This window comes from Polymorphospora sp. NPDC051019, assembly GCF_040683055.1.
In the GTDB taxonomy this organism is placed as follows: Bacteria; Actinomycetota; Actinomycetes; order Mycobacteriales; family Micromonosporaceae; genus Polymorphospora; species Polymorphospora lycopeni.
The window spans coordinates 173,015-230,146 of the sequence record NZ_JBFBCH010000006.1 but is presented as its reverse complement, the minus strand read 5'-3'; the positions used below and the strand labels follow the sequence as shown (position 1 = coordinate 230,146).

At 73.3% G+C, this 57,132-nt stretch carries 51 protein-coding genes (2 of these 51 only partly in view); 29 read left to right on the top strand and 22 right to left on the bottom strand.

Features of this window, described 5'->3' with window-relative positions:
* The 3 genes from AB0M79_RS14155 to AB0M79_RS14145 form a co-directional block, all read left to right on the top strand.
* On the top strand, window positions 1–702 hold the 3' portion of the coding sequence (locus tag AB0M79_RS14155; protein WP_364212501.1) for a hypothetical protein. Its footprint begins 540 nt before the window's first position; the window shows 702 of its 1,242 coding nt (coding positions 541–1,242); its start codon lies beyond the left edge, outside the window; the stop codon is at window positions 700–702.
* 147 nt (window positions 703–849) lie between these two features.
* Window positions 850–2,031, top strand: coding sequence for an anhydro-N-acetylmuramic acid kinase (locus AB0M79_RS14150; protein WP_364212498.1), 1,182 nt, complete (start codon window positions 850–852; stop codon window positions 2,029–2,031).
* A gap of 63 nt (window positions 2,032–2,094) precedes the next feature.
* Entirely contained in the window at window positions 2,095–2,967 is an 873-nt protein-coding gene (locus AB0M79_RS14145; RefSeq protein ID WP_364212495.1) for an amidohydrolase family protein, read from the top strand.
* Window positions 2,968–2,977: 10 nt separating this feature from the next.
* Here the strand turns inward: AB0M79_RS14145 and AB0M79_RS14140 are convergent, their stop codons facing one another.
* Complete coding sequence (locus AB0M79_RS14140; protein WP_364212493.1) at window positions 2,978–5,572, bottom strand: tetratricopeptide repeat protein; 2,595 nt, start codon at window positions 5,570–5,572, stop codon at window positions 2,978–2,980.
* Between the two features lie 125 nt (window positions 5,573–5,697).
* Between AB0M79_RS14140 and AB0M79_RS14135 the strand changes: the two genes are divergently transcribed.
* The 6 genes from AB0M79_RS14135 (at window position 5,698) to AB0M79_RS14110 (ending at window position 12,969) form a co-directional block, all read left to right on the top strand.
* Window positions 5,698–6,909: an ATP-binding protein gene (locus AB0M79_RS14135; RefSeq protein WP_364212491.1), complete on the top strand. Its 1,212-nt coding sequence runs from the start codon at window positions 5,698–5,700 to the stop codon at window positions 6,907–6,909.
* Window positions 6,902–8,035 (top strand): hypothetical protein, encoded by a 1,134-nt coding sequence (locus tag AB0M79_RS14130; protein ID WP_364212488.1) that lies wholly within the window; start codon window positions 6,902–6,904, stop codon window positions 8,033–8,035. The genes AB0M79_RS14135 and AB0M79_RS14130 overlap by 8 nt, the downstream gene beginning before the upstream one ends.
* Window positions 7,993–8,685, top strand: coding sequence for a response regulator transcription factor (locus tag AB0M79_RS14125; protein WP_357515134.1), 693 nt, complete (start codon window positions 7,993–7,995; stop codon window positions 8,683–8,685). Before AB0M79_RS14130 ends, AB0M79_RS14125 begins: the two co-directional genes overlap by 43 nt.
* 90 nt (window positions 8,686–8,775) lie before the next feature.
* Window positions 8,776–10,071 carry an FG-GAP-like repeat-containing protein gene (locus AB0M79_RS14120; RefSeq protein WP_364212484.1) on the top strand — a complete coding sequence of 432 codons (1,296 nt, stop codon included), beginning with the start codon at window positions 8,776–8,778 and terminating at the stop codon, window positions 10,069–10,071.
* Window positions 10,072–10,146: 75 nt separating this feature from the next.
* The gene (locus AB0M79_RS14115; RefSeq protein ID WP_364212481.1) at window positions 10,147–11,463 is read left to right on the top strand and encodes a glucosaminidase domain-containing protein; all 1,317 of its coding nucleotides are present in this window, start codon (window positions 10,147–10,149) and stop codon (window positions 11,461–11,463) included.
* 318 nt (window positions 11,464–11,781) lie between these two features.
* Window positions 11,782–12,969 (top strand): Cmx/CmrA family chloramphenicol efflux MFS transporter, encoded by a 1,188-nt coding sequence (locus tag AB0M79_RS14110; protein WP_364212478.1) that lies wholly within the window; start codon window positions 11,782–11,784, stop codon window positions 12,967–12,969.
* On the opposite strand, the gene AB0M79_RS14105 is transcribed toward AB0M79_RS14110, so the two are convergent.
* The 4 genes from AB0M79_RS14105 to AB0M79_RS14090 form a co-directional block, all read right to left on the bottom strand.
* The gene (locus tag AB0M79_RS14105; RefSeq protein WP_364212475.1) at window positions 12,964–13,740 is read right to left on the bottom strand and encodes a DinB family protein; all 777 of its coding nucleotides are present in this window, start codon (window positions 13,738–13,740) and stop codon (window positions 12,964–12,966) included. The two genes, AB0M79_RS14110 and AB0M79_RS14105, sit on opposite strands and share 6 nt — an antisense overlap.
* Before the next feature lie 58 nt (window positions 13,741–13,798).
* On the bottom strand, window positions 13,799–14,314 hold the full coding sequence (locus tag AB0M79_RS14100; RefSeq protein ID WP_364212472.1) for a hypothetical protein: 516 nt from the start codon (window positions 14,312–14,314) through the stop codon (window positions 13,799–13,801).
* Window positions 14,315–14,461: 147 nt separating this feature from the next.
* Window positions 14,462–15,646, bottom strand: a complete 1,185-nt coding sequence (locus AB0M79_RS14095) for a macrolide family glycosyltransferase (RefSeq protein ID WP_364212469.1) — start codon at window positions 15,644–15,646, stop codon at window positions 14,462–14,464.
* 189 nt (window positions 15,647–15,835) lie between these two features.
* Window positions 15,836–16,624 (bottom strand): helix-turn-helix domain-containing protein, encoded by a 789-nt coding sequence (locus tag AB0M79_RS14090; protein WP_364212466.1) that lies wholly within the window; start codon window positions 16,622–16,624, stop codon window positions 15,836–15,838.
* A 57-nt stretch (window positions 16,625–16,681) separates the two neighbouring features.
* Here AB0M79_RS14090 and AB0M79_RS14085 point away from each other — a divergent pair, with 57 nt between their 5' ends.
* On the top strand, window positions 16,682–17,362 hold the full coding sequence (locus AB0M79_RS14085; protein ID WP_364212463.1) for a hypothetical protein: 681 nt from the start codon (window positions 16,682–16,684) through the stop codon (window positions 17,360–17,362).
* A 49-nt stretch (window positions 17,363–17,411) separates the two neighbouring features.
* On the opposite strand, the gene AB0M79_RS14080 is transcribed toward AB0M79_RS14085, so the two are convergent.
* Window positions 17,412–18,200 carry an alpha/beta hydrolase gene (locus AB0M79_RS14080; RefSeq protein ID WP_364212460.1) on the bottom strand — a complete coding sequence of 263 codons (789 nt, stop codon included), beginning with the start codon at window positions 18,198–18,200 and terminating at the stop codon, window positions 17,412–17,414.
* 62 nt (window positions 18,201–18,262) lie between these two features.
* On the opposite strand from AB0M79_RS14080, the gene AB0M79_RS14075 reads away from it, so the two are divergent.
* Complete coding sequence (locus tag AB0M79_RS14075; RefSeq protein ID WP_364212457.1) at window positions 18,263–18,799, top strand: TetR family transcriptional regulator C-terminal domain-containing protein; 537 nt, start codon at window positions 18,263–18,265, stop codon at window positions 18,797–18,799.
* Window positions 18,800–18,992: 193 nt separating this feature from the next.
* Complete coding sequence (locus AB0M79_RS14070) at window positions 18,993–24,452, top strand: carboxyl transferase domain-containing protein (protein WP_364212454.1); 5,460 nt, start codon at window positions 18,993–18,995, stop codon at window positions 24,450–24,452.
* On the opposite strand, the gene AB0M79_RS14065 is transcribed toward AB0M79_RS14070, so the two are convergent.
* Window positions 24,449–25,105: a transcriptional regulator gene (locus AB0M79_RS14065; RefSeq protein WP_364212451.1), complete on the bottom strand. Its 657-nt coding sequence runs from the start codon at window positions 25,103–25,105 to the stop codon at window positions 24,449–24,451. The genes AB0M79_RS14070 and AB0M79_RS14065 overlap by 4 nt on opposite strands.
* Window positions 25,102–25,494, bottom strand: coding sequence for a DNA-binding protein (locus AB0M79_RS14060; RefSeq protein WP_364212448.1), 393 nt, complete (start codon window positions 25,492–25,494; stop codon window positions 25,102–25,104). The genes AB0M79_RS14065 and AB0M79_RS14060 overlap by 4 nt, the downstream gene beginning before the upstream one ends.
* Before the next feature lie 57 nt (window positions 25,495–25,551).
* On the opposite strand from AB0M79_RS14060, the gene AB0M79_RS14055 reads away from it, so the two are divergent.
* Together AB0M79_RS14055 and AB0M79_RS14050 are read left to right on the top strand one after the other, a co-directional pair.
* Window positions 25,552–26,766 carry a PEP/pyruvate-binding domain-containing protein gene (locus AB0M79_RS14055; protein WP_364212445.1) on the top strand — a complete coding sequence of 405 codons (1,215 nt, stop codon included), beginning with the start codon at window positions 25,552–25,554 and terminating at the stop codon, window positions 26,764–26,766.
* A gap of 95 nt (window positions 26,767–26,861) precedes the next feature.
* On the top strand, window positions 26,862–27,500 hold the full coding sequence (locus AB0M79_RS14050; RefSeq protein WP_364212442.1) for a hypothetical protein: 639 nt from the start codon (window positions 26,862–26,864) through the stop codon (window positions 27,498–27,500).
* Between the two features lie 78 nt (window positions 27,501–27,578).
* Here AB0M79_RS14050 and AB0M79_RS14045 read toward each other — a convergent pair whose 3' ends face one another.
* The gene (locus AB0M79_RS14045; protein WP_364212439.1) at window positions 27,579–28,745 is read right to left on the bottom strand and encodes a peptidoglycan recognition family protein; all 1,167 of its coding nucleotides are present in this window, start codon (window positions 28,743–28,745) and stop codon (window positions 27,579–27,581) included.
* A 349-nt stretch (window positions 28,746–29,094) separates the two neighbouring features.
* Between AB0M79_RS14045 and AB0M79_RS14040 the strand changes: the two genes are divergently transcribed.
* From AB0M79_RS14040 to AB0M79_RS14005, 8 genes are all read left to right on the top strand, one after another.
* Complete coding sequence (locus tag AB0M79_RS14040; RefSeq protein ID WP_364212436.1) at window positions 29,095–29,736, top strand: hypothetical protein; 642 nt, start codon at window positions 29,095–29,097, stop codon at window positions 29,734–29,736.
* Between the two features lie 144 nt (window positions 29,737–29,880).
* Window positions 29,881–30,564, top strand: a complete 684-nt coding sequence (locus AB0M79_RS14035; protein WP_364212433.1) for an MOSC domain-containing protein — start codon at window positions 29,881–29,883, stop codon at window positions 30,562–30,564.
* 56 nt (window positions 30,565–30,620) lie between these two features.
* Window positions 30,621–31,244, top strand: coding sequence for an L-threonylcarbamoyladenylate synthase (locus AB0M79_RS14030; protein ID WP_364212430.1), 624 nt, complete (start codon window positions 30,621–30,623; stop codon window positions 31,242–31,244).
* Between the two features lie 148 nt (window positions 31,245–31,392).
* Entirely contained in the window at window positions 31,393–31,932 is a 540-nt protein-coding gene (locus tag AB0M79_RS14025) for an RNA polymerase sigma factor (protein WP_364212427.1), read from the top strand.
* Complete coding sequence (locus AB0M79_RS14020) at window positions 31,929–32,723, top strand: zf-HC2 domain-containing protein (protein WP_364212424.1); 795 nt, start codon at window positions 31,929–31,931, stop codon at window positions 32,721–32,723. Before AB0M79_RS14025 ends, AB0M79_RS14020 begins: the two co-directional genes overlap by 4 nt.
* A gap of 89 nt (window positions 32,724–32,812) precedes the next feature.
* Window positions 32,813–33,616, top strand: coding sequence for an ABC transporter ATP-binding protein (locus AB0M79_RS14015; protein WP_364212421.1), 804 nt, complete (start codon window positions 32,813–32,815; stop codon window positions 33,614–33,616).
* Entirely contained in the window at window positions 33,616–34,983 is a 1,368-nt protein-coding gene (locus AB0M79_RS14010) for a hypothetical protein (RefSeq protein WP_364212418.1), read from the top strand. Before AB0M79_RS14015 ends, AB0M79_RS14010 begins: the two co-directional genes overlap by 1 nt.
* Window positions 34,980–35,594: a hypothetical protein gene (locus AB0M79_RS14005; protein ID WP_364212415.1), complete on the top strand. Its 615-nt coding sequence runs from the start codon at window positions 34,980–34,982 to the stop codon at window positions 35,592–35,594. Before AB0M79_RS14010 ends, AB0M79_RS14005 begins: the two co-directional genes overlap by 4 nt.
* 21 nt (window positions 35,595–35,615) lie before the next feature.
* Here AB0M79_RS14005 and AB0M79_RS14000 read toward each other — a convergent pair whose 3' ends face one another.
* Both AB0M79_RS14000 and AB0M79_RS13995 read right to left on the bottom strand, forming a co-directional pair.
* A complete protein-coding gene (locus AB0M79_RS14000; protein ID WP_364212412.1) occupies window positions 35,616–35,990 on the bottom strand; it encodes an SdpI family protein in 375 nt (124 codons plus the stop codon).
* A gap of 11 nt (window positions 35,991–36,001) precedes the next feature.
* Window positions 36,002–36,595 (bottom strand): TetR/AcrR family transcriptional regulator, encoded by a 594-nt coding sequence (locus AB0M79_RS13995; RefSeq protein ID WP_364212409.1) that lies wholly within the window; start codon window positions 36,593–36,595, stop codon window positions 36,002–36,004.
* Between the two features lie 68 nt (window positions 36,596–36,663).
* Between AB0M79_RS13995 and AB0M79_RS13990 the strand changes: the two genes are divergently transcribed.
* The 4 genes from AB0M79_RS13990 to AB0M79_RS13975 all read left to right on the top strand — a co-directional run bounded on the left by AB0M79_RS13990 (window position 36,664) and on the right by AB0M79_RS13975 (window position 41,292).
* Window positions 36,664–37,674: an alpha/beta hydrolase gene (locus AB0M79_RS13990; protein ID WP_364212406.1), complete on the top strand. Its 1,011-nt coding sequence runs from the start codon at window positions 36,664–36,666 to the stop codon at window positions 37,672–37,674.
* Window positions 37,675–37,784: 110 nt separating this feature from the next.
* Window positions 37,785–38,984, top strand: coding sequence for an FAD-dependent oxidoreductase (locus tag AB0M79_RS13985; protein ID WP_364212403.1), 1,200 nt, complete (start codon window positions 37,785–37,787; stop codon window positions 38,982–38,984).
* The gene (gene sigJ / locus AB0M79_RS13980; protein ID WP_364212400.1) at window positions 38,981–39,895 is read left to right on the top strand and encodes an RNA polymerase sigma factor SigJ; all 915 of its coding nucleotides are present in this window, start codon (window positions 38,981–38,983) and stop codon (window positions 39,893–39,895) included. Before AB0M79_RS13985 ends, sigJ begins: the two co-directional genes overlap by 4 nt.
* A 74-nt stretch (window positions 39,896–39,969) precedes the next feature.
* A complete protein-coding gene (locus AB0M79_RS13975) occupies window positions 39,970–41,292 on the top strand; it encodes an alpha/beta fold hydrolase (protein WP_364212397.1) in 1,323 nt (440 codons plus the stop codon).
* Here AB0M79_RS13975 and AB0M79_RS13970 read toward each other — a convergent pair.
* Together AB0M79_RS13970 and AB0M79_RS13965 are read right to left on the bottom strand one after the other, a co-directional pair.
* The gene (locus AB0M79_RS13970) at window positions 41,276–42,376 is read right to left on the bottom strand and encodes a Gfo/Idh/MocA family oxidoreductase (protein WP_364212394.1); all 1,101 of its coding nucleotides are present in this window, start codon (window positions 42,374–42,376) and stop codon (window positions 41,276–41,278) included. The two genes, AB0M79_RS13975 and AB0M79_RS13970, sit on opposite strands and share 17 nt — an antisense overlap.
* On the bottom strand, window positions 42,361–43,065 hold the full coding sequence (locus AB0M79_RS13965; protein ID WP_364212391.1) for a ThuA domain-containing protein: 705 nt from the start codon (window positions 43,063–43,065) through the stop codon (window positions 42,361–42,363). Before AB0M79_RS13965 ends, AB0M79_RS13970 begins: the two co-directional genes overlap by 16 nt.
* 151 nt (window positions 43,066–43,216) lie before the next feature.
* Between AB0M79_RS13965 and AB0M79_RS13960 the strand changes: the two genes are divergently transcribed.
* Entirely contained in the window at window positions 43,217–43,477 is a 261-nt protein-coding gene (locus tag AB0M79_RS13960) for a hypothetical protein (RefSeq protein ID WP_364212389.1), read from the top strand.
* 53 nt (window positions 43,478–43,530) lie between these two features.
* Here the strand turns inward: AB0M79_RS13960 and AB0M79_RS13955 are convergent, their stop codons facing one another.
* The 3 genes from AB0M79_RS13955 to AB0M79_RS13945 all read right to left on the bottom strand — a co-directional run bounded on the left by AB0M79_RS13955 (window position 43,531) and on the right by AB0M79_RS13945 (window position 47,719).
* Window positions 43,531–45,690 (bottom strand): DUF6055 domain-containing protein, encoded by a 2,160-nt coding sequence (locus tag AB0M79_RS13955; protein ID WP_364212386.1) that lies wholly within the window; start codon window positions 45,688–45,690, stop codon window positions 43,531–43,533.
* Between the two features lie 251 nt (window positions 45,691–45,941).
* Complete coding sequence (locus tag AB0M79_RS13950; protein ID WP_364212383.1) at window positions 45,942–46,853, bottom strand: NAD(P)-binding domain-containing protein; 912 nt, start codon at window positions 46,851–46,853, stop codon at window positions 45,942–45,944.
* Window positions 46,850–47,719, bottom strand: coding sequence for an NAD(P)-binding domain-containing protein (locus AB0M79_RS13945; RefSeq protein WP_364212380.1), 870 nt, complete (start codon window positions 47,717–47,719; stop codon window positions 46,850–46,852). Before AB0M79_RS13945 ends, AB0M79_RS13950 begins: the two co-directional genes overlap by 4 nt.
* A 152-nt stretch (window positions 47,720–47,871) precedes the next feature.
* On the opposite strand from AB0M79_RS13945, the gene AB0M79_RS13940 reads away from it, so the two are divergent.
* Window positions 47,872–48,273 carry a helix-turn-helix domain-containing protein gene (locus AB0M79_RS13940; protein ID WP_364212377.1) on the top strand — a complete coding sequence of 134 codons (402 nt, stop codon included), beginning with the start codon at window positions 47,872–47,874 and terminating at the stop codon, window positions 48,271–48,273.
* A 214-nt stretch (window positions 48,274–48,487) separates the two neighbouring features.
* Here the strand turns inward: AB0M79_RS13940 and AB0M79_RS13935 are convergent, their stop codons facing one another.
* From AB0M79_RS13935 to AB0M79_RS13915, 5 genes are all read right to left on the bottom strand, one after another.
* Window positions 48,488–49,105 carry a hypothetical protein gene (locus AB0M79_RS13935; protein WP_357539904.1) on the bottom strand — a complete coding sequence of 206 codons (618 nt, stop codon included), beginning with the start codon at window positions 49,103–49,105 and terminating at the stop codon, window positions 48,488–48,490.
* Window positions 49,106–49,261: 156 nt separating this feature from the next.
* Window positions 49,262–49,420: a hypothetical protein gene (locus AB0M79_RS13930; protein ID WP_364212374.1), complete on the bottom strand. Its 159-nt coding sequence runs from the start codon at window positions 49,418–49,420 to the stop codon at window positions 49,262–49,264.
* 252 nt (window positions 49,421–49,672) lie between these two features.
* Window positions 49,673–52,159, bottom strand: coding sequence for a tetratricopeptide repeat protein (locus tag AB0M79_RS13925; RefSeq protein WP_364212371.1), 2,487 nt, complete (start codon window positions 52,157–52,159; stop codon window positions 49,673–49,675).
* A gap of 211 nt (window positions 52,160–52,370) precedes the next feature.
* On the bottom strand, window positions 52,371–53,825 hold the full coding sequence (locus AB0M79_RS13920) for an RICIN domain-containing protein (protein ID WP_364212368.1): 1,455 nt from the start codon (window positions 53,823–53,825) through the stop codon (window positions 52,371–52,373).
* Window positions 53,826–54,021: 196 nt separating this feature from the next.
* Window positions 54,022–54,354: a hypothetical protein gene (locus tag AB0M79_RS13915; protein WP_364212365.1), complete on the bottom strand. Its 333-nt coding sequence runs from the start codon at window positions 54,352–54,354 to the stop codon at window positions 54,022–54,024.
* Between the two features lie 210 nt (window positions 54,355–54,564).
* On the opposite strand from AB0M79_RS13915, the gene AB0M79_RS13910 reads away from it, so the two are divergent.
* Window positions 54,565–56,133: an alpha/beta hydrolase fold domain-containing protein gene (locus AB0M79_RS13910; protein ID WP_364212362.1), complete on the top strand. Its 1,569-nt coding sequence runs from the start codon at window positions 54,565–54,567 to the stop codon at window positions 56,131–56,133.
* Between the two features lie 57 nt (window positions 56,134–56,190).
* On the opposite strand, the gene AB0M79_RS13905 is transcribed toward AB0M79_RS13910, so the two are convergent.
* On the bottom strand, window positions 56,191–57,132 hold the 3' portion of the coding sequence (locus AB0M79_RS13905) for an asparaginase (RefSeq protein WP_364212359.1). The gene runs 63 nt beyond the window's last position; only the last 942 of its 1,005 coding nucleotides appear in the window; the start codon falls outside the window, past its right edge; it ends in the stop codon at window positions 56,191–56,193.

Sequence of the window (57,132 nt, the reverse complement as noted above, 5' to 3'; positions counted from 1 at the left end):
CCGGTCACCATCGTGGCCGGTGGAAAGCCGGTCGCCACCTTCAGCCGGCAGGCCGACACCCCGAACTACTACGGCGGCGGCCGGTTCTGGTCGCCGGGCGGCGGGTGCAGCACCGGCTTCGCGATCCACGTGGGCGGCTCCCAGCAGATGCTCACCGCCGGACACTGCGGCGAGAACGGCCAGACCGTGACCACCGGCGCCAATGTCCCGATGGGCACCATCCACAGCAAGATCGCCTGCCAGGACATCGAGATCATCAACACCGGCTCCTGGGGCCGGGTCTTCACCGGCCCGAACAACTCGTCCACCAGCGTCGCCATCGGCGGCACCGCCGGCAGCTTCGTCGGCAACTGGGTCGTCACCAGCGGATCCACCAGCGGCGAGCACAACAACGTCCAGATCACCGCGGTCAACCTCTACCTGTCCGTCGGCGGCATCCCGTGCGGCTCCGTCGGACCGCTGGTCCAGGCTCGCCAGACCGCCGGCCTGTGCGCGGTCGCTCCCGGTGACAGCGGCGGCCCGGTGATCGCCTACCGCGCCGACGGCAAGGCCGACGCCCTGGGCACCATCACCGCCGGCTCCAACCCCGTTCCGGCCGCCAACTGCCCCGGCACCCTCTTCTCGCCGGGCTACAACTATGTGTACTACATCCCGATCAACGTCTCGCTGGGAAGCTACGGCGCCTCGATCGTCACGAGCTGACCGTCGCACCGACGCACCGGGCCTGTCGGTCCCGCCGACCGACAGGCCCGGTGCCGCGCGTCCGGGCCCGGTGCCGCGCCGACCGGGAGCCGGCGGCGGCGCGGCGCCCGCCCGGCCCGCCGGCCGGGCGACGGCTACGGTGACCGGATGCTGATCGTCGGGATGATGTCGGGAACCTCGTACGACGCCGTCGACGTCGCCGCCGCACGGTTCCGGCGCGACGGCGACACCCTGTGGATGGACCCGCTCGGCACGGTCAGCCAGCCGTTCGACGACGCGCTGCGCGCGGAGATCGCCGCCGTCCTGCCACCCCGGCCGACCACCATCGAGGCGGTCTGCCGGCTCGACACCCGGCTCGGCCAGGTCTTCGCCCGGGCCGCCGCCACCGGCGTCGAACTGGCCGGCGGCGCCGCCGAACTGGTCGTCTCACCCGGACAGACCGTCTTCCACTGGATCGCCGACGGCCGGGCGATGGGGACCCTGCAACTCGGCGCACCCGCCTGGGTCGCGGCCCGGACCGGGCTCCCGGTCCTGTCCGACCTGCGCGGCGCCGACATCGCCGCCGGCGGGCAGGGCGCCCCGCTGGTCCCGGCCTTCGACGCGCTGCTGCTGGCACCCGACCCGGACCGGCCGGCCCCGGCCGGCCCCCGGGCGGCGCTCAACCTCGGCGGCATCGCCAACCTCACCGTCGTCGCACCGGACCGGCCGGTGACCGGGTACGACGTCGGGCCGGCCAACGCGCTCATCGACGCCGCCACCCTCCGCTACCACGCGGCGCCGTACGACCACGACGGCCGATTCGCGGCGGCCGGCACCGTCGACCCGGAACTGCTCGCGCTGCTGCTCGCCGAGCCCTACCTGAGCCGGCCGGCGCCCAAGTCGACCGGCAAGGAACTCTTCCACGCCGGCTACCTCGACGACCGCCTGGCGGCCCACGGCCACCCGGTCCGGCCCGACGACGTCATCGCCACCCTCACCGAGCTGACCGCGTGTACGGTCGCCGCCGAATGCGACCGGCACGGCGTCGTCGAGGTGGTGGCGGCCGGCGGCGGGGTCCGCAACCCGGTGCTCATGCGCCGGCTGCGCGACCTCGGGGCCGGCCACCGGGTGCTGCGCACCACCGACGACTGGGGGATACCGGCCCAGGCGAAGGAGGCGTACGCGTTCGCGTTGCTGGGCTGGCTGTCCGCGCACGGGCTGCCGGGCGCGCTGCCGTCGGTCACCGGGGCCGGCGCCGCCGCCGTACTCGGCTCGTGGACGCCGGGGCCGCCGCCGGGCCGGCCGGTCCGGCCCGGCCCACCGCCGCGGCGGCTACGGATCGGGACCTGACCCCGGCGGCGGGACGGGCGTCTGGCGCGGCCGGCCCCGGACGCCGAGGATGGTGGTGACCGCGTGCGGTCGGAGGACGACGAGACCGTGGAGGCCGCCGTGCAGGTCGTCGACTCACACGTGCACTTCTGGGACCCGGCGCGGATGGACTACCCGTGGCTGGCCGCCGTACCGGCGCTGCACCGCCCCTACCGGCCATCGGACCTCGACACGGGCGGGCACGAACTGGCCGCCGCGGTCTTCGTCGAGGCCGGGCGCGCCGACGGCGACGCCGCCCGCGAGGTCGACTGGGTCGAGGAACTGGCCGCCGACTGGCCCGTGCTGCGGGCCGTCGTCGCGCACGCGCCACTCGAACAGGGTGCCGCCGCGGCACCGCGCCTCGCCGAACTGGCCGGACGCCCCCTGGTCCGCGGCGTACGCCGCAACGTGCAGGACGAGCCCGCCGGCTTCGCCACCACCGACGCCTTCGTCACCGGTGTCCGCTCCCTCGCCCGGTACGGCCTCACCTTCGACCTGTGCGTACGGCACCACCAACTGGCCGAGGTCACCACCCTGGCCCGCCGGGCGCCCGACGTCACGATCGTGCTGGACCACCTGGGCAAGCCGCCGGTCGCCGCCGCCCGACCCGGCCCGTGGCGGGCCGACCTGGCCCGGCTGGCGGCGGCACCCAACGTGGTGTGCAAGCTGTCCGGCCTGGCCACCGAGGCCGCACCCGGACACACCACCGCCGACCTCGTGCCCTACCTGGCACACGCGCTGGCCGTGTTCGGCGCCGACCGCTGCATGTTCGGCGGCGACTGGCCGGTGTCGACCCTCGCCGTCACCTATCCGGACTGGCTCGGCGTCGTGACCGCCGCGCTGGCCGGCCGCCCGGAGTCCGAGCGGTCCGCGGTGTTCGGCGGCACCGCCCGCCGCGTCTACCGCTTCGGAAGCTGACCGGGAAGCGTCAGTGGCCCGGGCCGGCGGAATCCGGGTCGAGTTCCCGCAGCCGGGCCGCGACCTCCGCCGCCTCCGGGGTGCCCAGCGCGGCATAGCCGTCGAGCGCCACCCTCCAGTGGGTACGGGCGGCCGCGGGCTCGCCGAGCGCGGCCCGGGCCCGGGCGATTCCGTCGTGGGCGCGCGCCCGCTCGAACGGCTCGCCGAGACCGGTGGCCAGCGTGAGCGCCCGCTCGTGGTGTGCGGCCGCCTCGACGGGGTTCCCCAACGCGCACAGGCTGTTCCCGACGCCGTTGAGCATCTCGGTCTCACCGTGCTGGTCGTCGAGGTCACGGGCGATCGCCAGCGCGGCACGGTAGGTCGTGAGCGCCTCGGTGTCGTTGCCCAGCGCGTGATAGGTGGAACCGAGGTTGCCCAGTGTCCGGCCCGCGCTGATCCGGTCGCCGGTCTCGTCGGCGATGGCGAGCGCCTGCCGGTGGTGGTCGATCGCCTCCTCGAACCGTCCCATCCGTTCGAAGGTCGCCCCCAGGTTCCCCAGCGTGAGCCCCTCACCCGCGCGGTCGCCCAGTTCGCGGGTGATGTCGAGATCCTGCCGGTAGTAGCCGATCGCCTCCTCGTAGCGGCCCAGCCGCCAGCAGACGTTGCCGAGGCCGCTCAGGTTCGCGCTCTCGGCGGGCCGGTCGTCGAGCGTCCGGCAGACCGCCACCGCCTGTTCGTGGCACTCCAGGGCCTCCTCGTAGCGGCCCAGCCACAGCAGGATGTTGCCGAGGTGACCGAGGGTCCGGCCCTCGACCCGTTCGTCGCCGGTGGCCCGGGCCCCGCTCAGGGCCTGCCGGAGGTGGTCGACGGCGTCGTCGTAGCGGCCGAGCCGGAAGCTCGTGACACCGAGGTCGCTCAGCGCCCGGGCCCGCCGGACCGGGTCCTCGCTCCGGCTCGCGAGCAGGTGGACGATCCCGGCGTCCTGGTGGTGCGCGCCGAGGTCCAGGTAGCGGAAGAGCAGCCCGGACAGGTCACTGGGGAACTCGGGTACATCATGGCCGTTCGGCTGCTCCACCGCGTACCGCGCCGCCGCGAGCAGGTTGGTGCGGGTCCGGTCCAGCCAGTCGCCGGCGGTCGACCGGTCGGCGAACGCGGGTACCGGCACGCCCGGGTCCGGTACCGCCGGTCGCCGGTGCCCCTCGTGCGGCGCGTACCGGTCCATGGCCCGCGCCGCCGCGTAGCGGTAGTGGCCGAGCAGCCTGGTCAGCGCGGCCCGCCGGGCACTGGCCGGGTCCCCGTCGCGGGCGCGCTGCCCGGCGTAGATCCGGACCAGGTCGTGAAGCTCGTACCGGCCGGCCGCCGGTCGACGCAGCACGGTGGCCGTGACCAGCGCGTCGAGCCGGCGGGTCGCGGTGGTCACGTCGGTGTCGGCGAGCGCCGCCGCGGCGTACTGGTCGAGATCGCGGCCGGGATGCAGCGCGACGAGCCGGAGCAGCCGCTGCTGCTCGGCCGGCAGCCCCTGATAGGACAGCGCCAGCGCGACGTCCACGCCACGGTCCAGGCGGAGCGTCCGGCGTTGCTCGACCAGCCGCTCCAGGTGGTCTTCGAGGGTCCACTCCGGGTCGACGCGGATCCGGCCCGCCAGCAGGCCGAGCGCGAGCGGCAGGTGGCCGAGCTGCTCGGCGATGCGGGCGGCGGTGTGCGGCGCGGCGTCGATCCGGTCGGGGCCGGCCGCCCGGCGCAGGAACGCCAGCGCCTCGTCCGCGGTGAACACGTCCAGCCGTACCCGGTGGGTGACCCGCAGGCCGGTCAGTTCGGCCCGGCTGGTGACCAGGGTGAGGCCGGCCGGGCGGTCGGGCAGCAGCGGCCGGACCTGTTCGGCGCTGGCGGCGTTGTCGAGCACCACCAGCGCCGGCCGGTCCGCCAGCATCCGCCGGAACTCCGCCGTCCGGCCGGCCAGATCGAGGCCGTGGATCCGGTCGCCGGGCACCCCGAGCCGGCGCAGGAATGTGTCCAGCACCGCCGCCGGGTCGGCCGGCGGCAGTTCGGGATCGTAGCCGCGCAGGTCCACGACCAGCTGCGGGTCGCCGTACCGGCCGGACCGGAGCAGCCGGTGCGCGGCATGGACGGCGAGCGCGGTCTTGCCCACTCCGGCCATGCCCTCGATCACCACGATTCCGGGACCGGGGTCACGCAGCCTGTCGAGTTCGTCGTCGCGTCCGCTGAACTCGGCGAGGTCGGCCGGAAGCGTCTCCATCGCGGGTACCACGACCGCGTCGCCGTCCCCGCCGGTGATCGCCCGGTATGCCTGCCGCCACCCGCCGGCCGCCGCGGCGTCGCCGACCTGGTCACGCAGCACCGCCGCGATCTCCTCGACCAGCTCCACGTCGAGCCGGCTGCGGCCGGGCTGCAGTGATCGGTAGACGGTGTTGTAGGCCGGCAGCTCCGGCACGCCGCGCCGGCGGCGGGACCGGACCACCCGGCGGTGCAGCTCCCGGTAGGACAGGCCCGACCAGGCGTGCAGCCGGCGCAGCCGCCGGACCAGCTCGTCGAGGGTACGCGCACCGGCGGGGCCGGGCGGGGGATCGGGGACCGGCTGAGCCTGATCGGCTTTCTGGACCGCCACCCCGCCATTGTCGGCGATCCCGCTGGAGCCGCGACAGCGGCCTCGGGGAAGTCCGGCGGCACGTCGTTGGTCGAGTTTGATCGAAGTTCTCGACCGTCACCGGACGGGCTGCCATCGTGCCGGGCATGGTCCGACGGGTTCCGGTCGACGACCGTCCACCGGAACGCCGCGGGCGACCGGTCGAGGAGAAGGGGCCGGGTGCGGTGAGCGGTGCGCCCGTCGAGGGCGGCGAGTCGGTCGTGTTCCTGTCCCGGTTCGGGCGGCGCTTCGCCGCCGGCGTACGGCTGGCGGTTCTCGGCCCGGTCGCCGTGCTCGGGCTGGTCCGGGCGACCGGTGAGCACCTGGTGCCGACCGCCGTCGTGGTCGGCGGCGTGACGGTGTGGAGCGCGGTCTACGTCTGGTGGCTGCTGCGCCGCTCGGGACTGTGGGCGACGGCGGTCGACGTCGCGGTGATGGTGACGGCGTGCCTCAGCATCCTCTGGACCGACTCGGCGGCGGAGGGCAACGTCGGCTGGATCCGGCTGCTGGTGAGTTTCGCGTGTGTGGCGTACCAGTGGCACACCCCGCTGGTCCACGGCGTGGTGGCGACCGCGGGGGCGGCCGGAACACTGCTCGCCGTCGTGCTGCTGACCGGCCCGGCGGCGGACGTGGTGAACGCGGCGATCTGGGTGCTGGCCATCGCGACGCTGTCGCGGACGGCGTGGACGCTGGTCGTGCGCGGGGCCGGGAGCGCGGACCGGCTGGCGCTGGAGGCGGAGGCGGGCCGCAAGGCGCAGCGGGTCGCCGCCGCCGTCCGGGCCGACGAACGCGACCTCGTGAACGCGCTGCACGACACGGCGGCGTCCACCCTGATGATGGTGGGTGGTGGCCAGGTCCGGGCGCACGACGACTGGCTGCGACCGCGGGCACGGCGGGACCTGGAGATGCTGCGCGCGTACGGCCGGCAGACACCGTCGCGGTCCGACCTGGTCGAGCTGCTGCGGGTGGAGGTGGCGGCGGTCAACCGGCTGCCGGTCCGCTTCTCCGCCCCGCCGGTCCTGCCGGTGCCGGGCCGGGTCGGGCGGGCGGTGGCCGACGCGGCCCGGGAGGCGATGAACAACGTCGTGCGGCACGCCGCCGCCGGCGAGATGCGGGTACTGGTGAGCGGGGGCGGCAGCCGGCTGCGGGTGGACGTGGTCGACGACGGCCGGGGGTTCGAGCCGGGCCGGGTGGCGCCGACCAGGCGCGGGCTGCGTGACTGCGTACGGGGCCGGGTCGCCGCGGTCGGCGGCACCGTACGGATCACCTCCCGGATCGGTGCGGGCACCACGGTGTCGCTGGAGTGGCGTGGTGAGTGACCAGCACCGGGCCGTCATCGAACGCACGACGCGGGCCCAGCTGATGGCCCGGCTGCGGATCGGGATCCTGGCCGCCGGTACCGGTGGCCTGCTGTTGCTGAGCCTGCCGAACATGCTGCGGGACTGGGAGCGCTACGAGTCGGCGTGGGCGCAGGCGTGCGCGTTCGCGATGCTCGCCGCCGTGCTGTGCGTCGAGGCGGTGCTGGTGTTCCGTGGCCGGCTCGCGCCGGTCAGGTGGCAGTGGGCGGCCATCGGCACGGTGGTCACCGCCTCGGTGCTGTCGTACGCCGCGCTGCCGTACGGGCACGCCGCCACCGCCGGCGACTGGATCTTCGGCCAGGCCAACTGGGTCGGGCTCGCGCCGCTGGTCGGGCGGCCGCTGCCGGTTCCTCTCGCCTTCCTCGCCCTGCACTGGGGCATCGCGTTGACGAGCATGCTGCTGAACACGGCCGCCGACCGGGCCACGGTGCTCCGGTTCGCGACCGGGTCGATCGGCGTCATCGGCTACCCGCTGTGCATGGCGGTGACGGCCGCGGCGTTCCGGGGGATCGCGCGGTCGGCGGCCGCCGCGAAGTGGCAGACCGAGCAGGTCGCCGTGGTGGAGGCCGCCGCGGTCGAGTCCCACCAGCGACGGCGGCAGCGTTTCGCGGACCTGGACCTGAGCATGGTCCCGCTGCTGGAGGGGCTGGCCACCGGGCGGCTCGACCCGACCGACCGGGGGGTCCAGCACGACTGTGCCATCGAGGCGGCCCGGATGCGGCGGTTGTTCGCCGAGGTGGACGTCGTGCCGAACCGGCTGCTGCACGAACTGCGGCACTGTGCCGACGTCGCGGACCGCAAGGGCGTACTGGTGGAGTTGGACACCCGGGGACAGTGGCCCGAACTGCCGCCGCCGGTCCGCCGCGACCTCACCGAGGCCCCGCTCACGGTCCTCGCCACGGCCGCCTCCTGGGCCCGGGTCACCGTGGTCGGCGGACCCGACCTGGTCTGTGTGAACGTACTCGCCGACTGCGGGCCGGTGGACCTGCCCCGGCCGGTGACACCGCAGGTACGACTCGACACGTTTCGCAGCGAGGAGCAGCTATGGGTGGAAGTGCGCTGGCAGGCGGACGCATCACCGCGGTGATCGTCGACGACCACGCCGCGATCGCCGCCGGCGTACGTTACTGGTGCGAGCAGGCGCGACCGACGATCGAACTGATCGACGCACGGGCCCGGATGGCCAACGTGTGGACCGGGCCGGGCGCCGGCGCCGATGTGGTGATCTTCGACCTGGAACTGGTGCCGAAGAACCCCGCCTTCGGCGAACTGCGCCGGCTCGCCGATTACGGCCGCCGGGTCGTCGTCTACTCCCAGCACTCGGACAGCCCGACCGTGCTGAAGTGCGTCAACCTGGGCGCGCTCGCATACCTGACCAAGACCGAGGGGCCGGAGCACCTGGTTCCGGCGATCCGCGCGGCCGCGGCCGGCCGGCCGTACACCGCGCCGTCGCTCGGCGGGGCGCTGGCCGGTGACGACGACCCGGGCCGCCCCCGGATCTCCCATCGGGAGGCGGAGGTGCTGCGGGCCTGGTTCGCCGCCTCCTCCAAGGAACTCGTCGCCGCCCGGCTGAGGATCAGCGTCAAGACCGTCGACACCCACATCGAGCGGGTACGGATCAAGTACGCCAACGTCGGCCGGGCCGCCCGTACCAAGAGCGACCTCGTCACCCGCGCCCTTCACGACGGCCTGATCACGCTCGACGAGCTCGGCGCGGCACCAGACCCCGTGTCGTGACTGTGGGGTGTTCACCTGACACAGCGTGTGCCCGGTCTTCCATACCGTCGGCGCTGGGCAAACCCGCCCGCGCTCACAGGAGGTACGACCTTGACACGTACAGCCAGACGGCTGCCCGGGCTACGACACATCGTGGTCGCGCTCGCCGCGGCGCTCACGCTCAGCATGTTCACCACCGGTGCCGTGGACGTGGCCGACACCGCGCGCCCGGCCGCCGCCGATGCCGGTCCGGTCGTCGACGACTACCCCTACCGGGGGCAGAGCAGCGGCGTCGACCCGTGGAACTACTACAAGGGACAGTGCACCTCGTTCGTGGCGTGGCGGCTCAACGACCGCCTCGGCATCGACTTCACCAACCGCTACAAGGGGCAGCACTTCAGCAACGCCAACACCTGGGACGACGCCGCCCGACGGGCCGGCCTGACGGTCAGCGGCACGCCACGGGCGGGTGCGGTCGCGCAGACCGACGCCGGCTCGTTCGGCCACGTCGCCTGGGTGGCCCGGGTCAACTCGAACGGCACGGTGCTGATCGAGGAGTACAACTGGGCGACCCCGAGCGGGTACGGCACCCGTACGGTCCCCGCGTCCAGCTTCCGCTACATCTACTTCGGCAACCCGCCGGCACCGGCGCCGGATCGGCCGGCGGAGAGTGTGAATGGTGACCGGTTCGAGGATCTGGTGGCGGTGGATGCGAACGATGTGATGTGGATGTATCCGGGTCGTTCGGCGGGGACGTTCGGTGCGGCGGTCCGGGTTGGTTCGGGGTGGATCGACAACTACAACCGGATCGCGGTCGGTGACTCGAACGGGGACGGGTTCGCGGATCTGTTCGCGACGGCGACGGACGGGGTGTTGTGGTACTGGCACAACGACGCCAAGGGTGGTTTCGGTTCCCGTACGCAGGTTGGTCAGGGTTGGAAGACCGTGCAGTGGTTCACGGTCGCGGATGTGAACGGTGACGACAAGGCCGACATCCTGGCGAAGGTCGGTGACTACCTGAACCTCTACGTCGGCACGGGTCGGGGTCAGTTCGCGGAGCCGCGTCGGGTCGGTACGGGCTGGAGTCAGGTGTCCCGGTTCGCCGCCGGTGACGCGGACGGTGACGGTGACGCTGACATCTGGGGGACGAAGCCGGACGGGACGTTGCTGTTCTGGAAGGGCAACGGCCAGGGTGGCTTCACCGCACCGGTCGTCGTCGGCGGAGGCTGGCAGGGCGTCCGTGAGTTCGCCGTGCTCGACGTCAACGGCGACCGCAAGGCCGACATCGTCGGCGTCAAGGCGAGCGACAACACGTTGATCCGGTGGACCGGGGACGGTGACGGCACCTTCGCCGCACCGGCCCAGATCGGCCACGGCTGGTCCACCCACCGCCTCGCCAACCACTGATCCACCACTCAGTCACCACCACCCGCGAATCGCGGTCGATGGCGCATGCCCAGAATCGAACCCCAGGAGTTGTACGTGAAAAGACGTCTCCTTGCCCGGCTGACCGCCGCGGCACTCATCGGCGGAATGCTCTCCACCGCGCTGGTGAACAGCGCGTCGGCGGTCCCGCCCGAGACATACATCAGCAGCTACGCCGCCTCCGCCCAGACCGTGCAGCAGCAGTACGGCGTGCCGGCATCGGTGGCCCTCGGCCAGTCGATCCTCGAATCCGCGTGGGGCGAGAGCCGACTGACCCGCGAACGGAGGAACTTCTTCGGCTTCAAGTGCACCGCGTCGAACGCGCCGGGCCCGATCGCGACGAGCTGCCACAACTATCCGACCCAGGAGTGCGGTCCGTCCGGCTGCTACACCGTCAACCAGTACTTCCGCGGGTACGCCAGCAGCACGGACTCGTTCCGCGACTACGGCCGGCTGCTGCGGACCGCGCGGTACGCGGCCGCGTTCGACCACGTGGACGATCCCGACCAGTTCATCCGCGAGGTGCACCGCGCCGGATACGCCACCGATCCGGAATACGCGAACAAGGTCATCAGCCTGATGCGTACCTACAACCTGTACCGCTTCAACACCACCGCCCCCGACCGGCCGGCGGAGAGTGTGAATGGTGACCGGTTCGAGGATCTGGTGGCGGTGGATGCGAACGATGTGATGTGGATGTATCCGGGTCGTTCGGCGGGGACGTTCGGTGCGGCGGTCCGGGTCGGGTCGGGGTGGATCGACAACTACAACCGGATCGCGGTCGGTGACTCGAACGGGGACGGGTTCGCGGATCTGTTCGCGACGGCGACGGACGGGGTGTTGTGGTACTGGCACAACGACGCCAAGGGTGGTTTCGGTTCCCGTACGCAGGTTGGTCAGGGTTGGAAGACCGTGCAGTGGTTCACGGTCGCGGATGTGAACGGTGACGACAAGGCCGACATCCTGGCGAAGGTCGGTGACTACCTGAACCTCTACATCGGCACGGGTCGGGGTCAGTTCGCGGAGCCGCGTCGGGTCGGTACGGGCTGGAGCCAGGTGTCCCGGTTCGCCGCCGGTGACGCCGACGGTGACGGTGATGCTGACATCTGGGGGACGAAGCCGGACGGGACGTTGCTGTTCTGGAAGGGCAACGGCCAGGGTGGCTTCACCGCACCGGTCGTCGTCGGCGGAGGCTGGCAGGGCGTCCGTGAGTTCGCCGTGCTCGACGTCAACGGCGACCGCAAGGCCGACATCGTCGGCGTCAAGGCGAGCGACAACACGTTGATCCGCTGGACCGGGGACGGTGACGGCACCTTCGCCGCACCGGCCCAGATCGGCCACGGCTGGTCCACCCACCGCCTCGCCAACCACTGACCGCGGGTGCGTGAACTGTGCCGGCATGTCGATCCGCGGACATGCCGGCACAGTCGCGCCTATGACCGGCCGTACCTCCGCGATGGCCACCGCTCGACGCCGGACCGCCCGCGCGAACCGGTGACGTAACATGGCCGCATGTCGAGTCCTGAGGCATCCAGGGTGGGGGCTTTCGGTCACCCGTCAGCCCCCTGAACCACTGAAACCTCGACCTGCCGGCGGCGCGGACCGCACCGGCGGGTGGCGTTCGGGGCCGGGCCCTGCCCACGCGGTGACCGAGATGACGTCCCACCAGCTCTCGTCACCTCGGAGTACTCGATGCCTCTGCCGCTCTACCTGCTTGCCGTGGCCGTGTTCGCCATGGGCACCTCGGAGTTCATGCTCGCCGGCCTGGTGCCGGACATCGCCACCGACCTCGGCATATCCGTCGCCACCGCCGGACTGCTGACATCCGCCTTCGCCGTCGGCATGATCGTCGGTGCGCCGCTCATGGCCGCCCTGGCCCGTACGTGGCCGCGCCGGATCAGCCTCCTGGGATTCCTGGGCGTGTTCCTTGCCGCGCACGTCGTCGGCGCGCTCACCGACAGCTTCCCGGTCCTGTTCGTCACCCGCGTCGTGGCGGCGTTCGCGAACGCCGGCTTCCTCGCGGTCGCGCTCACCGCCGCCGCCGACCTCGTCCCCGCCGACCGCAAGGGACGTGCCCTGTCGATCCTGCTCGCCGGTACGACCGTCGCCACCGTCGTCGGCGTACCGGGTGGGGCACTGCTGGGCGCGCTCCACGGCTGGCGGGCGACGTTCTGGGCCGTCGCCCTGCTGGGGCTGCCCGCCGCGCTCGCGGTGGTGCGCGGCATCCCCGCCGGCCCCGGCCGCGCCGGCGACCCGGGTGGCCCGTTCCTGCGGCACGAACTGGCGCGGCTGCGGCGACCACGACTGATCGTGGTCCTGCTGCTCGGCGCGCTGGTCAACGCCGCCACCTTCGCCACCTTCGCCTTCCTGGCCCCGATCGTCACCGACGTCGCCGGGCTGGGGCCACTGTGGATCTCGACCGTGCTGGCCCTGTTCGGTCTGGGCTGCTTCGCCGGTGTCACGGTCGCCGGCCGGTTCGCCGACCGGCACCCCGGTGCCGTGGTCGTCGGCGGCGGCCCGCTCCTGCTCGGCGGCTGGATCGCACTCGGCCTCACCGCCGACGTACCGGCGGCCCTGCTGGGCCTCGCGTTCACCCAGGGAGCGCTGTCGTTCGCGGTCGGCAGCACCCTGATCACCCGGGTGCTCTACGAGGCCACCGGAGCCCCGACGATGGCCGGTTCCTATGCCACCGCCGCCCTCAACGTGGGAGCCGCCGCCGGGCCCGCGATCGCGGCGGCGACGCTCACCGCCGGTGCCGGCCGATCGGGACCGGTGTGGGCCAGCGCCATCCTGGTCGCGCTCGCGCTCGTCCTCGCGCTCCGGTTCCGCCACGTCGTCGGGCGCGGCACCGGCGAAGTCCGCCGCGACGACGCACTATGAGTCGCGCGCCTCGAGCACGGCGAGGTCCCGTTCGGCGTAGAGGCGGTGTTCCCATTCCTCGTTGAGGACGATCAGCAGGCATTCCCGCACCGGAAAACTGTCCGGCGGCGGCCACCCCGGTGCCACCACCGGCCGGGTGTGGCCGCCGAGCGTCTCGTCGGTGAGGCCGTCGACGACCTCGCGGACGGTTGACATCCGGTCGCGGCGCAGGTCGAGGACGCTGTCCAGCGAGGGGCGTGCGGCCCGGTCCCTGGGGATTCCCGCCGTCTCCGGCATCTCGTCCCACGGCAGGCCCAACGGATCCCACGGTGCCGGATCGCCGAGAATGGCCCTCCTGACCCACGCGTCGGTGGCGAACACGAGGTGGCGCAGGGTTTCGACGAAGGACCACTCGCCGTCGACGGACTCGTGCAACAGGTCGGGGTCGAGACGTCGGGCCCGTGCGACGGTGCCGGCCCAGAGCCGCTCGACGGTGTCCCACGCCTGCCGGAAGCCGGCGGCCGTGGCCGGGCGCATCTTGGCCCGGTCCGGGTACCGCCGGTCCAGTTCGGCGTCGATCAGCGGCCCGACGTCGACGCCGTTGACCGTCAGGTTCGCGATCTCGCCGTAGATGTCGACGTCGACCAGTTCGACGCCGCGCATCACCACGCCGGTCATCGCCACGCCGCGCAGGCTCGCACCGCTCAGGTCACTGGCGCGGAACCGCGCACCGCTGAGGTTCACCCGCTCGAACCGCGAACCCCTGAGATCATCGCCGATGAATTCCACCATGCCGCGACACTAGCGACGTTCGCGCTCGTCGGTGTGGCGGTTCGCCCCGCCGCGTGGGTCAGCACATGACGACGCCGCTGGACTGGTAGAACCACTGGAGGGTGGCGATCGACAGCGCCTCCCGGTGCCAGTACCGGAACGTGTAGGTGAAGACGAGGGACGACCGCACGTACGCGACGCGCTGGCCGACGAACCGCTCGGTGCTCCCCACCGGTAGGTGGATGTCACCGGGACTGGTGCATGCCTGGGTGCCGGTCCCGTCGGTCGCGGTGATCGTCGTGGTGGAGACCAGCGAGTCGCCGGAGCACCTGGCCACCAGGCTGCGCTGGTAGTAAAGGTTCGATGTGGCGCTCACCTCCTGCACCATCCAGTAGCGGTAGGTGTAGCCGCCGTTGGACCGGTTGCCGATGCGTGACCAGGTGAGTGCGAGCGGCCGACCGATGCCCGGCGGTTCGCTGAATCCGTCGGCCCAGCACAGGGGGTCGCGGGCCTGCGTGGTCGGCTGGGCCGACGCGGGAGTCGCCACCAGCGTGGGTGCGGCGAGGCCGAGCGCGAGACCGAGTGCGAGGAGCACCGTTCGCAGACGGTGGAAGTGGAGCGTGGGCAGTCGTTGATCTGGCAGCGGAACGTGGGCCGCCGGCAGCGACTCTGGTCGGCGGTGCCGGCGGCGCTGTGGACGCCCCGGACCTCCCGCCACCTCCCGGCGGCCCCCGCACCGTGCTCAGCGCCCGGGAAGGAACGCCTCCACCGCGTCCGCCGCGTGCCGCAGCCCGCCGTTCGTCCGTACCTCGGCCCGGATCTCGGCCAGGCGGTGCCGCAGCCGCGGGTCGTCGGCGACCGCGTCGACCGCCGCGCGCAGCGTCCGCGCGGTGACCTCCTCGGCCGGCAGCCGCCGGCCGACCCCGGCCTCGACCAGCCGGTCGGCGTTGGCGAACTGGTCCACCGCCTGCGGGATCGCGACCGTGGGTACGCCGAACCAGAGTGCCTCGGTGCAGCCGCCCATGCCGGCGTGGGTGACGAAGGCCGACGCGTGGGCCAGGACCGCCAGCTGCGGTACGCGGCGGTGCGCCTCGACGTTGTCCGGCCGCGGCCCCAGGTCGGCCGGGTCGACCTTGTCGCCGATGGCCATGACCACGTGCCACGGCGAGTCGGCGAACCCGTCCAGGCAGGCCCGGTAGACCGGCAACTGGTCGTTGTAGGCCGTGCCGAAGGAGACCAGCAGGACCCGGCGCCCGCTGTCCGGCGGCGCCCAGCCGGGTTCGGCGAGCCGGGCCGGGTCGAGGCACGGACCGACGAACCGTACCCGGTGCTCCGGCACCCGGTCGGCGTTCGGCTGCATCACCCGGGGGATGAGCGCCAGCACGTGTGCCGGATGGCTCAGGAACGTCCGCGCGTCCTGGTGGATGCCGTTGTCGGCCAGCCACCTGTCGAACGTGGCGTAGTAGTCCCGTCCGGACTCCGAGGCGGCCAGGGCGGTGATGAACTCCGCCATGTCCTCCTCGTAGCCGTCCCAGGCGACCATCGCGGGCGACAGTTGCACCGCCGGTACGCCGTAGCGGGCGCCCAGCAGCGGTCCGGACAGCCCGCCGATGTCGTAGAGCACGAGGTCCGGACGGTCGGTGTCGTAGCGGGCGGTCAGGCGCGGTAGCACGGCGATGCCCTCGTCGAGGAACACCCGCATCGCCGTACCGGGGTCTTCCGGCCAGGCGGTGTCGCCCTGCGGCAGGATCGACGGGTGGGCGACCGGCTCCGCCCCGGTCGGCGTGACCAGGCCGGTGAGTGGCTCGCCGACCGCGTACGTGACCCGGTGCCCGCGGTCGACCAGTTCCCGGATCAGGCCCAGGGACGGGTAGACGTGGCTGGGCGTGGTGCTGCCGACCATGGCGACATGAGCTGTTTTACGCATGTGAAGAAGTCCTGTCGAGTCGGAGGAAAGATGCCGTCCGGCGGCGACACGACGTGGACCGACCCGGGCCTCCCGCGCGTGGGCGGGGGTTCAGCCGGGCCGGCCGAAAGCCGGTCGATGGACGACCGGCACGGCGCGCCGCCTCAGGCGGAACGCAGGCGCATGAACTGAATGATCATGCGCGGAATGCTAGTGGGCCCGACCCGGTCCAACAAGTCGGTAACCGGTCCCGGCGCCGGTGTCCCCGTCGCGCGCGTCGATGCCGGGTTCGGCCACGGGCCGCACCGGCACCTCCAGGACGGTGGCGCTGGCGCCGTCGGCGTCGACCAGCCGTTCCTCGAGCGTGGGGCCGGTGACCGCCAGACGGTTGCGGTGCAGCCAGTCGAAGAGGTCCTGCCCGGCGCGGACCACGCCGTGCCCGGGCGGCACGACGACGCGTACCACGTCCCGACCGGGCAGGGTGAGACTCTCACCCCCGCGACCGGTTGCCACGGCCGCGGCGAAGCCGCCGGCCGGATGCCCGGTCAGCCAGGTCAACAGGACCGTCGCAGAGGTGGCGCAAAGGGTCGCCAGCTCGGCCGGGTGGCCGACCCGCAGACGGCGGACGTTCAGGCGGCGGGCGGCCACCCGGGACCGCCGGGGCAGGATCGGGGTGTCGGCGGCGAGCCGGTCCTCGGCGGCGGCCATGGTCTCGGTCAGGCTGGCGATGTCCCGGCGCAGGGCGTCCACCGTCTCGGTCAGTGCCTGCCGGAGCCGGTCGTCGGGCGCGTCCAGCAGGTCGGTGATCTGGCGCAGCGACAGGCCGAGGCGGCGCAGTCCGCGGATGCGCTCCAGCCGGGCCAGCTCCGGCACGCCGTACCACCGGTAACCCGTGGCCCGGTCCACGGCTGCCGGCACCAGCAATCCGATGCTGTCGTAATGACGCAGGGTGCGGTCGGAAACCCCCGTCATGGTCGCCAACTGCCCGATGCGCCACACGTCGTCCTCCTCGCGGCTTGACCTTCGCCCTACGTCAGGGTTCTAGCGTCGGCGGCCATGACGTCCACCCACCACAGTGCACCGGCCGTACGACTGACCGGTCTCCTGCTGTTGACCTCGTTGACCACCATGGTCGCCGCCGCCGTCATCGTCGTGCCATCCGGACTGACCCTGAATCCGGCCGACCCGGCCGCCACGCTCGCCGCGGTGAACGCCCGTCCCGGGCTGCACCTGCTCGAGTTGGGCCTCGACGTGATCGGCTGGCTCGCGCTGACCGGGGCCGGCCTCCTGATGGCCGCCCGCGCGCGGGTGACCGGCCCGCACCTCGCGCTGCTGCCCGCCGGGCTGCTGGCCGCCGCGGGGCTGGCGGGACTGCTGCACGACGCCGGAAACCTGGCGTTGACCCAGCTCGCCGCCGACCCCGCCGACCCGGCGGCGATCACCGTGGCCAGGGCGGTGATGCTCGTCGCCAAGTGGATGGTCAACCTGGCCGGGCTGCTCTGGGTCGCCGCCCTCGCGTCCGCCACGTTCTTCACCACGTTGCCCGCCGGACTCCGCCGTGCCGGCGTGGTCGCCGCGCTGTCGGGTCTCGCCGCGGTCGCCCTGCCGTGGACCACCGGAACAGCCGGCCCGTCGCCGATGCTGGAGCAGGTCGGCTACGTCCTGCACCTGCCGGTCATGATCTGGTACGGCGTGCTCGGCTGGCGGGAACTGGGCGGGCGGACGTACGTCTCCTGACCTTTCCCGGCGCCGGACCCGACCACGGTCGGGTCCGGCGCCGGCCGGCTCACCGCGCGGACATCGGGGTGACGACCGGTTCGACGGCGGCGCACCGGGTCCCGTCGCGGGGCACGGTCAGGTCGATCAGGTAGGCGTCGGTGGCGTTGCGGGTGCAGTCGCTCCGGTCGTAGACGCCGTGGCCCCAGCCCTCGTACGTCAGCAGAACCGTGGCAGTGCGGGACTGCCGGTGGACGTTGACCGCCCACCCGTAGGCGGTCGACGGGTCGTGCCGCGCGTTGAGCAGCAGGATCTTCGGCGCCTTGGTGATCCGTAGCCGGTGCTGCGGGTTCACCGTGTCCGCGGAGCGGCCGACGCAGGCGGCCACGGCGTCGCGGGCCAGCGGCGAGCCCTTCATGTGGGGTGCGGTCCGTTCGGCCCGCCGGGTCAGGGCGGCGAACTCGCGGTGGTCGCGCACCGGGAGGCTCCAGTCCAGGCAGAACACCGCCGGGAACAGGTGCGGTTTCAGGTACGGCTCGTCGGCGGGGGGCGGGGCGACGGAGGACGCGTCCAGCACCGACAGGAACTCGGCGAGCACCGCCCAGGTGGGGCCGTAGAGTTCGGCGAAGGCCCGGTCGCGCAGCGCCTGCGCGGTGACCGGCGTGCCGGGTGTGCGCGAGTCGGCGAGTTCGCCGCGGTCGGCCCGCCGCAGCAGGTCGTTCCACACCCGGACCACGTCTCGCCCGTACAGCGCGCAGGATCCGGTGCGGTCGCACCAGGAGACGAACTCCCGGAACGAGTCCTCGGCGGCCGCGGCCTCGGTCTCGACGAACCGCCGGGTGCCCAGGCTGTGGTCCATGACGCCGGCTCCTGGTCGCCGACGCCGTCCTCGACGAGATCCTCGACAACGGGATCCAGTCCGTGACCCTCGCCCGCATCGCGCGGCGCACCGGGCTGGCCATCGGCAGCATCCGGCACTTCTTCGCCGGGTTCGACGAGATGCTGGCCTTCACCTTCGCTGTCGTCGTCGCCCGCACCCGGGAACGGGCCGGGGACGGCCCGGACGACGGCGGCGCCGACCCGCTCGACAGGGTCGGGGCGATGCTGCTGCACTCCGCACCGGGCCGGGTCCCGCACCGGGAGAACGTCGCCTACCTGGAATACCTCGTGCGCGCCCGCACGGTGCCACACCTGCGGGCCGAGATCTCCCGGACGCAGGCCGCGGGTGAACAGATCATCGGTGAACTCGTGCGCGCCGCCCTGGCCGGCACCGACGCGTCCGACGAGGACATCCGGCTGGAGACCACCACGGTCACCGTGATGCTCAACGGTCTCGCGCTGACCGACGCCTACGCGACCCGGCCGCTCGACGAACACGACGTACGGCGGATCGTCGCCCGCATGCTCGACCGGCTCCGCCGGGCCTACCCGTCACGGAGCCAACGCCCGGGCGGGTGACTCCGCGTCGACCGCCCTGTCCAGCGATCGGGTGGCCACGTGCCGACCTTTGGATGTTTCCTACAACGGAAGCTGAGAAGTGTGCAGTGTTTGCGACATGGCGCTGCCAGCTCGTAGACGGAAGGGTGAAACACTGCCGGGGGCCGCAGAGTCGCGGCACGCACATCGTCGGTCTACAGAAGGGCTCGCTCGGGTGTTCAACCGCGTCGCCATCGTCAACCGTGGTGAGGCCGCGATGCGCCTCATCCACGCCGTCCGCGAGCTGGCCGCGGAGACCGGGACCCGGATCGAGACAGTAGCCCTGCACACCGACGTCGACCGCACCGCAACCTTCGTACGCGAGGCCGACATCGCCTACGACCTCGGCCCCGCGTCCGCGCGCCCGTACCTGGACCTGAAGGTCCTGGAGCGCGCCCTGGTCGAGACCGGCGCCGACGCCGCCTGGGTCGGCTGGGGCTTCGTCGCGGAGGACCCGGCGTTCGCCGAGCTGTGTGAGCGGGTCGGGGTCACCTTCGTCGGGCCGAGCCCGGACGCCATGCGCAAGCTCGGCGACAAGATCGGCGCGAAGCTGATCGCCGAGGAGGTCGGCGTACCGGTCGCCCCCTGGAGCCGTGGCGCGGTCGAGAGCGTGGAGGCCGCCCTGGCGGCGGCGGCCGACATCGGCTACCCGCTCATGCTGAAGGCGACCGCGGGCGGCGGCGGGCGCGGCATCCGCGTGATCAACAACGCGGCCGAACTCGCCGACGCCTACGAGCGCACCAGCCAGGAGGCCGCCCGCGCGTTCGGCAGCGGCGTGGTGTTCCTGGAACGGCTGGTCACCGGCGCCCGGCACGTCGAGGTCCAGGTCATCGCCGACGGCCAGGGCACCGCCTGGGCGCTCGGCGTCCGTGACTGCTCCGTACAGCGGCGCAACCAGAAGGTCATCGAGGAGTCGGCGTCACCGGTGCTCGGCCCGGAGCAGACCGCCGAACTCAAGGCGTCCGCCGAACGGCTGGCCGTCGCGGTCGGTTACCGCGGCGCGGCGACCGTCGAGTTCCTCTACCACCCCGGCGACCGGCTGTTCGCCTTCCTCGAGGTCAACACCCGGCTGCAGGTCGAGCACCCGATCACCGAGGCCACCACCGGGTTCGACCTGGTCAAGGCGCAACTGCGGGTGGCGTCCGGCGGTCGCCTCGAAGGCCGGCCGCCGGTGGAGCGGGGGCACGCCATCGAGGCCCGGCTCAACGCCGAGGACCCCGACCGCGACTTCGCGCCCTCCCCGGGCCGCATCGCCCGGCTCGACCTGCCCGCCGGACCCGGCATTCGCGTCGACACCGGGGTCAGCGAGGGCGACACCATCCCCGGCGACTTCGACTCGATGATCGCGAAGATCATCGCGTACGGCCACGACCGCGACGAGGCACTCGGCCGGCTACGGCGCGCGATGGCACAGACCACGGTGATCATCGAGGGCGGCGCGACGAACAAGAGCTTCGTGCTCGACCTGCTCGACCAGCCCGAGTTGATCGACGCCAGCGCCGACACCGGCTGGATCGACCGGGTACGCGGCGAGGGCCGGCTCGTCTCGCACCGGCACTCCGCCGTCGCGCTGGCCGCCGCCGCCATCGAGGCGTACGAGGAGGAGGAACGCGTCGAGCGGCAGCGGCTGCTGTCCACCGCCTTCGGCGGACGCCCACAGGTGCGGCACTCCAGCGGCCGCCCCCTGGACCTCAAGCTGCGCGGCGCCGGATACCGGGTACGCGTCGCCCGGATCGGCGCGCACCGGTTCCGGGTCGGCATCGAGGCCGGCGACGACGTCCGCACCGCCGACGTCGAACTCGACCGCTTCGACCGGCACACCGGCCAGACCGTCGTCAACGGCACCCGCTACCGCCTGCTCACCAGCACCTACGGGCCGGTCCACCTGGTCGAGGTGGACGGCGTCACGCACCGGGTCAGCCGCGACGAGGGTGGCGTCATCCGCTCGTCCATGCCCGCGCTGGTCGTCGCCACGCCGCTGGAGGTCGGGGCGGAGGTCGAGGCGGGCGCACCGGTGCTGGTGCTGGAGAGCATGAAGATGGAGACGGTGCTGCGGGCGCCGTTCAAGGCACGGCTGAAGGAATGTGTCGTCTCCGTCGGCAGCCAGGTGGAGACCGGCGCCCCACTGCTGCGCCTGGAGCCGATCGCCGACGCCGAGGCCGAGGAGACCTCGACCACCGGGTCCGTCGAACTCGATCTGCCCGCCACCCCCGAGCGGATCCCGGCCTGCGAGCGCGCCGGCCGGGGCCGGGAAGACCTGCGCAGCCTGCTGCTCGGCTTCGACGTCGACCCGCACGACGACCGCCGGGTGCTCGACGACTACCTCGTCGCGCGCCGGGCGGCCACCGACGACGGCCACCGGCCGCTGGCCGAGGAACTCGAACTCCTCGACGTCTTCGCCGACCTCGCCGAGCTGAGCCGTAACCGGCCGGCGGGCGAGGACGGCGGCGACGACAGCCACGTGCACAGCGCCCGCGAATACTTCCACACCTACCTGCAGAGCCTCGACGTCGAACGGGCCGGGGTGCCGGAGACGTTCCAGACCAAGCTCGCCAAGGCGCTCGGGCACTACGGCGTCGCGGAACTGGAGCGCTGCCCGGACCTCGAAGCCGCGGTCTTCCGGATCTTCCTCGCCCAGCAGCGCGCGGCCGCCGACGCCACCGTCGTGGCGACGCTGCTACGCGCCTGGCTGCGCGAGCCGCCGCCGGACGAGACGCTGCGCGAGCCGGCCGGTCTCGCGCTGGAGCGGCTGGTCGCCGCGACCCAGGTGCGCTTCCCGGTGGTCGCCGACCTGGCCCGCGGCGTGGTCTTCGCCTGGTTCGGCCAGCCGCTGCTGCGCCGCAACCGCGCCCTCGTCTACGCCGGCGTCCGCCGGCACCTGCGCCACCTCGACGCCCACCCGGACTCGGCCGACCGGGCCGAACGCGTCGCCGAGATGGTACGCAGCACCGAGCCGCTGGTCCGGTTGCTCGGCCAGCGGCTCGCCCGCGCCGACCTGGACAACTCGGTCATGCTGGAGGTGCTGACCCGGCGCTACTACGGCAACAAGGGGCTCACCAGCGTCCGCACCAGGCAGGTCGCCGGCTGCGCGTTCGTGGTCGCCGAACGCGCCGGCTCGTCCGTGGTCTCCGCGGCGGTGAGCTACGAGGCGCTCGGCAGCGCGCTGCACGGGCTCGCCGAACTGGCGGGCGGCGAGGACGCCATCGACGCCGACATCTACCTCGCCTGGGAGAACCAGCCCACGGACTCCGAGGCGATGGCGGGCACGCTGCACGACGTCGTCAGCGCACACCCGCTGCCCGAACAGGTCCGCCGGCTCACCGTCGCCGTCGCCGGCCGCAGCGGCACCGTGATGCACCAGCACTTCACGTTCCGCCCCTCGACCACCGGGATGGCCGAGGAACGGCTGATCCGCGGCCTGCACCCCTACATCGCGCAGCGGATGCGGATGGAGCGGCTGAGCAAGTTCGACCTCACCCGGCTGCCGTCCTCCGACGAGGAGGTCTACCTCTTCCAGTGCGTGGCGCGCGGCAACCCGTCCGACGACCGGCTGGTCGCGTTCGCCCAGGTACGCGACCTGACCGAGTTGCGCGAGCACGACGGTCGGCTGGTCGCCCTGCCCACGGCCGAGGACACCATCGCCACCTGCCTCGACTCGATCCGCCGCGCCCAGGCGCGACGGCCGTCGAAGAACCGCTTCAACACCAACCGCATCGTCCTCTACGTCTGGCCGCCGAGCGACCTCACCCGCGCCGAACTGGAGATGATCGCCGGGCGGGTGCTGCCGACGACCGCCGGCGCCGGGCTGGAGGAGATCGAGTTCATCGCGCGGCAGCGCGACCCGCAGACCGGTGAGCTGGTCCCGATCGCGATGCGGATCTCCTTCCACGCCACCGGCGGCATCAGCCTGACCGTCGGCGAGCCGTCGGACGAACCGGTCGAGCCGCTCGACGGCTACCGGCAGAAGGTGCTGCGGGCCAGCAGCCGCAACGCGGTCTACCCGTACGAGCTGACCGGCCTGCTCGGCGACTTCGTCGAGCACGACCTCGACGACGACCACGCGCTGGTGCCGGTCGACCGGCCGAAGGGCCGCAACACCGCGGCCATCGTCGCCGGCGTCGTCACCACCCGGACGCAGCGGCACCCGCAGGGTGTCACCCGGGTCGTGCTGCTCGGCGACCCGACGAAGTCGCTCGGCGCGCTGTCCGAACCGGAGTGCCGCCGGGTGATCGCCGCGCTCGACCTGGCCGAGCGGATGCGGGTGCCGCTGGAGTGGTACGCGTTGTCCGCCGGTGCCCGGATCTCCATGGAGTCGGGCACCGAGAACATGGACTGGGTGGCCGCGGCGCTCAAGCGGATCGTCGAGTTCACCCAGGACGGCGGCGAGATCAACATCGTGGTCGCCGGGATCACCGTCGGCGCCCAGCCGTACTGGAACGCCGAGGCGACGATGCTGATGCACACCCGGGGCATCCTGGTGATGACGCCGGACTCGGCGATGGTGCTCACCGGCAAGCAGTCGCTCGACTTCTCCGGCGGGGTGTCGGCCGAGGACAACTTCGGCATCGGCGGCTACGACCGGGTGATGGGTCCCAACGGGCAGGCGCAGTACTGGGCGCCGAACCTCGGCGCCGCGCGCGACCTGCTGATGTCGTACTACGACCACACTTACGTCGCACCCGGCGAGACGGCGCCGCGCCGGTCGGTGACCACCGACCCCGTCGACCGCGACGTCTCCGACTTCCCGCACACCGTGGACGGCAGCGACTTCACCACCGTCGGCGAGATCTTCTCCGCCGCGGCCAACCCGGACCGCAAGAAGCCGTTCGACATCCGTACGGTGATGCGGGCCCTGTCCGACCAGGACCACCCGGTGCTGGAACGCTGGGCGGGCATGGCCGACGCGGACACGGCGGTGGTGCAGGACGTGCACCTCGGCGGCATGCCGGTGTGCCTGCTCGGCATCGAGTCCCGCGCGGTGCCGCGACGCGGCTTCCCGCCCACCGACGGCCCGGACACCTACACCGCCGGCACCCTCTTCCCGCAGTCGTCGAAGAAGGCCGCGCGGGCGATCAACGCGGCCAGCGGCAACCGGCCACTGGTGGTGCTGGCGAACCTGTCCGGCTTCGACGGCTCACCGGAGTCGATGCGCAAGCTTCAGCTCGAGTACGGCGCCGAGATCGGGCGCGCGATCGTGAACTTCCGTGGGCCCATCGTGTTCTGCGTGATCTCGCGGTACCACGGCGGCGCGTTCGTGGTGTTCTCGAAGGCGCTGAACCCGAACATGACCGTGCTGGCGCTGGAGGGCTCGTTCGCCTCGGTGCTCGGCGGCGCCCCCGCCGCCGCGGTGGTGTTCGCCGGCGACGTCAACGCGCGCACCGCGGCCGACCCGCGCGTACGGGATCTGGAGGCCCGGGCCGCGGCCGCCTCCGGCGCCGACCGGGCCGCGTTGACCGCGGAACTCGACGAACTCCGGTCGTCGGTCCGGGCCGAGAAGCTCGGCGAGGTGGCCACGGAGTTCGACCGCGTGCACGACATCCGGCGCGCGGTCGAGGTCGGCTCGGTCGACGCCGTCATCCGCGCCGCCGAGCTCCGGCCCCGCATCATCGAGGCCATCGAGACCCGCCTGCGCTAGCGGAGGCGGGCGACGGCGTCAGCCTCCTTGCCACGGTCGATTCCGAGCGTGGCAAGGAGGTCCTCGTGCAGTTCGAACCACACCCGGTGGCAGGAGTCGACGTCGGTCCGGTCGACCCAGGCCACCTCGCCGGCGCGGGCGCGGGTCAGTGCGGCGGAGAAGCGCGTGTCGTAGCCGTGGAACCGGGCGAGGATCACCCCGAGCCGGTCGACGACGGCGGTGAGCGCGCGGTCCACGATGGCGAGTTCGTGGAGGACGCCGGCGTCCCACTCCGGGTCGGTGTGGTCGTTGGCGGCGAGCGGATCGTCCGGCGTCGGGCGCAGTTGCCAGTCGGTGCAGGCGCGGCGCAGGAGGCCGTTCAGGGGGAGGAAGTCGCGGTGCACCCGGCGTAAGGCCTCCGCTCCGCCGGTGTGCGCGAGTTCGGCCGCGAGCCGGCGTTCGTTCTCGGCGCGTCCCGCCTCGGTGAGTGACCAGCCGTACGTGCCGGCGAAGCCGGTGTGCGTGACCCGGCCGTGTGCCTCGTGGTCGCGTAGCGACTCCTCGGTCGTACGCGGGTCGAGCCCGAACCGGTCGGCGAGTGCCCGGGTGTCCGCGAAGCCCTTGAGCCGCACCGCGTGCAGGACGAGCAGGTCCGGTGCCGAGTCCCTGGTCACCTCGCGTCCCGCCGGGTTGTGAGGCGGTCGTATCGCTGCTGGCACGCCTGGGGTGAGCCGAGCCCCATCGGCTCGGCCATCTCGGCCCAGGTCAGGCCCGCGGTGCGGGCCGCGAACAGCAGACCGGCCTCGAGTTCGTCGACCTCGGCCCGCGCGGCGGGCAGGAGGGCGAGCGCGGCCAGGATGCCCTCCCGGGAGAGGTCCGACGACCGCCAGAGGGCGAACTGCGCGAGATCGACCGCGGACGCCGGCACGGGTGGGGGACGCCACGGGCGCGGTGCGAGGGCGTCCGCGCCCAGGTCGAGGAGGCGGTCGCGGGCCTCCCGCTCGCGTTGGGCCTGGCGCTGGTCGGCGCGGGCGGCGTCTCCGGTGTCCTGCTTGCGTGGCATGCCGTGACCCTGCATCATCAACGTTCTGTTGTCAACATTGTGTTGAAGAGGTGGGAGATGCTCGTACCCCTCGCGGACGCGACGGTCGACACCTGCGGCGGCAAGGCGGGCACGCTCGGCGCGCTCATCCGCGCCGGCCTGCCGGTGCCGCCCGGCGTCGTCGTGCCCCGCGCGGCCTACCGTGCCGCCACCCGCGACCTCGACCTCGCGCGGCTCGCCGCCGGGCAGGGCTTCGCCGCCGCCCGGCGGGCCGTGGCGGCCACGCCGATGCCGCCCCGCCTCCCCGACCTGCTGGCCCACGCACTCGCCACCCTCGGCCACCCGCCGGTGGCGGTGCGGTCGTCGGCCACGAACGAGGACACGGCGACGGCATCCGCGGCCGGCCGGCACGACAGCTTCCTCGCCGTGCGCGGTGCGCCGGCCGTGACGGACGCCGTACGCGCCTGCTGGGCGTCACTGTGGTCGCCGCGCGCCGCCGCCTACCGGTCCACCGACGACACCGCCGCCCCGGAGATGGCGGTGATCGTCCAGCGGCACCTGGACGCGGGGGCGTCGGGTGTCATGTTCACCCCCGATCCCGCGCACCCCGGCCCGACCGTGATCGAGGCGTCGTGGGGGCTCGGCCCGAGCATCGTCGAAGGCCGCGTCACACCGGACACGTACCGGGTGGACGCGCGGGACACCGTCGCCCGATCCGTCGCCGACAAGCGGACCCGCCTCGACCGGCACGAGGGCCGGGTCGCCGTACGCGAGGTCCCGGCCGGCGCCCGGAACCGGCCGGTCCTCGACGACGCGGCCGCCGTACGGCTCGCCCGCCTCGGCCGTACCGTGGCCGCGCTGCTCGGCGGCGCGCAGGACATCGAGTGGGCGGCCGTCGGGGACCGGATCTGGCTGCTCCAGGCGCGCCCGGTGACCGCCACGCCACCTCCCGCGCCACCGGCCGCCCCGGCACCGACCGGCTCGCTGGCCGGCACGCCCGGCAGCCGGGGTACGGCCACCGGCCCGGCCCGGATCGTCCGCGGGCCAGGCGACTTCGGGCGGGTACGCCCCGGCGACATCCTCGTCTGCCGTTTCACCGACCCGGCCTGGACACCCCTGCTCCGGATCGTGGCCGCCGTCGTGACCGAGACCGGCGGGGCACTGTCCCACGCGGCGATCGTCGCCCGCGAACAGGGCATCCCCGCCGTGCTCGGGGTGCCCGGAGCGATGGACCGGCTGCCGGACGGGGCGACCGTCACCGTCGACGGGGCCACCGGCACCGTACGGCCGTGACCGCCCCGGCGGGACCGCATCCGGGGGAACCCCGGGGCCCATTCCCGGGTTTCCTCCGATGGCCGTCCGGCACGCCGGCTGTGACGATCGGACCCGTGGTGAAACGCTGGCGTCAACTAACCGTCTGGCTGCACACCCTGACCTCGGTCGGCTGGATGGCGCAGGCCATGACCCTGTGCGTGCTGCTCGCGGTCGGTCTCGCGGCGGACGACGTCGCGGTCCGCGACGCCGCGACGTCCATGGCGCACCGGATCGACGGCCGGCTGCTCGCCCCGATGGCCGGGGTGTCGGCCTGCACCGGCATCGTCCTCGCGGCCGCCACCCCCTGGGGTTTCTTCGTCCACTGGTGGGTGCTGACCAAGTTCACCATCAGCATGGTCCAGGTGTATCTCGGCATCTTCGTGCTGTCACCGGCGCTGACGACCTCGCTCACCGCCGGTCCCACGCCGGCGCTGGTCGTCGGGACCGCGCTGATGGCCGGCGCGATCGCGTTCCAGGGCTGGCTGTCGGTGCGCAAACCATGGGGCACGGTCCGCGGCGGCCGCCGGCCCGGCGCGTCGACCGGGCCGGCGTGGATCTTCGTCGCCACCGTCCTGGGTGGACTCGCCGAGTTGACGGTCGCCCTCGTCCTCGGGCACCCGCTCCCGCTGCCGTCCATCATCCTGATCATCGTGGTCCTGTCGTGCCGGCGGCGCTGGGCGGGCTCCCGGCGGGCGAGGCCGGCGCCGGCGTGAGCCGGGCGGCCCGCCCGCGCTGCCGACCGTCGGCCACCGGTCGGCGCCGGGTGACCGGCGGAGCAGGTCAGCGCCGGGTCACCGGCCGAGCAGGTCGGCGACGTCGCGGCGTACGGAGGCGAGCGCCGGATGGAAGGCGTCACCCGGGCACTCGGTGGCACCGGCGCCGAGTGCCGCCCAGTCGCGGTGCCCGGAGATCACGTCGGTCACGCCGGCGAGGTTGTTGACCGGATTGACGTACCGGGTACGGCCGGCGGCGTCCAGTTCGCAGACGTACGACAGCAGGGCCAGCACCTTCACCAGCGAGTCGCGGGCCGCCGGGGTGGGCTGCCGGGCGGTGAAGCGGCCCAGCAGTGCCACGCCGACGTTGCCGGCGTTGAACTGCCCGACGTGCGCCCCGTTGGACATCTGCGGCCTGCCGTCGGGGGACGGGTCCGGGCCGAAGACGGGCAGCCCGTCGGCGCCGGACACCCGCCCCTCGTAGACCCGGCCGGCCTCGTCGACCAGCAGGTGGTAGCCGACGTCGCCGTACCCGTCGGAGACCGTGTCGGTGTGGTAGATCGCGCGGACGGTCGCGGCCGGATCGGGGTCGTCGTTGTGCTCGTACACCCCGGTGTGGTGCACCGTCAGCGTCTGCACCGGATAGTAGGCCGGCACCCACAGTTCGTTGCCCCCGGCGTCGAAGCGCAGCGACTCGTCGGCACCCCACGCCGCCCGCGACAGGTACGCCGGCACCAGGCAGTCCCGCCGCCGGCCCCGCGCTCCCCGGCCCCGGCGGCCCGTCTCCGGCGGCATCCGGTCGGTCGCGGCGGCAGCGACCGGCCCGGCCGGCCCGTCGACCGTGTTCAGTTCGGTGACGGTCGCCGGGCTGCCGTCGCTGGTCTGCATCTCGTATCCGGTGACGTCGGGTGCGACGAGCAGCCCGCGCCGTACCGCGGTCGGCGACCGGTCGTCGTGGCCCGCCGCGCACGAGTCGAGCGGCAGCCAGTCGCCCCAGCCGGACCGGTCCCGCAGGCGGACCGCGGCCGCCGCCGTCGTGGCGACCGACAGGTGGGTCAGGGTGAACTCCGCCGCGTCCGTACGTGTCCGGCTCGCGATTCCCGTGCGCTTTCGCGCGAGCGTACGGGGGATGCGCCGTGGTCGCGCGGCCGGCTCGGCCGCGCGGGCACCCGTGCCGGCCATACCGACCAACGCGGTGGCCCCCAGACCGGTCGCGCCGGCCAGAAGAGAACGTCGTGACAACACCGTGCCGAACCTCCCCGATAGTTCCCGCCGAACGGCCGTCCATCCAGGACGGACGCTCGCCTCACAGGTTGTGCGGTGGCGATACTGATCGGACCGGGCGTACCGCATGACGCACGCCCGCTGTACCCGGAGCCCGTGGCCGCGAATCAGGATGTTCGCCGCCGATGCGGCGATTTCTTCTGTGGACTCACGCTACCAGCGGCTCGCGTCGCGTTGGGTAGCATCGCCGGGCGCATCCGACGTGATCGTGACCGGGCGGCATGCCTTCGCGCCGCACGGGTATGTCGGTCGATATCGGCGCGGGCGCGACGGCCGGGACCGGCCGGGCGCGATGGGGAGGAGCTTGAGCATGTCGGTGAACAGATGGCTCGCTGGTGCGGGGCTGATGGTGCTGGCCGCGGCGGCGGGGGGCTGTGGCGCGGGTACGACCCCGGACGCCTCGGGTACGCCGGCCCCGACCTCCACCGCCGCCGCTCCGGCGGAGACCTCCACGTCACCGTCCACGCCGGCGGCGACCGCCACCCCGGCCGTCCTGTCCGGCACCCGTCAGGTCACGATCGTGCGGGTCGACGCGTTCGAGTCGGGTGTGTCGCTGAGCGACGAGGGACGCCTGACCGAGGCCGTCGGCGACAGCGGACGGCAGTTGTTCGTGCCGACCCCGCTGGACGGCGGGCTGTACCTGATCAAGGCGTACTACGGCAGCAGCCACGGTTCCGGGCCGGGTGAGGCGGTCTGCTGGCAGGTACGCAACCCGCGCAACACCCAGCCGCTCTCGGTCGAGGGAGCCGCCTGCGAGCAGGACGAGCCGGGCCAGCAGTTCGAGATCACCACCACCGGTGGTGGTGACACGCCGACGTTCCAGATCAGCAACCGTGGGGCGCTCCTGCGGGGCTCGGCGCAGCACGGCCTGATCCTGGAGGAGTTGGGTGACGCGCCACCGGCGGACGGCTTCCGGCTGGTCGACAACGGGCCCGCGCCCGCCGGTGGGTGACCGGCCGGCACGACCCCGGACCGGTCCGGGCGCCGACCGCCGTACGTGACTCCCGCCCGCCCCTGGCCCGAAGCCGCCCACCCGTAGGAAGCTTGCGGCGGCGACCGGCTACGGTCGCGACGCCGGGACGGGAGGGAGCGGCGGATGCGGGTCGACCAGTTGTGGCGGTATCCGGTGAAGTCGGTGGGCGGTGAACCACTGACCGTGGTCGGCGTCGGCGCGTCCGGGATCGACGGTGACCGGCGCATCGCCGTCCGCGACGAGCGGGACGAGGTCACCTGGGCGGGGGCGCTGCCGGCACTCATGCGGGTGCGGGCGGTCACCGTCGGGTCGGGCGTGGCCGAACTGATCCTGCCCGACGGCGAACGGTTCCGTTCCGACGCGCCGGACGCCGGCGGCCGGCTCAGTACCGCGGTCGGCGCCGACGTCACCCTGGTCGAGCACGGGCCGCACCGGCCCGAGGGCGCCCTGCACGTGATGACCACGACCACGCTGCGCACCCTCGCCTCGGCGCTGCCGGACAGCGCGGTCGACGTCTCCCGGTTCCGGCCCAACCTGGTGCTGGACGAGGTGCCGGACGACGGCGCGACCGGTTACCCCGAACACGGGTGGATCGGTCGCGTGATGGCGATCGGGACGCTGCGCCTGCGCTTCACCGAGCCGTGCGACCGGTGTGTGATGATCACCAAGGAGACGCCGACCGTTCCGCACGACCGTGCCGTCCTGCGCTGGGTCGCCCGTGAGCTGGGCAACGCCCTCGGCGTGTACGCGGCGGTCGAGGCGCCCGGCCAGGTCGGTGTCGGGGACCGCGCCCGCTGGCTCGACTGATCCACGAGCGCCGACGGAGTGCGGCTGCCGCCGGGGACGCGCCTAAGCTCTCGCGTATGGCGAAGTACTTCGACGTGCACCCCGACGACCCGCAGCCCCGCACGATGGGCCAGGTCGCCGACCTCGTACGCCGCGACGGGCTGATCGCCTACCCGACGGACTCCTGCTTCGCCCTCGGCTGCCGGCTGGGCAACAAGGACGGCATGGACCGGATCAGGGAGATCCGCCGTCTCGACAGCGGCCACCACCTCACCCTGGTCTGCCGCGACTTCGCGCAGCTCGGCCAGTTCGTGCACCTCGGCAACGCGGTGTTCCGCGCGGTGAAGGCGGCCACCCCCGGCAGCTACACGTTCATCCTGCCGGCCACGAAGGAGGTGCCGCGCCGGCTGCTGCACCCCCGCAAGAAGACCGTCGGCGTACGGATTCCCGCGCACCCGGTCGTCCAGGCACTCCTCGACGAACTCGGCGAGCCGCTGCTGTCGAGCACCCTCGTCCTGCCCGGCGACGACGAGCCGATGACCCAGGGCTGGGAGATCAAGGAACGCCTCGACCACGCGATCGACGCCGTCGTCGACTCCGGCGACTGCGGCACCGTACCGACCACCGTGGTCGACTTCTCCGACGGCGAACCCGAGATCGTCCGGGTCGGCGCGGGCGACCCGGCCCGGTTCGCCCAGTGACGCGGTCCGGAGCGGGCCGCGTCCGGTCGGGGACGGCTCGGCGGCGGCCGTAGGCCGGTCGACCCGGTAGCGTCGATGTGACGGGCGTCACAGGCGAGGGAGAACCGGGGCGGGGGTGCGCGTCGTCTTGCCTGATGTGAGACGAAGCTTGGCGGAAGTCGACGAGGGTGAGCTGCTGCGCCGCATCGCGCGTCGCGACCGGCGTGCCTTCGACGAGTTGTACCGGCGCACCTCGCCCTGGCTGACCGTACGGCTCCGGCGGCGCTGCGCCGACCCGGACGTGGTCGCCGATGTGCTCCAGGAGACCTACCTGGCGGTGTGGCGGTCGGCCGGCAGCCAGGCACACGCGTCGGCCGGGGGCAGCGCGCTGGGCTGGCTGTGGACGATCGCCGCCCACCGGCTCGTCGACGCGTTCCGCCACCGGGCCCGGCAGCAGCGCGTGCCCACGGTGCCGACCTTCGAGACCGTGGCGCCGGCCGCCGAGGAGGAGGCGCTCGCCGGCGGAATCGACGCCGACCTGGAACAGGCCCTGCTGGCGTTGCCGCCGGAACTGCGTCAGGTGCTGCGCGCGATGGTCCTCGACGGCCTGACCACCCGCGAGACCTCGCTGCTGCTCGGCATGCCGGAAGGGACCGTGAAGACCCGCGCGCGGCGGGCCCGGATCGCACTGCGGAGGGCGCTGTCATGACCACCCACCCGACACCCGCCCTGATCTCCCGCTACGCCGCGGGCGCCGACGGCGTCGACGACGCGACCGTGTGGGCGGTCGAGGCACACCTGGAGTCCTGCGCCGCCTGCCGGGCACTGCTGACCGGGGCCGTCGACCCGGGCACCCGCGACCTGCTGGACCGGGTCGCCGACGGTATCGCGGCCGGGATCACCGCCGGACCGGCCCCGGCACCCCGCCGGCGGCTGCGCCGCACCGGCGTCGCCGTACGGGTGCTGCCCTGGCTGGCCGTGGCGGCCGGGCTGGTGCTGGCCGCGGTCCTCTTCGAGCTGACCTTCCACAGCCTGCCGTCGCTGGTGCTGCTGGTCGCGCCGGTGGCGCCGCTGCTGCCGGTGGCGGCGGCGTGGAGTCGTCGTACCGATCCCGCCTGGGAGCTGCTGGCGACCGTGCCACGCGCCGGGTTGTGGCTGTTGCTGCGCCGTACGCTGGCGGTCCTCGCGGCGGTCGTCCCGATCCTGGCGGTGGCGGGCTGGTGGACCGGGCACTCGCCGGCCCTGTGGTTGCTGCCCTGTCTGGCCTTCACCGCCGGCAGCCTGGCCCTCGGCGGCCTGGTGCGGGTCGACCGGGCCGCGCTAGCCCTGGTGGCCCTCTGGTCCGGGGCGGTGGTGATCCCGAGTCTGGCCGGCGACCGGCTGCCGGCCGTCCTGTCGGCCGGCAGCTGGCCCGGATGGGTCGCGGTCACCGTGGTGCTGGTGGCCGTGGTGGCCTTCCGGGCCGCCGACCACCGCCGGCTGGGTGCCGGACAGATCTGATCCGCCCACGCGCCACGACACCGGGCCGGGGCCGGCCGAACCGACGACACACCGGTGGCAAGTCGTGCCACCCGACGAACGGAGAACACATGATGCGCGCCGTCAGCGCGGCAGAGATCGCACCGACCACCCACGCGTGGGCGGTGCACGCCGAGAAGTTGGTCGTCCGGGCCGGGCGGCACCTGGCGGTCAACGGGCTGGACCTGGCGCTCGACACCGGCGTCCACGGGCTGCTCGGCCCCAACGGCGCCGGCAAGACGACGCTGATGCGGGCCCTGGCGACGGTGGTCAAACCCGCCGGTGGGCGGCTGAGCGTGCTCGGCGTCGACGTCACCGGCCGGGGCGACCTGCGCCGGATGCGGCGCGGCCTGGGCTACCTGCCGCAGCACTTCGGGTTCTACCCGCGGTTCACCGTGCGGGAGTTCGTCGAGTACATGGCCTGGCTCAAGGAGATGCCGAAGAGCGACATCCCCGGCGCGGTGCAGCGGGCCATCGACCGGGTCGGCCTCACCGACCGCGCCGACTCGCGGATGAAGACACTGTCGGGCGGCATGCTGCGCCGGGCCGGTATCGCCCAGGCGATCGTCAACGACCCGCGGGTGCTGCTGCTCGACGAACCCACCGTCGGCCTCGACCCCGAGCAGCGTCTCGACTTCCGCGAGCTGCTGCGCGACATCGGGTCGGACAGCTGCGTCCTGGTCTCGACCCACCTGGTCGAGGACGTCGCGGCGGCCTGCACCGACGTGGTGCTGGTCAACGCGGGACGGCTGGTGTGGCAGGGCACCACGGCGGAGCTGGCCGGCCGGGGCGGCGCCGACGCCGCCGGGGACAGCGCCACCGAACGCGGCTACTCGGCGCTGCTGCGCGCCCACCGCGGGCAGGTGTCGGCGTGATGGGACGCGTACTCCGGATCGAACTGCGCCGCTCGGCCGCGGTTGGCGTGGCGCTGCTCGCGCTCGTGATCGGCGCCGGGCTGCTGGTGTCGTACACCGAGGGCTTCTCGGGCCGCTGGATGCAACTGGCGGTGTCCGGCCGGGGAATGTTGCTGGCGTTGTGGCCACTGGCCCTCGCCGGTGGCGCGTGGCTCGGGCGGCGGGACGCCCGTAGCCGGGTCGGCGAGCTGTTCGCCAGCACCGGGCGGCCACGGTGGCAGCGGGTCCTGCCGACCGCCGCCGCGCTCGCGGTCGCGCTGGTGGCCGCGTACACCCTGATATTCGTCGTCGGGACGGTCTGGGTGGTGCCGACGGCCGGCTACTTCCCGGCCGCCTCGGTCGCCGTCACCGCGGTCGGGGCCCTGTCGCTGGTCGCCGCCGGCTGGGTGGGCATGGCCGTCGGTCGGGCCGTACCCAGGCTGGTGACCGCGCCGGCCCTCGCCGTGGCCGGGGTCGCCGTGGCCGGGCTGCTGCCGGACTGGATGACCGTCAACGCGGTCGTGGCGGACCGGCCCGCACCGGCGGCGCTGCTGCTCAGCCCGGTCTACGCCAGCGGCCTGGACGACTTCCAGACGGTCACGGCGCGGGTCAACCTGACCCAGACGCTGTGGCTGGCCGCCCTCGCCGCGACCGGGCTGCTCCTGCTGGGTGCGGCCCGCCGCCGCGGCGTCGCCCTGGCCGTGCTCCCGGCGGTGCTCGGCGGCGCGGTGGCGCTGCCGCTGATGCCCACCGGCGGCTACCGGGCCTACGATCCGGGCGCGGCCGAACTCGTCTGCGACGACGCCGGCCCACAGGTCTGCGTGGCCCGGGTGCACGCCGCCCTGCTGCCCGACGTCGCCGGCCCGGCCCGGCAGGCGCTGGCGATGATGTCGGCGAAACTGCCCGGGGCACCGACCCGGGCGGTGGAGGACCGGCGGGTCGAGTCCTGGGCGCGGTCGGGCGCGGACCCGGCGCCGGACCCGCGCCCGGCCGACACGCTCGTCTTCGAGGCCCCGGTGATCGGGCCCAGCGGCCGCGCCGACCTGTCCGGCGACTATTTCCTGCCACACCTGCTCGAGGCGGCCTGGCGGCAGGACTGCGGCGACGGGCCCGACGACAGCGACACCCGGTTCGGCCGGGTCGTCGCCACCGCCTGGCTGACCGGCGAACCGCCCGCCCCGCAGGACTGGTGGACCCCCGAGGAGCGGGCCGGCGTGGCCGGCGCCTACCAGGCGCTGGTCGGGTTGCCGCCGGCCGAGCAGCAACGGCGGATGGTGGCGGCCCGCGACGACGCGCTCGCCTGCCGGGACGACGGCCTGCGGTCGCTCATGGGCGAGGACGTTCCGTGAGGTGGCTCCGGTTGTACCTGCGCTCCCGCCGGGTCGGCCTCGCCCTGGCCATCTCGACCGCGACGGCCGCGCTGGTGTGGCTTCTGGTGCTGGTCTACTCCGACGCCGGGACCATCGACGCCCGGGGGGTGAGCCTGACCGTGATGCTCGCGGTGGCCGCGTTCGCCGCGACCCTCGGCGGCGCCGACGACGCCCTGGACCACACCGCCTCGATCAACTGGCCGGTCCGGCGGGCCGTACATCTGCTGCTCGCCGCCGCCGCGATCGTCGCACCGCTGCTGCTCACCACGGTCACCGACGTACGGTTCGAGCCGCTGACCGTCGTGTTGCGCAACACCGCGGGTCTGCTCGGCCTCACCGCCCTGGGCGCCGCGCTGCTCGGCGCCGCCCGCTCCTGGATCGCCCCGCTGACCTGGACCCTGATCTCGGTCCTGCCGTTCGTGGGACCCAGCACGAAGCCGGCGACGCAGGTGGCCAGCTGGCTGGTCCAGCCCGCCGGCACCACGGCCGCCACCGCCTGTGCCGCCGTCCTGGCGGTGACCGGACTGGCCGCGTACACAATGTGGGGCTGCCCCCGGCGCCCCGCCGCCGAAACCGCCCCCGACCACTGACCAAACCCGCCGGAACCCCGGTCAGGCGGGGCGGTCCGGGCGGGGGAGCGCGGTGGCGGCCCGGACGCCCCGGCGCGCACCGACCAGGACGAGGACGAGCAGGAGGGTGGTCCCGGCGCCCACCACCACGACCATCTGGACCGGGCTCGCCGTGGCGAGGACCGCCACCGCGGCCGCCACGACACTCCAGCCGCCGGCCTCGGTGACGGACCGCGCGGCGCGGTGCGCGGCGAGCCACGCCTCGTCGCTGGACAGTGTCGAGGCGGTCCGGATGCCGGTGATTTCGTTGCGGCCCAGCCGGCCGGAGGCGGTGGCCCGCGCGGCCCAGATGATCACCGCGCCGGAGACCGTCATCACGACCGCCACGATCACCTTCGCGACAAGCAGCTCGTCCATACCCGACCCCCTCATCCCCGCAGCGTGGCGTCGAGCATGTCGACGAGCTGCTCGGCGGCCCCGGCCGTGTCGTAGTCCGGGTCGGTGAGCTGTTCGGCGACGATCGCGTCGATCCCGCCGCCGACGACGATGGCGATGGTGCGTACGTCGAGTGCGCGCCGCGTGCCGATGGCGTCGCGGGCCGTGTCGATCAGGTCGGCCAGTGGGCGCCACCGGCTGGCGGGCTCGTGGTCGCCCGCGGTGTGCGTCATCGCCTCGATGATCATCCGGGTGTGCCGGGGGTGCGTCCGCAGATGCCCGATCATGGCGCGGATGTAGGCGGCCGGCGCCCCGGCGGGATCGGCGGCCTCGACCGCGGCGGCCGTGTGGCCGGTCAGGGCCGACAGGACGTGCTCGTGCGCCGCCCGCACCAGGGCGTCCTTGGAGCTGAAGTGGTAGAGGACGGCGGCCTTGGTGATGCTGGCCCGCTCGGCGATGCCGGACAGCGAGGTGCCGCCGTAGCCGTGGTCGGCCACGAGTTCGATCGTCACCTCGACGAGTTGTCCCCGGCGGGCGCGTTCGGTGAGCGTCGGTTTCCGCGCGGTCGGGTCTGCCCGTTTTGCCATGCCGCCGATTCTACCGTACGGTCAAATTACCTACCGATCGGTTAGTGGCGGCTGGAAGGGGTGACGGTATGGATGGGCAGACCGAGGTCGTGAGCGGCGAGACGGCGCGTCGCCCGCGTCGCGGGCGATGGTGGCTCATCGCGCTCGCCACGTCCGTCGTCGTGGTCGCCACCGGCATCGTGTTCGCGCTACGCACCCCGTCGCCGGTGGGGCACTGGGACAGCGCGGCGGGACGCGACCGCTTCGTCCGGGCGTACGCGGCGGCCTTCGCCGACCTCCCCGTGCCGCAGCGGACCATCGACGTGCGTACGGACTTCGGCGTCGTACGCGTCTACCGCTTCGCCGGCAGCGGCGACGCCTCGGCGCCGCTGGTTCTCCTGCCGGGCCGGGCCTCCGCCTCGCCGGTGTGGGCCGACAACCTGCCGTCGCTGCTGCGCGTCGGCGACGTCTACACGGTGGACCTGCTCGGCGAACCCGGGATGAGCGTGCAGGACCGGCCGATCGGCGACGACGGCGACCAGGCGCGGTGGCTGCACCAGACCCTCGACGGGCTCCCGGAGGACCGCTTCCACCTCGTCGGACTGTCCATCGGCGGCTGGACCGCCGTCAACCTCGCCGTCCGCCAACCGGAACTGATCGCCACCCTGACCGTGATCGACCCGGTCTACGTCTTCGCCGACATGCCGATCGGCACGATCCTGCGGTCGCTGCCGGCCGCGCTGCCCTGGCTGCCGAAGTCGTGGCGGGACGGCTTCAACTCGTGGACCGCCGGCGGCGCACCGGTCGAGGACGTGCCCGTCGCGGACATGATCGAAGCCGGCATGCGGCACTACACGCTCCGCCTGCCCCAACCCACCCGGATCGGGCCGGACGCGCTCGCCGGGCTCGACATGCCCGTCCTGGCGGTCATCGCCGGGAACTCCGTCATGCACGACGGCCACGCCGCCGCCGCCACGGCCGAGCGGGTCCTGCCCGACGGCACCGTACGCCTCTACCCGGGCGCCTCCCACGCCCTCAACGGCGAACACCCCGACGAGATCGCCGCCGACATCGCCGGATTCCTGCGCCAGGCCCGCTGACCCGTACGGCGCCCGTCCCGCGAAGTGCCGCGCGTCACACCGGCCCGATGTCACGGGCGCCGGGCGGTCCGCATCTCGTGTGCGTCGGTGACACGCGGAGGAGGCGGACGATGAGCACACGGCACGAAGCCGGTACGGCGGGACCACACCACGTTCTGATCCTGGGCGCGGGATACGCGGGCATGGCCGCGGCGATCCAGCTCGCGGCCCGGGGCAAGCGACGCGAGGATGTGCGGGTGACCCTGGTGAACGCGAACGAGCTGTTCACCGAGCGCCTACGCCTGCACATGACGGGGACCGGGCAGCCGGTGGCGCGGCTGAGCATCCCACGACTGCTGGAGGGTACGGGCGCGCGGTTCGTGCGCGGCTGGGTGACCGCGGTCGACGCCGACGAAAGGACGGTGCGGATCGACGACGACCGGGTCCTGCGCTACGACACCCTCGTGTACGGCCTGGGCGGTGTCGCCGACACGGTGGCGGTGCCCGGTGCCGAGGACCACGCGTACACGCTGGACAGCGTGCACGACGCCGAGTCGCTGGCCGAGCGCCTGGGACGGCTCGGCAGCGGCACGGTGGTGGTCGCCGGCAGCGGGCTGACCGGTGTCGAGTCGGCCGCGGAGATCGCCGAGCGGCATCCGGAACTGCGCGTCGTGCTGCTGGGACGGCACGCCCCCGGCGCCGCCATGAACCCCAGGGCCGGGGCGTACCTGCGGTCCGCCCTCGACCGGCTGGGCGTCGAGGTGCGCGGCGGCGTCGAGGTGGCGAAGGTGCTGCCGGACGCGGTCGAGTTGGCCGGCGGGGAACGCGTCGCCGCCGTCGCGGTGCTGTGGACGAGCGGCACGCGGGCGGCGCCGCTGGCGGCCGCCGGCGGGCTGACCGTCGACGAGCGCGGCCGCGTCGTCACCGACGCCACGCTGCGGTCGGTGTCCCACCCCGACGTGTACGCGGTCGGCGACGCCGCCGCGATCCGCCAGCGCTACGGCGTTATGCACGGCACCTGCCAGGGCGGTATGCCGACCGGTGTGCACGCCGCCGTGTCGATCGTCCGCACGCTGCGGGGCGGGCAGCCCCGGCCGTTCCGGTTCGGCTACTACCACACGCCGGTGAGCCTGGGCCGCGACGACGCCGTGGTGCAGTTCACCCGCCCCGACGGCAGCCCCCGGCGGTGGTGCCTGACCGGCCGCCTGGCGGCCCGATACAAGGAGACCGTCACGGCCTCGCCCTGGCCGACCTACGCCCGGATGAGGAAGGCGCCCGCCTCGGGGGCGTTCTGGCCCCGCGGCGGCCGCTTCACCCGGGAGGCGCCGTGACCCACCCGCCCGCGAATCCCGACCAGCAGGTCTTCGACGAGCACCGCAACCTGTTGTTCTCGGTGGCCTACCGCATCCTCGGCGGCGCCGCCGACGCCGAGGACGCCGTCCAGGACGCCTGGATCAGGTGGTCCGCGGCCAGCCGGGCCCAGGTGGCCGACCCGAAGGCGTACCTGGCCCGGATCGTGTCGAACCTGGCCCTGGAACGGCTGCGGTCGGCCCGGCACCGGCGGGAGACGTACGTCGGGCCGTGGCTTCCCGAACCCATCCTGACCGGCGGCGACACTGCCGTCGTCGACGCCGAGTCGGTGTCGACGGCGATGCTGGTGGTGCTGGAGACACTGAGCCCGCTGGAGCGCGCGGTGTTCGTGCTCAGAGAGGTCTTCGGCTTCAGCCACGCCGAGATCGCGCGGGCGGTGGAGCGTTCGGAGGCCGCCGTACGGCAGGCCGCCCACCGCGCCCGCGAGCACGTGCGGGCCCGGCGCCCGCGTTTCACCGTGGACCGCTCCCGGCAGCGCGCGGTCACCGAGCGGTTCCTCGCCGCGGCGACCGGTGGTGACATCAACGCGCTCATGGAGCTGCTGTCCCCGGACGTCACGCTGTGGACCGACGGCGGCGGCAGGGTCCGCCAGGCGATGCGCCCGGTCGTGGGCGCGCCCACCGTGGCCGCCTGGTTTGCCGTCATCGGGACCGTCACCTACGCCGGCGTCGAGCCGGCCGACATGCGCGCCACGGTGGTCGCGATCAACGGCGGGCCCGGCCTGGTGTTCAGCGGACCGGACCGGGTGATCGCCACCGTCACCTTCGACCTCGACGCCGACGGCCGGATCACCGCCATCCACAACGTCGCCAACCCCGACAAGCTGCGGGCCGTCGCCGGGGGCACCGCGTACGACGTCGGCACCCGGTGACCGCCACCCCCCGCTCGGCGCCCCAGGGTGATCAGGCAGAGTCGTCCTCGCACAGCGGCAGGAGGGCAGACGTAATGATCACGGCCGAGTACACGATCCCAGGAATCCACGTCACCGACCACGAGGTCGAGGTCCCGCTGGACTGGTCGGCCCCGGACAGCGGCGGCACCATCCGGGTCTTCGCCCGCGAACTCGTCGACCCGGTCCGGCGCCGCGACGACCTGCCCCGGCTGCTGTTCCTGCAGGGCGGCCCCGGCGGCAAGAGCCCGCGCCCGACCGCCGTCGACGGCTGGATCGGCGAGGCGCTCAAGAGCCACCGGGTCGTGCTGCTCGACCAGCGGGGAACCGGCCGCAGTTCGCGCATCGACGGCCGGGTGCTCGCCGCCCGGGGCGACGCCTCCGCCCAGGCGGACCACCTCACCCGCTTCCGCGCCGACTCGATCGTCCGCGACGCCGAGCACCTGCGTCGCACCGTCTTCGGCGGGGGACGCTGGTCGACGCTCGGGCAGAGCTACGGCGGCTTCCTGACGCTGACCTACCTCTCGCTCGCACCGGAAGGGCTCGACGCCTGCTACGTGACCGGCGGCCTGCCGAGCGTGTGGCCGGACGCCGCCGAGGTCTACCGGCGTACGTATCCCCGCGTCGAGGCCAAGAACCGCGAGTTCTACGCCCGCTACCCGCACCACGTCGACACCGTCGCGCGTATCGCGGACCGGCTCGCCGCCGGCGACGTCGTACTGCCGTCCGGCGACCCGCTCACCGTCCGCCGCTTCCAGAACCTCGGCCTCGACTTCGGCATGAAGCCCGGCTACGAGCGCATGCACTGGCTGCTCGACGAGGCGTTCGCCACCGGCGACGACGAGCCGAGCGACACGTTCCTCGCCCAGGTGGAGGCCCGCACCGGGTACACCGACAACCCGCTGTTCATCGCGCTGCAGGAGACCCTCTACGGCGCGCCGGGCAGCGGAGCGACGGCGTGGGCGGCACAGGCGGAACGGGACCGCCTGCCCCGGTTCGCCGAGGACGCCCGGCCGCTGCTGTTCACCGGCGAGATGGTCTACCCGTGGATGTTCGAGGAGATCCGTACCCTGCGGCCGTTCCGGGCGGCGGTCGAACTCCTCGCCGCGCGCGAGGACTGGAGCCCGTTGTACGACCTCGACCGGCTCGCGGCCAACGAGGTCCCCGTCGCCGCGGCGGTCTACTTCGACGACATGTACGTCGACGCCAACCTGCAACTCGCGACGGCGGCCCACGTCGCCGGCACCCGGGTCTGGGTGACCAACGAGTACGAGCACGACGGCATCGGCTCCGGCCGGGTCCTGTCCCGCCTGCTGGAGATGGTCGCCGAGTTCGGCGGACCCCGTACCGGCGACGGGGCCGCTACCGGGCGTCGCTGAGCGGCACCGCCGCCGGCCGCCCGGCGCGGGACCGGACCGGGACCGACCGGCCGGCGGCCACCGAGGTCAGCATCGACTCCAGCACGTCCAGGACGTGATAGGCGAACGTACCGCCGGCCCGGGGCTCCTGCCCGGGCGCGGTGCCGGCGAGGTCGGCCAGGCCGATGCCACGCCCGGCGCCGCGGTAGCCCGCCGACTCGGCAACGGGCCGCCAGTCCGGGTCGTGCGGGCCACGGACCCGCACGTCGCCGTCGAACCGGTTGGGGTCGGGCACGACCAGGGAGCCGAGTTCGCCGTGCACCTCGACGTGGGCGGCCCTCGTCGCGACGGCGTCGAAGCTCATCACCAGGGTGGACAGCACCCCACCGGCATGGGTCAGGACGCCGGTGACGTGGGAGTCGACCGCGACCGGGATCCGTTCACCCCGGCGGGGGCCGCTGTCGATGACGCGTACGTCGCGGGTCCGGCTGCCGGCGGCGACGACCGCGGTGACCGGGCCGAGCAGGGTGACCAGGCAGCTGACGTAGTAGGGGCCCATGTCCAGCAGTGGGCCGCCACCCGCCTGGTAGTAGAAGTCCGGGTCGGGATGCCAGCGTTCGTGGCCGGCGGTCACCATGGTCGCGGTGGCGGCGACCGGTGTCCCGATCAGCCCGTCGTCGATGGCCCGGCGCGCGGTCTGGGTGCCGGTGCCGAGCACGGTGTCGGGGGCGCAGCCGACCCGTACGCCGGCCGACACGGCCGCGGACAGCACCTCGCGGCCCTGCGCGGTGGTCGCGGCCAGCGGCTTCTCCCCGTACACGTCCTTGCCGGCGGCGATCGCCCGCAGGGCGACGTCCGCGTGGGCGGCCGGCGTGGTCAGGTTGAGGACGATGTCGACGTCGGGGTCGGTCAACAGGTCGTCGACGGGCAGGCCGCGCACCCCGGGCCAGGCCCGGGCCACCTGGTCGGCGCGGGTGCGGTCGAGGTCGGCGACCGCGACCAGGTCCAGCCCGGCGGTCCTCGCCAGCGTGGTCAGATACTGGCCGCTGATGGCGCCACAACCGACCAGGCCGATCCGCGCCGGCGGGGTCAGCGACTCGCCCACAGCATCCCCCGCTCGATGATGGTGCGTACGGACGGATGCCCGAGCACGTCGAGGCTGTGGCCGGGGGTGGCGACGAAGATCCGGCCCCGGCCCCACCGGCGGGTCCACACGGCGGGGGAGGTGACCTCGCGGTGCCACGGGTCGCCCGGCCGGACCTTCTGGGTGGTGGTGGCCAGCACGTCGACGTAGTCGTCGGACAACACCCAGTACTGCTCGGTGACCAGGTCGAAGTCGGCGAGTCCGGCGACGATCGGATGGTCCGCCGCGGCGGGGCGGATGTTGACGGTGTACGGGACGAAGTTGTTCGCCTCGCCCTCGACCGACTCGTGCGGCGGGCGACCGGGGTGGCAGGCGAACTGGCCGCCGATCAGGTGCAGGTAGTCGGAGCTGTCACGGTAGGAGTCGGCGATGCCGCCGTGCCAGCCGGCCAGGCCGGTGCCGGCCGCGACCGCCGAGCGCAGCCCGGCGAGTTGGTCCGCCTCGATCCGGCTCATCGTCACGCACTGCACGACGAGGTCGACGGTGGCCAGGTAGCCGGTGTCGGCGTAGATGGCGGGGGAGTCCTCGATCCGGGTGGTGAAGCCCCGCTCGTGCAGGAACGGCAGGAACAGGTCGGTGGCCTCGACCGGCCGGTGGCCTTCCCATCCGCCCCGGACGACGAGCGCTGAGCGGGTGGTCGTGGAATTCACCGAACTCCCTCCGGATCACGGGCCCTTGCGACGATACCGGACAGCTGATTGTCGGACGTCGATTCCTGTCGGACAATCCGAGGAAGGCGGGCCGCACCCGTCCGACCAACATGGACACGAGGCGTGGGTGCGGCCGACACAGGGAGACAACATGTTGCGTCGCGTCCTCGTCGCCGTGGCACTCGCCGTCGGCGTCACCCTCTTCGTTCCCAGCAGCCCGGCCCACGCCCTCTACCCCTGCCCGGCCAACAACATGTGCCTGCACACCTGGTACGCCGACTCGACGCGTACGGTCTGGCGGGGCAGCTTCAGCGTCAACTGCGAGGGGCGGGAGGCCCGGCTCGGCGTCCAGTCCGGATACCTCGTCTTCAGCGTGCGGCCCTGTGACTGGGCCGCGCCGCCGGTCGACTGATCCACCTGGGCGGTGACCGGCGCGCCGGTCACCGCCCGGACAACCCGGCCCGGTCAGCGGGCCTGACAGCTCGGCGTCGGACCGCTGTTGGTCGCCCCCGCCGAGGCGATGAAGCCGAAGCTCGTGGCCGCACCGGCGGCGAGGCCACCGTTCCAGGCGGCGTTGGTCGCCGTCACGTTCGCGCCGCTGCCGGTCACCGTGGCGCCCCAGGACTGGGTGATCGTCTGCCCGTTGACGTAGGTCCAGGTGACGGTCCAGCCGGTGATCGCCCGGCTGCCGGCCCGTACCGTGACCTCGCCCTGGAACCCGCCCTGCCACTGCCCGGTCACCGCGTACTCGGCCGTGCAGGCGAGCTGCCCGGGCGACGGCGGTGGCGTGGTCGGTGCCGGCGTGGTCGGCGTCGGCGTCGGCGGCACGGTCGGGGTGGGCGTGGGGTTCGGGCCGGTCCCGCCCAGCGCGAGCTGGTCGTCGGTGAACAGTTGGTAGGGCGGGTTGATGTCGGTCTCGCCCGGCCCGCCGTCACAGCGCCGGTCCGGGTTGAAGATCAGATACGTTCCGGAGCTGCAGGCGGTCGCCGGCTCGGCGTCACCGCCGATGACGACGCCGCCGCCGAGGTTGGCACCGCCCTGGACGATCGCGTTGTTCTTGACCACGGCGTTCCCGCCGACGGTGGCGCCGCTGTTGACCCAGGCGAGGTCCTCGATGCGGGCATTGCCGCTGACCGTGCTGTTGCCGTAGACGGCGGCCCGTGGGCCGACGTACGCGGTGGCGGCGACGTTGGCGCGGCTGTCGACCCAGCCGCCGCCGTTGGCGTGCCAGCGGCCGCCGCCGGGTGCGGGCGGGCGGAGGTAGCCGGGTTCGTGGCCGGACGGGGTCGCCCCGGCTACCCGGAACTGGTACGGGTAGCGGTAGTTGCGGGGGTAGCCCTCCAGGAACGCGTACCGGTGGACCGTCGTCGGGGCGCCGGTGACCACCAGCCAGACGTCGCGCTCGCCGGGCTGGGTCTGGAACGTGATCTCGGCGTCGGTGGCGACGGTGAGCGGGCCGTACCGGGGGACGCCGTTGCGGACCGCGACGAGGCCGAAGGTCCACCCGGAGCCGGCGGCCTGGTTGACGTGCCCGCGCAACCGCAGCCGGATCAGTCCGCCGTCCTGCTGCGGCACCAGTCGGATCTTGTTGTAGCCGTAGTCGGACGGCGCCAGCGCGTCCGGGACGCGGTAGTGGCCGGCGGCGGCGTTGACCGCGTCGACCGGCACCCCGTTGTACGCGGTGACGAAGGGGTAGAGCCGGTTGATGAACGGCATGAAGTCGGCCCGGTTGGCGTAGTCCCAGGTGACGTTCCGCTGGGCGTACTCGCCCACTCTGCGGTTGAGTTCGGTCTGGGTGATCCCGGCGATCCGCCGGTAGGTCTCCAGTGGATGTTCGGTGTTGCGGGCCTCGTTCCACAACCGGTTGAACATCGCCAGCCCGTCGCGCTCCTTGATGTACTGCAACAGCATCCAGGCCCCGTAGTGGTGCCGGCTGCTGCTGTAGGCGAGGTTCTCGGTGCGGATGAACCGGGTCAGGTCACCCGCCGCCGTGGCGGGGTAAACCTGCATCGCCATGAACTCGGCGCTGGCCTCCCAGAAGGTGCCGGCGGACTGGTGGGTGAAGCCGTAGCCCGGCCGGCCGAGGAACGTGTAGTTCTGGAAGACGTGCGCGAGTTCGTGGGCCAGTCCCCACGAGCCGGGCTGCGCGGCGCCCGGTGCGATGTTGATGACGCCGACACGGCCGTCGGTCGATCCGCCGGTCGCCCAGGCGTCCAGCGGGGCGTTGGACCAGGTCCGCGTGATGATGACGATGATCTTGTGCTGGGCGAGCAGCCCGGCCTCCGGGGTGAAGCGCATGTCGTTGACGTAGAAGGAGTACAGCCGCTCGAGCTGGTCGAGGATGTTGGCCGGGTCGAACCGGTACTCGCCGGGGGCGGTGCGCGGATCGGTGCCGGACCGGTCGCCCCACAGCAGGATGAAGTTCGCCGACTCCCGGGTCCGCTGCTGGACCCACGGCACCTCGCCGGTCTGCGTCCACCGGGCCGGGATCCACACCGTCTTCGTCGCGGCCGACGCCTGCGGCAGCAGGTTCGGCAGCCCGAGCGGCAGCGTCAGCGCCAGTGCGGCGGCGATCACAAGCAGCAGGCGGTGCCGGGGTCGGCGCCCCGGCCGGGTCACAGCCATCTCGATCCACGCTCCAGTCGGTGGTCGCGGTCCCCGAACTCCCGCCGAGGACAGGAATCGAAGACCATCATTAGTTTGGAACCCAAACTATCACCGTCCAGGTCAGGTGCGGACCGGCAGCGGGTTGATTTATGCGTCCGCTAAGAAACCCGGCGGCCGTACGCCGGGCGTACGGCCGCCGGGCATGAGGCCGCCTTCCGTGCCGTGGCCGCCCGCCACCGCCAATGGCGGGCGGCCACGACCGGGCCGGGCTATCCGTCCGTGGCCCTGACCACCTCGTAGAGGGCCGTCCAGTTCCTGGTGCCGTAGCCGGCGGCGATCGCCCGTTCGTAGTGTGACCTGACCGCCTTCGGCAATTCGACGTCGACGCCGGCCTTCTCGCTGGTCCGTACGATGTGCTCCGCCGTGGCGCCCATCATCAGGGCCGTGCTCAGGTCACCGGGATACTTCCCGGCCTCCAGTTCACGGGCCAGTTCCAGCCCGTCGCCGACCATCGCCGGGATGCCGGTGAGCATGCCCACGGCACCGGGCAGGAACTCGGCCGCCGGGACACCCGCCGCGGTGACGAGGCTCGTGGCGTGCAGGAGGCTCGACAGCGCGGTGAGGAACACGGCGAGATTGGCCTGGTAGAAGAGCTGGGCCAGGCCGGGATCCGGGCCGAGGTACCGGGGCTCGCCGAGCAGCCCCAACACCGGCTCGTGGCCGCGGAACGCCTCCTGCGGTCCACTGTAGAAGACGCACGCGCCGGGGTTGCCGACCATGGGAGCCGGCACCATCACCCCGCCGGTGACGAAGGCCGCCCGGTGCCCGGCGGCCCACGTCGCCGCCTCGCGGGAGGCGTCGGGGGTGTCGGAGCTGAGGTTGACGAGAACCTTGCCGGCCAGCGCGTCGGCGTGCCGCCGGTCGGTCACCACCGGACCGAGGATGTCGTACATCGCCTGGTAGTCGGTGAGGCTGAGGATGATCAGGTCGGCGGCCGCCACGGCCGCGGCGGGCGTCGGCGCCAGCGTGGCCCCCTCGGCGACCAGCCCGGCGGCGCGGCCCGGGGTACGGTTCCACACCGTGACCGGGTGCCCGGCCCGCAGCAGCGCGGCGGCCATCGCCCGGCCCATCGGGCCCAGGCCGACGACCGTGACCGCCGCGGGACTGCCGGTGCCGTTCATCGGGCACTCCTCAGTTCCTCGAACATGCGGGCGGTGCCGTGCCCGCCGAATCCGGCGGCGATCTGCCGGCGGACGATGTCGTGCACCGGCTTCAGCACCGCCGCGTCGACCCCCTGCTCGGCACTGGCCCGTACCAGCGTGGCCAGGGCGGTTTCGGTGAACCGCAGGCTCTGCTGGCCCTCGCCGGTGTAGTCGGTGCTGTCGACGGTGGCGGCGAGGCCGGCCAGTTGGCCGACCATGGCGGTGAGGAAGGGCATCTGCCGCTCCGCGAACCGGGTCGCCGACACCCCCTCGGCACCGACCAGCGCCGCGCCGTGCATGAACCCGGCGAAGACGGTGTACATGCCGGCGAGCATCGCCACGTCGTACAGCGCGGCCAGCCCGGCGTCCGGCCCGAAGAAGCTGCTCGCGCCCCACAGGTCGAGCAGGTCCCGATGCGTCTCGAAGGCGGCGGCCGAGCCGCTGTAGAAGATCTTCGAGCCCGACCGGCCGATCATCGGCGGCACCGCCATGATCGCGCCGTCGAGGTAGGTGATGCCGTGCCCGGCGGCCCAGTCGGCCAGTTCACGCGCCTCGTCCGGCGTGGTGGTGGTCAGGTTGACCACCGTACGTCCGGACAGGCCCGGCGCGACCGGATCGAGTACGTCGTGCACGGACCGGTGGTCGAAGAGGCAGACGACGATCACGCCGTCACCGGCGACCGCCTCCTCGACACCGTTGACGACGGTCGCGCCGCGCTCGCCCAGCGCCTGCGCCCGGTGCGGCGTACGGTTCCACACGACGGCGCGGTGGCCGGCGTCCAGCGCCGCCGCCGCGAGCGCGCTGCCCATCGCTCCCAGTCCCAGGAACGTGGTGCTGGTGGTCATCGGATATTCCCCTTGTTCTGCGAGATGGTCGACGGGCGCCCGATGCCCATCCTGCGCAGCCACTCTCTGACCGACAAGTACCTACTATTTTGTTCAATACTCACCCTTTGGTAAGTATTGAGGGTGACCTCGGACGACGTGGGAGGACGCCGATGGCATCGAAGGTGAGGCGGGGCCCGTACATCTGCGGGATCGACGCGGCGATGGACGTGGTGTCGGGCAAGTGGAAGTCGCTGATCCTGTGGGAGTTGGACAACCACGGCACCCGCCGGTTCGGCGAACTCAGGCGTGGCCTGACCGGCGTCAGCGAGAAGATGCTGATCCAGCACCTGCGCGAGATGGAGGAGGACGGCCTGATCAGTCGCGAGGTCTACCGCGAGGTGCCGCCCAGGGTGGAGTATTCGCTGACCGAACACGGCCGGTCGCTCAACGCGGCCCTGCGTCCGCTGGGCGAGTGGGGGACCGGGCGGTGGGAGCGGCTTGCCGCCGGGGGAGACCTCGCGTCCCCGTGGCCGGCGGGCGCACCCCTGTTGCAAACCGGTGGCAACAGCTAGATACTCGCGGGGTGGAGGGCGCCGCCACGCGGCCCGTCCGGGCCGAAACCGAGCAGGACCGGATTCGGCCCCGGCAGGTGGGTGCCCGACGATACGCGGTGATCGTCGTCGTCGGGACCCGCCGCTCCCGCGGGAGAACGACCACCAACGCGCGGACCGGCCGGCGGTTCCCCCTCGGAACCGCCGGCCGTCGTCGCACCGGTGATCTGGTCGGTCAGGCGATCTGATACCCGCTGACCGAGGCGGTGTAGGACGAGTATCCGCAGAACGCACCGCCGTACCCGGTGATCGAGATCGAGCCGTAGACGCTGCCGTCGGTGTAGAAGGTGTACGACGCCTGCCCGGACACCGGCGTGTAGATGCAGGCGGTGATGCTGGAACTGCGGGTGAAGTTGTTGATGTACGTGGCGCCGATCGCCGAGTCCGGCGCGATGTACACGGTGCCGCCGGACACCGAGACGTACGCGACGTCGAGGTAGGTGCCCGACGACGGGAAGCAGTCGGCGTTGGAGCCGAACCGGATCGCGCCGACCTGCGGGCTCCCGGCCGGGAAGCCGGAGCTGAGGCAGACCTCGAGCGGGTTGATCCCGTTCGTGGTGACGTTCGTGACGGTCGGGCCGAGCACCAGCGTGCCGGTCCGGGTGAACCCGGTGCCGCCGGCGTTGCCGGAGATGGTGACCCAGAACGTCGGGCCGGTGACCGCGAGCGTACCGGCGGACCGGGCCTTACCGGTCGACGTCCGGTCCTCGGCGGCCTGCGCGGGTGCGCCGGCGAGCAGCAGGAGGGCGGCCGCCGCGGCGGCGACCACAGGGGCGAGACGGGAGATCTTCATCGGTTCCTCCGAACCTGGTACGGCGGATGGTGGGCCCGGCGGAGGGAGTCCGCCGGGCCCGGCGGATCGCTTGCGGTGCGGGTACCGCCGCCGCCCGGATCGGGCGGCGGTCGGCGCGCGGTGCCGCTTCGTCGCGGACCGTCCAGCGGTCAGCGGTCAGGCGCAGTTCGCGCCGACGACGGCGGCCACGGCCAGGACCGGCGGCGCGCCCCCGGGGATCGGGTGCCGGCGCGGCTCGCGCCCCAGGCATCCCTCCGGTTCCGGCGGGAAGCAGGAGCCGGCGCCGCCGTCCAGGTGCGGCCAGAGGTGGTTCATCGGGATCGGCCGGTCTCAGTCGAACAGGTGCTCGACGACGGTGATCACGACGTGCTTGCCGACGTGCAGCAGGGCCTCGGCGAGGTCGTCCAACATGGAACCCACGTCCTTTCGGGGGTTCCCGGCGGTGGTGCCGGGAGCGGTTTCTCCGCTGCGATCAGCGTCGCTCCCCGGCGGGGCCGCAACCATGTGGAAGCACCCACGGAACCACCCACGGAACCGGCGGCCATGCGGCGGCCGGCGCCGGCCCGGTCACGGCGGCAGCAGGGCGTAGAGGTCCGGGGACGGTACCGGCCCGTCCGTCGACGCCACCGCCGCCCGCAGCGCCTCCGCGATCCGTATCCCGGTCTGGAACTCCAGCGACCGGTAGTGCGCGAGGGCCGCCTCGGCCAGTTCCGCGGCCGCCGACCGGTCCGCCCGGCGCAACGCCAGCCGGCCCAGGCCGACCAGGGCCAGCCCGGGACCCCAGACGTCGCCGAGCCGGCGGCAGGTCTCGAGGCCGGACTCGTACAGCCGCCGGGCCCGCCCGTCGTCGGCGCCCGACAACTCGACCGCCTGCGCGATCACCAGCAGCGACTCGGTGTCGCCCAGCTCGTCCTGCAGCCGCCGGAACAGATCGCGGCTGCGTTCGGCCAGCCGTTCCGCCTCCGCGTACCGGCCGGTCGCCGTCGCCAGCAGCGCCTGCGCCGTGTAGACGTCGGCGGTCGCCCGTACGTTCTTCGCCCGCTGGAACAGCCGCAGCGACTCGTCCAGTGCCGGGGCGGCCAGCTCGGTCCGGCTCTCCTGCACCAGCAGGATGCCCAGGTTCAACAGCGCGGTCGCCACCACCCGCTCGTCGCCGGCCCGCCGGGCGGCGGCCAGTGCCTCGTCGTACGTGCGGCGGGCCGCCGCCGGATCGTTCGCGTACTGCTGGGACATGGCCAGGTTGCTCAGCGTGCCGGCCAGCCCGACGTCGTCACCGGCCCGCCGCCAGAGCACCACCGCCGCCCGGTAGCGGGCCACCACCTCGGCGTGCTCGACGCCGACGTAGTGACCGAGGGCGGCGGCCGCGTTGAGCGCCCGGGCCCGGTGGCGGGCCAGCGTCGGATCCACCGGATCGGGGTCGCCGGCGGCCAGCGCCTCGTCCAGCCAGCGCCGGCCGTCCGCGATGGCGCCCCGCCCGTACCAGAACCGCCACACCGCGCCGGCGATCTGGACGGCCGTCTCCGGCTCGCCGGAAACCCGGACCCGGGCCAGTACCACCGGCAGGTCGTACCGCAGGTGCTCCATGCGGTCCAGCCAGTGTTCCTGCTCGGCGCCGGCGAGCCCCAGGGCGGCCTGTTCCGCCTCGGCCACCACGTACGCGGTGTGCCGGGCCGCGGTCGAATCCTCCTCACCCAGCTCGCGCAACCGTTCGGCGGCGAACTCGCGGACCGCCTCGTACATCGCGAACCGGCCGTCGGCCAGGCTGCTGTGCAGGTGGTGGTCGCCGATCGCGGCCAGGCCCTCCAGCACGTCGAGATCCGCGTCGCCGCCCGCGCAGACCAGTTCGGCGGCCTCGACCGTGTATCTGGCCGGGAACACGCTGAGCCGGGCGAGCAGCCGCTGGGCGGGCGGCGGCAGCAGGCCGACGCTCCAGCCGATCGCGGCGGCCAGCGTGCGCTGGCGGTCCGGCGCGTCCCGGGGGCCGGCGGTGAGCAGGCGGAGCCGGCCGAGCCGGCGGTCCAGCCGGTCGGCGATCACGTCCACCGGGAACAGGCCGACCCGCACCGCGGCCAGCTCGATCGCCAGCGGCACGCCGTCGAGCAGCCGGCAGATCCGGGCCACCGTCGCCGCGTTGGCGTCGGTCAGCCGCCAGTCGGACCGGCGGGCGGCGGCGTGCCAGGCGAACAGCCGTACGGCCGCGGAGCGGGCCAGCAGCGCGGCCTCCCGGGGCGGGTCGGCGTCCGGCACCGGCAGCGGGTCGAGCCGGTATTCGTGCTCGCCCCGGATGTGCAGCGCGACCCGGCTGGTGACCAGCACCTTCAGGTTCGGGCAGCGGGCCAGCACGGCGGCGACCGCCGACGCGGCCGACAGGACGTGTTCGAAGTTGTCCAGCAGCAGCAACAGCCGCCGCTTGCCGAGCACGCCGACGAGTTCGGCGACGTCGCCCCGCCGGATCTCGCCGCCGGCGGCACCGACGAGGTGGGTGACCACGTCCGCCGGGCCGGAGACGAGGGTGAGGTCCACATCGCACACCCCGTCGGCGAAGTCCGCGCCGACGGTTTCGGCCACCGCGAGCGCCACCCGGGTCTTGCCGACCCCGCCGGTGCCGGTCAGCGTGACGATCCGTACGTCGTCGCGGGACAGCGTGCCGACCACCGCCCGGCTCTCGTCCTCCCGGCCGATCAGCGGCGTGGGCGGCGGATGGACCTGGCGGAACGTGACCGGAGCGGGAGCCGGCGTCTCCGGTGCCGCGGTCGCGCCGGCCGGTGTGGGCGGGCCGGGCGGTGTGGCCGGGCCGGCGCCGGTGGCCGGACGTCCCCGGGCCGTCTCCTCGAAGGCGGTCAGGTCGGTGCCGGTGAGCCGCAGCGCGGCGGCCAGCCGCCGGGCGGTCTCCCGCTGGGCCGTACGCACCTTGCCACGCTCGATGTCGCTGATCGTGCGTGCCGCGACGCCGGACCGTTCGGCGAGTTCCTCCTGGGTGAGGCGGGCCGCCCGGCGGACCCGCCGCAACAACCGCCCGAATTCGGCGTCGTGGTCGTGCGCGCGAGTCAACACCTACCTCCGGGGCGGCGAACCACGCTGCGTCGCGTCTTGGTGGCATGTCGTGCGCAGTCACCGTAGACCGGTGGATCGCCGCGCCGGAAGATCGCCCGCTGTCGCCTTTCGTACAGCGCGCGTGGGCGGCCGGTCCGGTGTGGACCGACGCCGACGGCCGGGCGGCGGGTCGGTGCCGGCCGCCCGGCCGTCGGGTGTGTGGTGTCGTCGCTCAGTTGCCGATCGCGGCCTGCGGGCCGGCGTACGTGCGCAGCAGGGCGGGCACGTCGGCCGCCGGGTGCAGCGTGTACGGGTAGAAGGCGCGCGGGTCGAAGGCGGTGCCCTTCTGCCGGACCTTGCCGCTGTCCCACGGGCTGTTGACGGTGATGTTGCCCCGCTGGACGAGTTCGCCGGCCTCGACGTAGTAGGGGTTCCGGACGTTCTCGTAGTAGCTGTTCTCGATGACGGCCTTGGTCAGGCCGCGCACGTAGTTGCCGTACGAGGTGTTGTTCTGCAGGTAGTTGTTGTACATGTGCAGGTTGGCGATGTTGTCGGCGCTGGGGTTGCGGGTGCGCGTGTTCTGGAACCAGTTGTGGTGGATGGTGATGCGGGCGGTGACGTTGTCGGTCCAGCCGATGCCGAACGTCTTGTTGTTGTCGGCGAAGTGGTTCCAGGACACGGTCAGGTTCGTGGTGTCCTTGCGGCTGTCGAGGAGGCCGTCGTTCATCCGGGTCAGCCGGTTGTGGTCGATCCAGATCCGGTTCGCGGTGTCGAGCTGGATCGCGTCGTAGTCGTAGGCGTCGTCATCGGGGTCGTCGTCCGGCATGAGGGTGTCGCGGATCGTCAGGTTGCGGATGATGACGTTGGAGACGCCGGTGCCGAGGAAGAAGCCGCCGCCGACGATGTGGCCGCTGGTGCCGACGCCGATGATGGTCTTGTTGGAGGCGACCCGCAGTTCGGTGCCCTTCGGGCTGATGTTGATGGTGCCGGCGACCCGGATGACGTACGGGGTGCTGGCGGTGACGTACCGGTTGAGGTCTGCCTGGTTCGTGACCGTGACGGTCTGGCCGCCCGCGCCGCCGGTCACGCCCTGCGCGAACCCGTCCGGCACGTTGGAGTAGGGGACCGAGGGGCCGCCGATCCTGGTCAGCAGCCACTGCTGGTTCCAGCCGTTGAGGTCGGTGTACTGGGAGATGCGCCCGCCGTCGGCGGTGGACCACTCCCAGACGTCGAGTGCCTTGCGGCTGTGCCGGTTGACCAGCCGGATGTGGCCGTCGCCGGTGTCGACGACCCCGAAGTGCTGCCGGGTGTCGGAACTCGCGGCCTGCTGGGTGAGTTCGGCGCCGTCCTGGGCGCTGGCGATCTGCAGCACCTTTCCGCTGTGCCGCGACCGGACCTGGTAGTAGCCGTTGTCGACCGGGACGAACTGCCACTGCTGCTGGTAACCGTCGTTTCGGGCCCACTGCACGATCGGCGCGCCGTCGTTCGTCGCGAAGTCGAAGACGTCGACGGCCTTGCCGCTGTGGCGGGAGGTGAGGACGTAGTGGGCGCCGGTGTCGATGGTGACCGCCTGGGACGGTGCCGCCGACACGACGACCAGGCCGGCGGCGACGACGGCGGTGGCCAGTGCCGCGGCCGCGAGTGCGGCCGGCCGGCGCCGGGGGCGCCGGTGCGATACGTCGAGCATTTCGATCTTGCCCCTCTGGTGTGGGATCGGATCGGTGGGGCCGGAGCGTCAGTGCCCCACCCGTGGGTCGACGCCTCCGCTGCCCGGCGCGAAGCGTTGGCCATCCGACCGGGCGCGGCTCCCGATGGCGCCCCGGATGGCTGTGGGGCACCACGCTAGGTGCCGGCGCGGCCCAGAGTCAACGAAGTCGGTCGATCTAATGCCGGTCGGTGCCGGTGAACCTCTCGACGGGTGTACGGCGTCCGGCGCGGAACGCCTCGAGCGCCCGGTGCGGCGGGATCGCCGATGCCGCGAACAGCACGCTCCCGTCGGCGGCGACGTAGATCGAGCCACCGCCGCGGACCGGTTGGAACACGACCACGCCCTCGTCGCCGGCCAGCAGCCGGTACCCGAGTTCGGCGCCGGGGGCGATCCGGCCGAAGAGTTCGGTGCCCCGGTCGATCAGGCGCTGCTGCGCCGCCGTCGGGACCCGCTCGCCGGCGGCCGGTGCGGAGCCGGCGGGGCGGTCGTCGTGGGGTTGCCCGCTCATCGTCCGGTCCTCCGGTCTGGCTCGGCCGCGTCGGCGCCCGCGCGGGCGCCCGGGGAGCCACGGTACGCGGTGCGGGCCGGGCCGCCGAAGTGGCCGGGTGGCCATCCGTTCGATCGGCCACCCGGTATGAGTGCCGTCGGGTGCCCCGGGTATGCCGACGCCAGACGGCGGCGCCGGCCGGCGTCTCTCCGCCGAGGTCAGGAGCTTGAGATGGCGCTGTCGTACGAAACGTTGCCCGGGGACGTCGACCACCTCATAGCCGACGACCACGCGGTGGTGGAGCGCCAGTTCCAGCACCTGGAGGCCGGCCGGGGCGACCGCCGGGTGCTCGTCGACCAGGTGTCGTTCGAACTGGCGCTGCACGCCGACGCCGAGGAGATCGTCGTCTACCCGGCGATGGCCGCGGCCGGCGAACCCGACGAGTCCGAACACGCCCGCCAGGAGCACCACGAGATGAAGGAACTCCTGGTGAAGCTGCACGACAGCCAACCGGGCGAAGCCGGGTTCGAGCAGACCCTGGCGACCCTGATCGCCGCCGTACGGCACCACGTGGCGGAGGAGGAGAGGGAGTTCCTGCCCCGTCTGCGGCAGTTGGTCGGCGCCGACCGGATGGCCGGAATGGGCAAGGAGTTCCTGGCCGCCAAACGGACCGCGCCGACGTACCCGCACCCGAAGGCACCGTCGAGCCGGGCCGGACACAAGCTCGCCGACCCGGCCGCCCTCGTGGTCGACAAGGTACGCGACATGGCGTCCGGCCGGATCAAGCACCTGGCGACCGACCCGTCCGGGCACCTCGACCCGCAGGCGCAACGGATCCTCGACGCCTTCTCCGGGCTGAAGCCGCAGCCGTTCGAGATCCTCACCCCGGACCAGGCCCGGGAACAGCCCACCCCGTTCGACGCCGTCCGGCGGATCCTCGCCGAGGACGGCAGGTCGACCGACCCCGAACCCGTCGGCTCGGTCGAGAACGTCACGATCCCCGGCCCCGGCGGCGACCTGCCGGTGCGGATCTACAAGCCGCGGGACGCCACCGGCCCGGTGCCGGTCGTCGTCTGGATCCACGGCGGCGGCTGGGTGCTGTTCACCGTCGACTCGTACGACGCCTCGTGCCGCGGCCTGGTCAACAAGACCGGCGCGATCGTCGTGTCACCGGAGTACCGCCGCGCTCCCGAACACGTCTTCCCGGCCGCCCACGACGACGTGCTGGCGACCTTCCGGTGGGTACGCGCCAACGCCGGCCTGATCGGCGGCGACCCCGACCGCGTCGCCATCGGCGGCGAGTCGGTCGGCGGCAACATGGCCGCGGCCACCTGCTGGCAGCTCAAGCAGGCCGGCGAGCCGCTGCCGGTGGCGCAGGTGCTGGTGTATCCGCTGACCACCGGCGAACAGTTCGGCGACTCGATGACCGACGCCGCGGACGCCCGCCCGCTCAACCGGCCGCTGCTGTCGTGGATGGCGATGCACGCCTTCGAGGGAGTGCCCGACGGCGCCAGGGACCCCCGGGTCGACCTGCTCTCGCTCGACGCCACACAGCTGAAGGGCCTGCCCCCGGCGCTGGTCATCACCGACGAGCGGGACGTGCTGCGCAGCCAGGGTGAGGAGTTCGCCCGTCATCTTCAGGCGGCGGGCGTCCCGACCACGCTGACCTGCTACGACGGGGTCATGCACGAGTTCTTCGGCGCCGCCGCGGTGCTCGACAAGGCCCAGCGGGCCCAACAGGAGGCCGCGCAGCACCTGCGCGAGTCCTTCCAGACCGGCATACCGGCCTACGCCGGCTGACCGCCGGCGGTTCAACCGCCGGCAGCGCCGCCGCCCCTTCGCCGGCTGTCCCTCCGCTCAGTCGCCGGCCACTTCGCCCGCGCCGATCGTCCCGAACGCCGTCGCGATCCGGTCCCGGTCGGCGCCGGCCGCCAGCAGCAGGTGCAGCAGGACACGCGCCTTGTAGCAGTCGAGCGTGCCGGCGGCGACGAGCCCACGCGACAGCAGGTCGGACTCCGAGCCGGGAAAGCCGTACGTGGCGGTCAGGACCGGACCCGCGCCGACCCGGGAGGCCAGCACCACCGGCATCCCGGCCGCCAGTTCGCCCAGGACGGCCACGGTGGCGGCCGGCACGTGGCCGACCCCGAAGCCGGCGACCACCAGCCCGTCCAGCCCCGAACCGGCCCGGCGCAGGGTCGCACCGTCGTCGCCGAGCACCACCGGCAGTACGGCCGTACGCACCGCCCCCGGGTCGCGTACCTGGAGGTCGAGCGGATGCCGGGCCGGGCGGGCGAGGACGCGGGCCCGCCCCTCGGCCACCAGGCCGACCGGCCCGATGTCGGGGGAGCGGAAGGCGGCGGGCGCGGTGGTGTGTGTCTTGCGCACCCAGCGGGCCGCGTGGATCTCGTCGCCGAGCACGACCAGGCAGCCCATCCGCCGGCTGGCCGGCGCGGCGGCGACCGTCACCGCCGCCAGCAGGTTCGCCGGACCGTCGGCGCCGGCCAGGGTCGGGTTGCGCATCGCACCGGTGACCACCAGCGGCGCGTCGTACGGCCACAGCAGGTCCAGCGCGTACGACGTCTCCTCGATCGTGTCCGTGCCCTGGGTAACCACCACCCCGTCGGCCCCGCCGGCCACCTCGCGCCCGGCGGCGGTGACGAGGGCGAGCAGGTCGTCGAAGCCGAGCGAGGCACCGGGCAGCCGGCGGAAGTCGTGCACGTCGAGCGTCACGCCCGTCGTCGCCAGGGCCGGCACGGCCGCGACGAGATCGGCGGCGGTCAGGGTCGGCACCACGCCGCC

Coding starts and splice junctions, on each gene's coding strand:
- AB0M79_RS14150 (WP_364212498.1), top strand. CDS start 850: ATGCTGATCGTCGGGATGATGTCGGGAACCTCGTACGACGCCGTCGAC.
- AB0M79_RS14135 (WP_364212491.1), top strand. CDS start 5,698: ATGGTCCGACGGGTTCCGGTCGACGACCGTCCACCGGAACGCCGCGGG.
- AB0M79_RS14125 (WP_357515134.1), top strand. CDS start 7,993: ATGGGTGGAAGTGCGCTGGCAGGCGGACGCATCACCGCGGTGATCGTC.
- AB0M79_RS14110 (WP_364212478.1), top strand. CDS start 11,782: ATGCCTCTGCCGCTCTACCTGCTTGCCGTGGCCGTGTTCGCCATGGGC.
- AB0M79_RS14105 (WP_364212475.1), bottom strand. CDS start 13,740: ATGGTGGAATTCATCGGCGATGATCTCAGGGGTTCGCGGTTCGAGCGG.
- AB0M79_RS14095 (WP_364212469.1), bottom strand. CDS start 15,646: ATGCGTAAAACAGCTCATGTCGCCATGGTCGGCAGCACCACGCCCAGC.
- AB0M79_RS14085 (WP_364212463.1), top strand. CDS start 16,682: ATGACGTCCACCCACCACAGTGCACCGGCCGTACGACTGACCGGTCTC.
- AB0M79_RS14080 (WP_364212460.1), bottom strand. CDS start 18,200: ATGGACCACAGCCTGGGCACCCGGCGGTTCGTCGAGACCGAGGCCGCG.
- AB0M79_RS14060 (WP_364212448.1), bottom strand. CDS start 25,494: ATGCCACGCAAGCAGGACACCGGAGACGCCGCCCGCGCCGACCAGCGC.
- AB0M79_RS14055 (WP_364212445.1), top strand. CDS start 25,552: ATGCTCGTACCCCTCGCGGACGCGACGGTCGACACCTGCGGCGGCAAG.
- AB0M79_RS14040 (WP_364212436.1), top strand. CDS start 29,095: ATGTCGGTGAACAGATGGCTCGCTGGTGCGGGGCTGATGGTGCTGGCC.
- AB0M79_RS14035 (WP_364212433.1), top strand. CDS start 29,881: ATGCGGGTCGACCAGTTGTGGCGGTATCCGGTGAAGTCGGTGGGCGGT.
- AB0M79_RS14030 (WP_364212430.1), top strand. CDS start 30,621: ATGGCGAAGTACTTCGACGTGCACCCCGACGACCCGCAGCCCCGCACG.
- AB0M79_RS14020 (WP_364212424.1), top strand. CDS start 31,929: ATGACCACCCACCCGACACCCGCCCTGATCTCCCGCTACGCCGCGGGC.
- AB0M79_RS14015 (WP_364212421.1), top strand. CDS start 32,813: ATGATGCGCGCCGTCAGCGCGGCAGAGATCGCACCGACCACCCACGCG.
- AB0M79_RS14010 (WP_364212418.1), top strand. CDS start 33,616: ATGGGACGCGTACTCCGGATCGAACTGCGCCGCTCGGCCGCGGTTGGC.
- AB0M79_RS14000 (WP_364212412.1), bottom strand. CDS start 35,990: ATGGACGAGCTGCTTGTCGCGAAGGTGATCGTGGCGGTCGTGATGACG.
- AB0M79_RS13995 (WP_364212409.1), bottom strand. CDS start 36,595: ATGGCAAAACGGGCAGACCCGACCGCGCGGAAACCGACGCTCACCGAA.
- AB0M79_RS13990 (WP_364212406.1), top strand. CDS start 36,664: ATGGATGGGCAGACCGAGGTCGTGAGCGGCGAGACGGCGCGTCGCCCG.
- AB0M79_RS13985 (WP_364212403.1), top strand. CDS start 37,785: ATGAGCACACGGCACGAAGCCGGTACGGCGGGACCACACCACGTTCTG.
- AB0M79_RS13975 (WP_364212397.1), top strand. CDS start 39,970: ATGATCACGGCCGAGTACACGATCCCAGGAATCCACGTCACCGACCAC.
- AB0M79_RS13960 (WP_364212389.1), top strand. CDS start 43,217: ATGTTGCGTCGCGTCCTCGTCGCCGTGGCACTCGCCGTCGGCGTCACC.
- AB0M79_RS13955 (WP_364212386.1), bottom strand. CDS start 45,690: ATGGCTGTGACCCGGCCGGGGCGCCGACCCCGGCACCGCCTGCTGCTT.
- AB0M79_RS13950 (WP_364212383.1), bottom strand. CDS start 46,853: ATGAACGGCACCGGCAGTCCCGCGGCGGTCACGGTCGTCGGCCTGGGC.
- AB0M79_RS13945 (WP_364212380.1), bottom strand. CDS start 47,719: ATGACCACCAGCACCACGTTCCTGGGACTGGGAGCGATGGGCAGCGCG.
- AB0M79_RS13940 (WP_364212377.1), top strand. CDS start 47,872: ATGGCATCGAAGGTGAGGCGGGGCCCGTACATCTGCGGGATCGACGCG.
- AB0M79_RS13935 (WP_357539904.1), bottom strand. CDS start 49,105: ATGAAGATCTCCCGTCTCGCCCCTGTGGTCGCCGCCGCGGCGGCCGCC.
- AB0M79_RS13930 (WP_364212374.1), bottom strand. CDS start 49,420: ATGAACCACCTCTGGCCGCACCTGGACGGCGGCGCCGGCTCCTGCTTC.
- AB0M79_RS13920 (WP_364212368.1), bottom strand. CDS start 53,825: ATGCTCGACGTATCGCACCGGCGCCCCCGGCGCCGGCCGGCCGCACTC.
- AB0M79_RS13915 (WP_364212365.1), bottom strand. CDS start 54,354: ATGAGCGGGCAACCCCACGACGACCGCCCCGCCGGCTCCGCACCGGCC.
- AB0M79_RS13910 (WP_364212362.1), top strand. CDS start 54,565: ATGGCGCTGTCGTACGAAACGTTGCCCGGGGACGTCGACCACCTCATA.